51 protein-coding genes (2 of these 51 running past the window's edge) are annotated in these 57285 nt (G+C 70.8%); 18 read left to right on the top strand and 33 right to left on the bottom strand.

What is annotated here, in order from left to right; all coding sequences use genetic code 11:
* Window positions 1-166 carry the 3' portion of a TIGR03619 family F420-dependent LLM class oxidoreductase gene (locus AB0H93_RS15780; protein WP_358572785.1) on the top strand. It extends 704 nt beyond the left edge of the window, so only the last 166 of its 870 coding nucleotides appear in the window; its start codon lies off the left edge, out of view; the stop codon is at window positions 164-166.
* Window positions 167-255: 89 nt separating this feature from the next.
* On the top strand, window positions 256-708 hold the full coding sequence (locus AB0H93_RS15775) for a nuclear transport factor 2 family protein (protein WP_358572783.1): 453 nt from the start codon (window positions 256-258) through the stop codon (window positions 706-708).
* Between the two features lie 288 nt (window positions 709-996).
* Here the strand turns inward: AB0H93_RS15775 and AB0H93_RS15770 are convergent, their stop codons facing one another.
* Complete coding sequence (locus tag AB0H93_RS15770; RefSeq protein ID WP_358572781.1) at window positions 997-2223, bottom strand: cytochrome P450; 1227 nt, start codon at window positions 2221-2223, stop codon at window positions 997-999.
* A 211-nt stretch (window positions 2224-2434) separates the two neighbouring features.
* On the opposite strand from AB0H93_RS15770, the gene AB0H93_RS15765 reads away from it, so the two are divergent.
* Complete coding sequence (locus tag AB0H93_RS15765; protein WP_358572779.1) at window positions 2435-3571, top strand: steroid 3-ketoacyl-CoA thiolase; 1137 nt, start codon at window positions 2435-2437, stop codon at window positions 3569-3571.
* Window positions 3572-3721: 150 nt separating this feature from the next.
* Here the strand turns inward: AB0H93_RS15765 and hsaB are convergent, their stop codons facing one another.
* The 8 genes from hsaB to AB0H93_RS15725 form a co-directional block, all read right to left on the bottom strand.
* Window positions 3722-4291, bottom strand: coding sequence for a 3-hydroxy-9,10-secoandrosta-1,3,5(10)-triene-9,17-dione monooxygenase reductase subunit (gene hsaB, locus AB0H93_RS15760; RefSeq protein ID WP_358572777.1), 570 nt, complete (start codon window positions 4289-4291; stop codon window positions 3722-3724).
* Window positions 4288-5190, bottom strand: coding sequence for an iron-dependent extradiol dioxygenase HsaC (gene hsaC / locus AB0H93_RS15755; RefSeq protein ID WP_358572775.1), 903 nt, complete (start codon window positions 5188-5190; stop codon window positions 4288-4290). The genes hsaB and hsaC overlap by 4 nt, the downstream gene beginning before the upstream one ends.
* 226 nt (window positions 5191-5416) lie before the next feature.
* Window positions 5417-6277 carry a 4,5:9,10-diseco-3-hydroxy-5,9,17-trioxoandrosta-1(10),2-diene-4-oate hydrolase gene (gene hsaD, locus AB0H93_RS15750; protein ID WP_132490383.1) on the bottom strand — a complete coding sequence of 287 codons (861 nt, stop codon included), beginning with the start codon at window positions 6275-6277 and terminating at the stop codon, window positions 5417-5419.
* Window positions 6274-7446, bottom strand: coding sequence for a 3-hydroxy-9,10-secoandrosta-1,3,5(10)-triene-9,17-dione monooxygenase oxygenase subunit (gene hsaA, locus AB0H93_RS15745; RefSeq protein ID WP_358572772.1), 1173 nt, complete (start codon window positions 7444-7446; stop codon window positions 6274-6276). Before hsaA ends, hsaD begins: the two co-directional genes overlap by 4 nt.
* A gap of 44 nt (window positions 7447-7490) precedes the next feature.
* Window positions 7491-8534 (bottom strand): 4-hydroxy-2-oxovalerate aldolase, encoded by a 1044-nt coding sequence (gene dmpG / locus AB0H93_RS15740; RefSeq protein ID WP_358572770.1) that lies wholly within the window; start codon window positions 8532-8534, stop codon window positions 7491-7493.
* Window positions 8535-8670: 136 nt separating this feature from the next.
* Window positions 8671-9564, bottom strand: coding sequence for an acetaldehyde dehydrogenase (acetylating) (locus tag AB0H93_RS15735; RefSeq protein WP_358572768.1), 894 nt, complete (start codon window positions 9562-9564; stop codon window positions 8671-8673).
* A 64-nt stretch (window positions 9565-9628) separates the two neighbouring features.
* A complete protein-coding gene (locus AB0H93_RS15730) occupies window positions 9629-10417 on the bottom strand; it encodes a 2-keto-4-pentenoate hydratase (RefSeq protein ID WP_358572766.1) in 789 nt (262 codons plus the stop codon).
* 4 nt (window positions 10418-10421) lie between these two features.
* Window positions 10422-11999 carry an FAD-binding protein gene (locus AB0H93_RS15725; protein ID WP_358572764.1) on the bottom strand — a complete coding sequence of 526 codons (1578 nt, stop codon included), beginning with the start codon at window positions 11997-11999 and terminating at the stop codon, window positions 10422-10424.
* 145 nt (window positions 12000-12144) lie between these two features.
* On the opposite strand from AB0H93_RS15725, the gene kstD reads away from it, so the two are divergent.
* The 4 genes from kstD to AB0H93_RS15705 all read left to right on the top strand — a co-directional run bounded on the left by kstD (window position 12145) and on the right by AB0H93_RS15705 (window position 16589).
* On the top strand, window positions 12145-13818 hold the full coding sequence (gene kstD / locus AB0H93_RS15720; protein WP_358572762.1) for a 3-oxosteroid 1-dehydrogenase: 1674 nt from the start codon (window positions 12145-12147) through the stop codon (window positions 13816-13818).
* A gap of 220 nt (window positions 13819-14038) precedes the next feature.
* A complete protein-coding gene (locus AB0H93_RS15715) occupies window positions 14039-15178 on the top strand; it encodes a Rieske 2Fe-2S domain-containing protein (protein WP_358572760.1) in 1140 nt (379 codons plus the stop codon).
* Window positions 15175-15525, top strand: a complete 351-nt coding sequence (locus tag AB0H93_RS15710; RefSeq protein WP_358572758.1) for a hypothetical protein — start codon at window positions 15175-15177, stop codon at window positions 15523-15525. Before AB0H93_RS15715 ends, AB0H93_RS15710 begins: the two co-directional genes overlap by 4 nt.
* Before the next feature lie 53 nt (window positions 15526-15578).
* Window positions 15579-16589, top strand: a complete 1011-nt coding sequence (locus AB0H93_RS15705) for a ferredoxin--NADP reductase (RefSeq protein ID WP_358572756.1) — start codon at window positions 15579-15581, stop codon at window positions 16587-16589.
* Here AB0H93_RS15705 and AB0H93_RS15700 read toward each other — a convergent pair.
* The gene (locus tag AB0H93_RS15700; protein WP_358572754.1) at window positions 16576-16782 is read right to left on the bottom strand and encodes a hypothetical protein; all 207 of its coding nucleotides are present in this window, start codon (window positions 16780-16782) and stop codon (window positions 16576-16578) included. The genes AB0H93_RS15705 and AB0H93_RS15700 overlap by 14 nt on opposite strands.
* A gap of 232 nt (window positions 16783-17014) precedes the next feature.
* Window positions 17015-18382 (bottom strand): FAD-binding oxidoreductase, encoded by a 1368-nt coding sequence (locus AB0H93_RS15695; protein WP_358572753.1) that lies wholly within the window; start codon window positions 18380-18382, stop codon window positions 17015-17017.
* 63 nt (window positions 18383-18445) lie between these two features.
* On the opposite strand from AB0H93_RS15695, the gene AB0H93_RS15690 reads away from it, so the two are divergent.
* Window positions 18446-19420, top strand: a complete 975-nt coding sequence (locus tag AB0H93_RS15690) for a YafY family protein (RefSeq protein WP_358572751.1) — start codon at window positions 18446-18448, stop codon at window positions 19418-19420.
* Window positions 19421-19807: 387 nt separating this feature from the next.
* On the opposite strand, the gene AB0H93_RS15685 is transcribed toward AB0H93_RS15690, so the two are convergent.
* From AB0H93_RS15685 to AB0H93_RS15665, 5 genes are read right to left on the bottom strand one after another with little or no spacing between them, the layout of a single operon-like run.
* Window positions 19808-20974, bottom strand: a complete 1167-nt coding sequence (locus AB0H93_RS15685) for a lipid-transfer protein (RefSeq protein ID WP_358572749.1) — start codon at window positions 20972-20974, stop codon at window positions 19808-19810.
* On the bottom strand, window positions 20971-21396 hold the full coding sequence (locus AB0H93_RS15680) for a MaoC family dehydratase (protein WP_358572747.1): 426 nt from the start codon (window positions 21394-21396) through the stop codon (window positions 20971-20973). The genes AB0H93_RS15685 and AB0H93_RS15680 overlap by 4 nt, the downstream gene beginning before the upstream one ends.
* Window positions 21393-22349, bottom strand: coding sequence for a bifunctional MaoC family dehydratase N-terminal/OB-fold nucleic acid binding domain-containing protein (locus AB0H93_RS15675; protein WP_358572745.1), 957 nt, complete (start codon window positions 22347-22349; stop codon window positions 21393-21395). Before AB0H93_RS15675 ends, AB0H93_RS15680 begins: the two co-directional genes overlap by 4 nt.
* 12 nt (window positions 22350-22361) lie before the next feature.
* Window positions 22362-23534, bottom strand: coding sequence for an acyl-CoA dehydrogenase family protein (locus AB0H93_RS15670; protein ID WP_358572743.1), 1173 nt, complete (start codon window positions 23532-23534; stop codon window positions 22362-22364).
* Window positions 23535-23542: 8 nt separating this feature from the next.
* Entirely contained in the window at window positions 23543-24595 is a 1053-nt protein-coding gene (locus AB0H93_RS15665; protein ID WP_358573008.1) for an acyl-CoA dehydrogenase family protein, read from the bottom strand.
* A 202-nt stretch (window positions 24596-24797) separates the two neighbouring features.
* Here AB0H93_RS15665 and AB0H93_RS15660 point away from each other — a divergent pair, with 202 nt between their 5' ends.
* The gene (locus tag AB0H93_RS15660) at window positions 24798-25481 is read left to right on the top strand and encodes a class I SAM-dependent methyltransferase (RefSeq protein WP_358572741.1); all 684 of its coding nucleotides are present in this window, start codon (window positions 24798-24800) and stop codon (window positions 25479-25481) included.
* 363 nt (window positions 25482-25844) lie between these two features.
* Here the strand turns inward: AB0H93_RS15660 and AB0H93_RS15655 are convergent, their stop codons facing one another.
* Genes AB0H93_RS15655 through AB0H93_RS15645 form a run of 3 tightly spaced genes read right to left on the bottom strand, consistent with a single transcriptional unit; the run spans window position 25845 to window position 28883 of the window.
* Window positions 25845-26918 (bottom strand): prenyltransferase, encoded by a 1074-nt coding sequence (locus AB0H93_RS15655; RefSeq protein WP_358572739.1) that lies wholly within the window; start codon window positions 26916-26918, stop codon window positions 25845-25847.
* Window positions 26905-27627 (bottom strand): methyltransferase domain-containing protein, encoded by a 723-nt coding sequence (locus AB0H93_RS15650; RefSeq protein WP_358573006.1) that lies wholly within the window; start codon window positions 27625-27627, stop codon window positions 26905-26907. Before AB0H93_RS15650 ends, AB0H93_RS15655 begins: the two co-directional genes overlap by 14 nt.
* 2 nt (window positions 27628-27629) lie before the next feature.
* Window positions 27630-28883, bottom strand: a complete 1254-nt coding sequence (locus tag AB0H93_RS15645) for a glycosyltransferase family 4 protein (RefSeq protein WP_358572737.1) — start codon at window positions 28881-28883, stop codon at window positions 27630-27632.
* Window positions 28884-29044: 161 nt separating this feature from the next.
* Here AB0H93_RS15645 and kstR point away from each other — a divergent pair, with 161 nt between their 5' ends.
* Entirely contained in the window at window positions 29045-29653 is a 609-nt protein-coding gene (gene kstR / locus AB0H93_RS15640) for a cholesterol catabolism transcriptional regulator KstR (RefSeq protein ID WP_132490427.1), read from the top strand.
* A gap of 43 nt (window positions 29654-29696) precedes the next feature.
* Here kstR and AB0H93_RS15635 read toward each other — a convergent pair whose 3' ends face one another.
* Entirely contained in the window at window positions 29697-30737 is a 1041-nt protein-coding gene (locus tag AB0H93_RS15635) for an MBL fold metallo-hydrolase (RefSeq protein WP_358572735.1), read from the bottom strand.
* A 293-nt stretch (window positions 30738-31030) separates the two neighbouring features.
* Entirely contained in the window at window positions 31031-31663 is a 633-nt protein-coding gene (locus tag AB0H93_RS15630) for a TetR/AcrR family transcriptional regulator (protein ID WP_358572733.1), read from the bottom strand.
* Between the two features lie 433 nt (window positions 31664-32096).
* Between AB0H93_RS15630 and AB0H93_RS15625 the strand changes: the two genes are divergently transcribed.
* Complete coding sequence (locus AB0H93_RS15625) at window positions 32097-32549, top strand: DoxX family protein (RefSeq protein ID WP_358572731.1); 453 nt, start codon at window positions 32097-32099, stop codon at window positions 32547-32549.
* A gap of 52 nt (window positions 32550-32601) precedes the next feature.
* On the opposite strand, the gene AB0H93_RS15620 is transcribed toward AB0H93_RS15625, so the two are convergent.
* From AB0H93_RS15620 to AB0H93_RS15605, 4 genes are all read right to left on the bottom strand, one after another.
* A complete protein-coding gene (locus tag AB0H93_RS15620; protein WP_358572729.1) occupies window positions 32602-33030 on the bottom strand; it encodes a MaoC family dehydratase in 429 nt (142 codons plus the stop codon).
* Between the two features lie 3 nt (window positions 33031-33033).
* Window positions 33034-33495, bottom strand: coding sequence for a MaoC family dehydratase N-terminal domain-containing protein (locus AB0H93_RS15615; protein ID WP_132490435.1), 462 nt, complete (start codon window positions 33493-33495; stop codon window positions 33034-33036).
* 45 nt (window positions 33496-33540) lie between these two features.
* Window positions 33541-34704, bottom strand: a complete 1164-nt coding sequence (locus AB0H93_RS15610) for an acetyl-CoA C-acetyltransferase (protein ID WP_358572726.1) — start codon at window positions 34702-34704, stop codon at window positions 33541-33543.
* A gap of 140 nt (window positions 34705-34844) precedes the next feature.
* Window positions 34845-35684, bottom strand: coding sequence for an SAM-dependent methyltransferase (locus tag AB0H93_RS15605; RefSeq protein WP_358572724.1), 840 nt, complete (start codon window positions 35682-35684; stop codon window positions 34845-34847).
* A gap of 201 nt (window positions 35685-35885) precedes the next feature.
* Between AB0H93_RS15605 and AB0H93_RS15600 the strand changes: the two genes are divergently transcribed.
* The 3 genes from AB0H93_RS15600 to AB0H93_RS15590 all read left to right on the top strand — a co-directional run bounded on the left by AB0H93_RS15600 (window position 35886) and on the right by AB0H93_RS15590 (window position 37427).
* Window positions 35886-36776 carry a helix-turn-helix transcriptional regulator gene (locus AB0H93_RS15600; RefSeq protein ID WP_358572722.1) on the top strand — a complete coding sequence of 297 codons (891 nt, stop codon included), beginning with the start codon at window positions 35886-35888 and terminating at the stop codon, window positions 36774-36776.
* Window positions 36777-36886: 110 nt separating this feature from the next.
* Complete coding sequence (locus tag AB0H93_RS15595) at window positions 36887-37120, top strand: DUF397 domain-containing protein (RefSeq protein ID WP_358498806.1); 234 nt, start codon at window positions 36887-36889, stop codon at window positions 37118-37120.
* On the top strand, window positions 37104-37427 hold the full coding sequence (locus AB0H93_RS15590; protein WP_132490443.1) for a hypothetical protein: 324 nt from the start codon (window positions 37104-37106) through the stop codon (window positions 37425-37427). The genes AB0H93_RS15595 and AB0H93_RS15590 overlap by 17 nt, the downstream gene beginning before the upstream one ends.
* A 66-nt stretch (window positions 37428-37493) precedes the next feature.
* On the opposite strand, the gene AB0H93_RS15585 is transcribed toward AB0H93_RS15590, so the two are convergent.
* The 7 genes from AB0H93_RS15585 to AB0H93_RS15555 all read right to left on the bottom strand — a co-directional run bounded on the left by AB0H93_RS15585 (window position 37494) and on the right by AB0H93_RS15555 (window position 50076).
* Window positions 37494-42512, bottom strand: a complete 5019-nt coding sequence (locus AB0H93_RS15585) for a tetratricopeptide repeat protein (RefSeq protein WP_358572720.1) — start codon at window positions 42510-42512, stop codon at window positions 37494-37496.
* A gap of 334 nt (window positions 42513-42846) precedes the next feature.
* A complete protein-coding gene (locus AB0H93_RS15580; RefSeq protein ID WP_358572718.1) occupies window positions 42847-43938 on the bottom strand; it encodes a lysozyme in 1092 nt (363 codons plus the stop codon).
* A gap of 380 nt (window positions 43939-44318) precedes the next feature.
* On the bottom strand, window positions 44319-45515 hold the full coding sequence (locus AB0H93_RS15575) for an alkyl sulfatase dimerization domain-containing protein (protein ID WP_358572716.1): 1197 nt from the start codon (window positions 45513-45515) through the stop codon (window positions 44319-44321).
* Complete coding sequence (locus AB0H93_RS15570; protein ID WP_358572714.1) at window positions 45512-47521, bottom strand: acetate--CoA ligase family protein; 2010 nt, start codon at window positions 47519-47521, stop codon at window positions 45512-45514. The genes AB0H93_RS15575 and AB0H93_RS15570 overlap by 4 nt, the downstream gene beginning before the upstream one ends.
* Window positions 47522-47592: 71 nt before the next feature.
* Entirely contained in the window at window positions 47593-48921 is a 1329-nt protein-coding gene (locus tag AB0H93_RS15565; RefSeq protein WP_358572712.1) for an MFS transporter, read from the bottom strand.
* A 154-nt stretch (window positions 48922-49075) separates the two neighbouring features.
* The gene (locus AB0H93_RS15560) at window positions 49076-49678 is read right to left on the bottom strand and encodes a helix-turn-helix domain-containing protein (RefSeq protein WP_358572710.1); all 603 of its coding nucleotides are present in this window, start codon (window positions 49676-49678) and stop codon (window positions 49076-49078) included.
* Between the two features lie 98 nt (window positions 49679-49776).
* Window positions 49777-50076, bottom strand: coding sequence for a hypothetical protein (locus tag AB0H93_RS15555; protein WP_358573004.1), 300 nt, complete (start codon window positions 50074-50076; stop codon window positions 49777-49779).
* Window positions 50077-50711: 635 nt separating this feature from the next.
* On the opposite strand from AB0H93_RS15555, the gene AB0H93_RS15550 reads away from it, so the two are divergent.
* The 4 genes from AB0H93_RS15550 to AB0H93_RS15535 all read left to right on the top strand — a co-directional run bounded on the left by AB0H93_RS15550 (window position 50712) and on the right by AB0H93_RS15535 (window position 56617).
* On the top strand, window positions 50712-52022 hold the full coding sequence (locus AB0H93_RS15550) for a hypothetical protein (RefSeq protein ID WP_358572708.1): 1311 nt from the start codon (window positions 50712-50714) through the stop codon (window positions 52020-52022).
* Between the two features lie 206 nt (window positions 52023-52228).
* On the top strand, window positions 52229-52606 hold the full coding sequence (locus AB0H93_RS15545; RefSeq protein ID WP_358572706.1) for a hypothetical protein: 378 nt from the start codon (window positions 52229-52231) through the stop codon (window positions 52604-52606).
* A gap of 103 nt (window positions 52607-52709) precedes the next feature.
* Window positions 52710-54050 (top strand): hypothetical protein, encoded by a 1341-nt coding sequence (locus AB0H93_RS15540; RefSeq protein ID WP_358572704.1) that lies wholly within the window; start codon window positions 52710-52712, stop codon window positions 54048-54050.
* Window positions 54051-54217: 167 nt separating this feature from the next.
* Window positions 54218-56617 (top strand): Tex family protein, encoded by a 2400-nt coding sequence (locus AB0H93_RS15535; RefSeq protein ID WP_358573002.1) that lies wholly within the window; start codon window positions 54218-54220, stop codon window positions 56615-56617.
* Between the two features lie 75 nt (window positions 56618-56692).
* Here the strand turns inward: AB0H93_RS15535 and AB0H93_RS15530 are convergent, their stop codons facing one another.
* Window positions 56693-57285, bottom strand: partial view of a Scr1 family TA system antitoxin-like transcriptional regulator gene (locus AB0H93_RS15530; RefSeq protein WP_358572702.1) — the 3' portion only. 454 nt of this gene lie beyond the right edge of the window; the window shows 593 of its 1047 coding nt (coding positions 455-1047); its start codon lies beyond the right edge, outside the window; its stop codon occupies window positions 56693-56695.

Raw genomic sequence — 57285 nt, 5'->3', positions numbered from 1 at the left:
CGTGGACCGCTTCGGCGTCGACGGCTACCGGGAGCAGGCGGAGATCGGCGTGACGGACGCGATCGTGGTCCCCTGGCTGTTCGACGGCCACGGCTTCGACGCGGACCTGAGCACCAAGCAGGCGTCGATCGCCAAGTTCGCCGGTAACGTGATCAACAACGTGTGACCGCGACCCGGGCGCAATTTCGCGAAGAATCGACGTTCACCCGGCCGTTTTCGCGCGAAACCGACACGCACCGGATCAGGAGGCAGGACGTGGACGAGGACAGCAAGGGCGTGCACTGGGCGGCGACCCGCGAGCCGCACCCGGCGCGCGAAGCGGCGCTGGCGTCGATGAGCGCGGTGGCGCGCGGAGCCAAGGACGAGTGGGTCGCGCTGTTCGCGCCGGACGGCGTCGTGGAGGACCCGGTCGGCCCGTCGGTCTTCGACCCCGAAGGCCGCGGCCACCACGGCCGCGAAGGCATCGCCGCCTTCTGGGACCTGGCGATCGCCCAGGCCGACCGCATCGAGTTCCACATCGACGACTCCTTCGCGGCGGGCCGCGAAGTGGCCAACATCGGCCGGGTCACCACGTTCCTCCCGGACGGCAATGCGATGGACGCCGAAGGCGTGTTCGTCTACCACGTCGACGACGCCGGCCTGATCCGCTCGATGCGGGCGTTCTGGGAATTCGACCGCGCAATGGCCACCATCCGCCAAGCGAACTGACGCCGACAGAGTTCCCGATTCCCGAAGGCCCGGGTGCCTGACGGGATGGCGATTTCGCGCGAAATCGGCGCTCCACGTACCCGCACCCAAGCCGAAACGAGCCCTGCAAATCGGAAACCCGCCTCGCCGCGTTCGGACTGCGGCGGGGCTCCGGGCGTTTCGAATTCGGGTGAAGCGCGTGGCGCCTGCACTACCATCGCGCCATGGTCGGCTGGCTACGGCGGAAATCCGAGGCCACGCGCGGCACCCCCGGCCGGGACTTCCCGGCCAGGGGTGTCGCTCGGTCGATCAGGTGTACTGGACCTGGACTTCCTTGATGCCGTTGAGCCAGCCGGAGCGGAGTCGGCGCGGGTCGCCCACCCGCTTGATGTCCGGCATGTGGTCCGCGATCGCGTTGAAGATCAGGTCGATCTCCAGGCGCGCCAGGTTCGCGCCGAGGCAGTAGTGCGCGCCGTTGCCGCCGAAGCCGACGTGCGGGTTCGGGTCGCGGGTGATGTCGAAGCGCTCCGGCTCGTCGAAGACCTCCGGGTCGAAGTTCGCCGAGCTGTAGAACATCCCGACCCGCTGGCCCTTCTTGATCTCCGCGCCGCCGAGCTCGACGTCCACCGTCGCGGTGCGCTGGAACGCGACCACCGGCGTCGCCCAGCGCACGATCTCGTCGGCCGCGGTCGACGGGCGCTGTTCCTTGTAGAGCTCCCACTGGTCCGGGTTGTCCATGAACGCGAGCATGCCGTGGGTGATGGCGTTGCGGGTGGTCTCGTTGCCCGCCACCGCCAGCAGGATCACGAAGAAGCCGAACTCGTCCGCGGTCAGCGCGTTGCCGTCGATGTCGGCCTGCACGAGCTTGGTCACGATGTCGTCCATCGGGCAGCCGCGGCGCTCTTCGGCCATGTTCGCGAAGTAGCCGAGCATCTCGGCGGCGGCGACCTCCGGCTGGATGTCGTACTCCGGGTCGTCGTAGCCGATCATCTGGTTCGACCAGTCGAAGATCTCCTTGCGGTGCTCCTGCGGCAGCCCGAGCAGTTCCGCGATCGCCTGCAGCGGCAGCTCGCAGGCCACGTCGGTGACGAAGTCGCCGGTGCCGCGCTTGCGCGCCTCGGTGGCGATGTGCTGCGCCCGGTCGCGCAGCGCGGCCTCCAGGCTGTTGATGGCCCGCGGGGTGAAGCCCCGCTGCACGATCTTGCGCAGCTTGGTGTGCTGCGGCGGATCCATGTTGATCATGATGAACCGCTGCAGCTCGATCTGCTCGCGGGTCATGCCCTCGTTGAACCGGATCACGGCGGTGTTCTCCCAGGTGGAGAACACGTCGCTGCGCCGGGAGACCTCCTTGACGTCGGCGTGCCTGCTGACCACCCAGAACCCGCCGTCGTCGAACCCGCTTCGACGGTCGGGCTGCTGGTTCCACCACACCGGCGAGGTGCGGCGGAGCTCGGCGAACTCGGCCAGCGGCAGCCGTTCGGCGAGCAGGTCGGGATCGGTGAAGTCGAAGCCCTCCGGAATGCGCGGTGCGACCACGGATACCTCCTACAGCGGCGCGAGATCCGACCGAAGAATTGGAACGAGTTCTAAACAAGAGAACCACACTTCCAAGATTCAGTAAACCCCTGTAACTAACCTTGAATCGTGCAAGAGAACGCGCTTTCGACCAGGCTTGATTCGAACTCTTGTAAAGACATCAGAACGTGTTCTAGTTTTGAGGCCGGAGACCGTGCGAGAGGAGATCCAGGTGGGCAATCCGGTGATCGTGGAAGCGGTCCGCACGCCGATCGGCAAGCGCCGCGGCCGGCTCTCGGGGCTGCACGCCGCCGAGATCCTCGGCGCCGCGCAACGCGGCCTGCTCGACCGCGCCGGCATCGACGCCGCCGAGGCCGACCAGGTGATCGGCGGCTGCGTGACCCAGGCCGGCGAGCAGTCGAACAACGTCACCCGCACGGCATGGCTGAACGCCGGCCTGCCGCACCAGGTCGGGTGCACCACGGTCGACGCGCAATGCGGGTCGGCGCAGCAGGCCACGCACCTCGTCGCGGGCCTGATCGCCGTCGACGCGGTGCGGGTCGGCATCTCCTGCGGCGTCGAGGCGATGAGCCGCGTGCCGCTGCGCAGCAACCTCGGCACCGACGTGGGCATGCCGCGGCCGGACACCTGGGACATCGACCTGCCGAACCAGTACGAGGCGGCGGACCGCATCGCCGCGCGCCGCGGCATCACCCGCGAAGACCTGGACGCCTTCGGCCTGCGCTCCCAGGACCGCGCGCAGGCGGCGTGGCGGGAGGGTCGCTTCGACCGCGAGATCGTCCCGGTCCGCGTTCCCGGCGGCGACCTGGTGACCCGCGACGAGGGCCTGCGCGAAACCAGCATGCAGGCCCTCGGCGGCCTGAAACCCGTTCTGGAGAACGGGATGCACACGGCCGGGACGTCGTCGCAGATCTCCGACGGCGCGGCGGCCGTGCTGTTGGCCGACGCCGACCGGGCCGCCGAGCTCGGCCTGCGGCCGCGCGCCCGGATCGTCGCGCAGTGCCTGGTTGGCGGCGAGCCGTACTACCACCTGGACGGGCCGGTGCAGGCCACCCAGCGGGTGCTGGAGCTCAGCGGCATGAAGGTCGGGGACATCGACGTCTTCGAGGTGAACGAGGCGTTCGCCTCGGTGGTGCTGTCGTGGGCGGCGGTGCACGAACCGGACCTGGACCGGGTCAACGTCAACGGCGGCGCGATCGCGCTCGGCCACCCGGTCGGCAGCACCGGAGCCAGGCTGATCACCACGGCCCTGCACGAGCTGGAGCGCCGCGACGCCACGACGGCGCTGATCACGATGTGCGCCGGCGGAGCCCTGGCCACGGGCACGATCATCGAACGGCTGCGCTGAAGAAACGAAGCGAACGGACCGTCCACCTCAATAGCCGAGGCGAACGGGCCGTTCACTCCAACCACCCAACACCGGCGCGCACGAACCGGACCGAGGTGAACGGACCGTTCGTCTCGATAGGCGGAGTGGACGGGCCGTTCGCTTCTGGTGTTACAGCCAGTCGTCGGGGTGGATCGTGGTGAGGAACAGGTCGAGATCCGTTGGCGGGGACTGCGGCGTCGGGGCGAGGCCCGCGTAGGCGCCCCGGTAGAACAGCAGCGGTGCGCCGGCCGCGGTTTCGCCGAGGGACCGGACGCGCCCGATGGCGATGTAGTGGTCGCCCGCCTCGTGCACCGCCTCGATGTCGCAGTCGATCCAGGTCAGCACGCCGTCGAGGATCGGGGCGCCCGACGGGGCCGGGTGCCAGCGGAGGCCCGCGAACTTGTCGTCGCCGCTGCGGCCGAACACGGTGCTGACCGGTCGTTGCGACTCCGCCAGGACGTTGACGCAGAACCGCCCCGCACGCTCCAGCACCGGCCAGGCCCGGGACGTGCGGGACGGGCAGAACAGGACCAGCGGCGGGTCCAGGGACAGCGCCGCGAACGACTGGCAGGCGAAGCCCACCGGCCGCTCGCCGTCCGTCCCCGTCACCACCGTGACGCCGGTGCCGAAGTGCCCCAGCACCCGCCGGAACACCGCCGGCTCCGGGGCGAGCGACACCCGTGCCTCGTCGCCGCTCATGGGCGGGCGCCGACGCTGAAGTCGTGGCCCCACAGGCTGACCGCCGTGCTCTCGCGGGCGATCCAGTCCTCGTCTTCGACCTGCCTTCCCTCGCAACCGAATTCGACGTCGAAGCCGCCGGGCGTCTTCATGTAGAACGACAGCATCAGGTCGTTGACGTGCCGCCCCAGCGTCGCCGACATCGGCACCTTCCGCCGTTGCGCGCGGTCCAGGGTCAGCCCGACGTCGTCGACGTCGGCGACCTCCACCATCAGGTGCACGATCCCGCTCGGCGTCGGCATCGGCAGGAACGCCAGGCTGTGGTGGCGCGGGTTGCAGCCGAAGAACCGCAGCCAGGCCGGATCCCCGTCCGCGGGGCGGCCGACCAGCTCCGGCGCCAGCCGCATCGAGTCGCGCAGCCGGAAGCCCAGCACGTCCCGGTAGAACCGCAGCGCCGCCTCGTCGTCGTGGGTGGACAGCACCACGTGCCCGAGGCCCTGTTCCTCGGTGACGAACCGGTGCCCGTACGGGCTGACCACGCGGCGGTGCTGCAGCGCCACCCCGTGGAAGACCTCCAGCCCGTTGCCGGACGGGTCGTTGAAGCTGATCAGCCCGTTGACCCGGCGGTCGGCGAGCTCGTCGGCCGTGCCTTCCTCGTACGGCACGCCCGCGCTCTCCAGCCGGGCCCGGACCTCGTCCAGCTCCCCGGAGTTGGCGACCTCCCAGCCGGACGCGGCGAGCCGGTCCTGCTCGCCGGGCAGGATCACCAGGCGCGCCGGGAAGTCGTCCATCCGCAGGTACAGCGCGTCCGGGGAGCCTCCGGTGCCTTCGACCATGCCTAGCACCTTCAGGCCGAACACCCGCCACGCCTCGACGTCGGTCGCCTCGATGCGCAAGTAGCCGAGCGAACGAATGCCCACGGCGGGCCTCCTATTGGTCGTCTTGATCTTGGCTTGCGTAGCGGTGCAGGTAGCGGCCCCCTGCGGGAATTGCGGCCGCCTCCTCGCTGTGGGATCCCCGGCTCATGAATGCCAATTCACCACGTCGGGGCTGTCCTCGCGAGAAGACGCCTGAGAACCCGCAGCGGTGCAAGCTGAGTCCGACACCGCAAGCGGCTGACGCCGCTTATGAACCAGGTCCCTCAAGTCAGTCGAGCAGGAAGTCCTTGGCGATCCGGTTGAATTCGGCGAACTTCTCCACCTGCGCCCAATGCCCGCAGCGGCCGAACACGTGCAGCTGCGCGCGCGGGATCAGCTTCAGCGCGACCAGCGCGCCGTCCAGCGGGTTGACCCGGTCCTCGCGACCCCAGATGAGCAGGACGCGCTGCCGCAGGCGGTACGCCTCCCGCCACAGCATGCCTTCCTCGAAGGTGTCCGGGTGCATGAACGACGCGCCCATCGCCCGCATCGCGGCCAGCGATTCGGGGGACGAGGCGGCGGCGTAGCGCTCGTCGACGAGCTCGTCGGTGATCAGCGACTGGTCGTAGACCATGGCCCGCAGGAAGTCGGCGAGCTTCTCCTTGCTGGGGCCCGGAGGCGCGCCGAAGGCGCTGAGCTTGCGGACGCCCTCGGTCGGGTCCGGCGCGAACGCGTTCAGGCTCAGGCCGCCGGGGCCCATCAGCACCAGCCGCCCGGCGCGGTCCGGGTGGTTCAGCGCGAAGCGCACCGCCGTGCCGCCGCCCAGCGAGTTGCCCAGCAGGTGGGCGCGCTCGATGCCGAGCTCGTCGAGCAGCTCCAGCAGCGCGGTCGCGCTGTGCGTGAAGTACTGGCCGTGCTCGGTCGGCTTGTCGGAACGGCCGAAACCGGGCTGGTCGACCGCGATGGCGTGGAAGTCCTCGGCGAAGACACCGATGTTGCGGGAGAAGTTGCTCCACGAGGAAGCCCCCGGTCCCCCGCCGTGCAACATGACCACTGTGGACGCCGACGGATCGCCGGCCTCGTGGTAGTGCAGGGTGAGTCCGGACGGCAGCTTCGCGGTCCGGCTCGTCGTGTCGAAATCGACCGTCATACCATCGAGTCCTTCACTGGGATGCCGAATTCTCCGGAACCGAACATCAGGTAGGCGCGCTCCAGGTCGTTGGCGGCGTGCACCCGGCCCGCGTGCGCGTCGCGCCAGAACCGCTGGATCGGCGTGCCCGACCACAGCGCTCGACCGCCGGAGTTCTCGAAGAGCCGGTCGATCGCCGAGATCGCCCGCGCCGTGCCGCGCACCTGGTCTCGCCGTGCCCGCAGCCGCAGCGACATCGGGACCTCCTCGCCCGCCTGCACCAGCGCGTACTCCTCGGCGAGGTTGTTCGTCAGCTGCAGCCACGCCGCGTCGATCTCGCTGCCCGCCTCCGCGATCCGCACCTTCGCGAACGGGTCTTCCTTGGCCTTCTCCCCCGCGTACGCCGCCCGCACCCGCTTGGCCTGGTGCGCCACGTGCGCGTCGTAGGCGCCTTGGGCCATGCCGATGATCGGAGCGGTGATCGTCGACGGATGCACCGTCCCCCAGGGGAGCCTGTACAGCGGCGCGGTGTTGACCTGGTGTCCCGGGCACTGCGTCTTGGACATCGACACGAAGCTCAGCGCCCGGTGCTGCGGGACGAAGACGTCCTCCACGACGATGTCGTTGCTGCCGGTGCCGCGCAGGCCGACGGTGTCCCACACGTCTTCGATCCGGTAGTCCCCCAGCGGCAGCAGGTACGTGCAGAAGTCGACCGGCTTGCCGTCATCGCCCAGCACCGGCCCGCCGAGGAACACCCACGACGCGTGGTCGCAGCCGGAGGAGAAGCTCCACCGCCCGCTGAGCCGGTAACCGCCGTCGACGATGGTCGCCCTGCCCATCGGCGCGTACGACGAGGACACCCGCGTCGCCGGGTCGTCGCCCCAGACTTCGTCCTGGGCCTGCTCCGGGAACAGGGCCAGGTGCCACGGGTGCACGCCGAGGATCGACGCCACCCAGCCGGTCGAGCCGCACGCGCTGCCGATGAGCCGGACCGCGCCGTAGAAGTCCAGCGGGTCTGCCTCGTAGCCGCCGTAGCGCTCCGGTTGCAGCAGTGCGAAGAAACCGGCCTCCTGCAGGGCCGCGATGGTCTCGTCCGGGATCTTCCGGCCGTCCTCGGCCTTCTGCGCGCGGTCCCGCAGGACCGGCAGGAGTTCCCGCACCCGTTCGACGACTGCTCGACTGTCCTTCATCGGCCGCTCCCGTTTCCCGAGTGATCACAGGCTAGAACATGTTCTTATTCGTGTCGATCCCGCTGGAGTTCCAGCGCGATGTCGATGAGCTGGTCCTCCTGGCCGCCGACGAGCTTGCGCTCGCCCGCGCGCACCAGCAGCGCCGCCTCGCTGACGCCGTAGCGCTCGGCCTGCCGGGCGGCGTGCTTGAGGAAGCTGGAGTACACCCCGGCGTAGCCCATCATCAGCGCCGAGCGGTCCAGCAGGCATTCCTCGGGCATTGCCGGGCGCACCACGTCCTCGGCCGCATCGGCGATGGCGAAGAAGTCGATCCCGGTGCGGATGCCGAGCTTGTCGCACACGCCGACGAACGCCTCCACCGGAGTGTTCCCCGCCCCGGCGCCGAAACGCCTTGCGCTGCCGTCGATCTGCACCGCGCCGGCCCGTGCCGCGGCGACGGAGTTGGCGACGGCGACACCGAGGTTCTCGTGCCCGTGGAAGCCGACCTGCGCCTCGCCGCCGACCTCCGCGACGAGCGCCGACACCCGCTCGGCCACCTGCTCCAGCACCAGCGCGCCCGCCGAGTCGACGACGTAGACGCACTGGCAGCCCGCGTCGACCATGATCCGCGCCTGCTTCGCCAGCGACTCCGGCGGCTGGGAGTGCGCCATCATCAGGAAGCCGACGGTCTCCAGGCCCAGCTCGCGCGCCAGGCCGAAGTGCTGCTCCGACACGTCGGCTTCGGTGCAGTGCGTGGCGATCCGGCACACCGAGGCGCCGTTGTCGCGGGCGATGACGATGTCGTCGGTGACGCCGACTCCCGGCAGCATCAGCACGGCGATCTTGGCGTTGCGCGCCGTCTCGGCGGCGATGGTGATGAGTTCCTGTTCGGGCGTGCGGGAAAACCCGTAGTTGAACGACGAGCCGCCCAGCCCGTCGCCGTGCGTCACCTCGATGACCGGCACTCCCGCGCCGTCGAGCGCGGTGACGATGTCGCGCACCTCCGCCGCGGTGAACTGGTGGCGCTTGTGGTGCGAGCCGTCGCGCAGCGAGGTGTCGGTGATCCGCACGTCCAGGGCGTCGGAGTAGGTGTTCGGCAGGCCGGTCATGCCAGTTCCGCCTCTCCGCGTTTCACAGTTGTGGTTGCGTCCGGCTCAATCCCGCGTTTCGCAGTTTCTTGTGGCTGGTTTGCGTCACGTTCCCCTGAGGTGCGGTTGAGGAGAACTCGGGTTGACACAGGACTACTCATGCCACTGCCTCCTTGCTGACCAATTGCTCCCCCACCCGCACCGCGGCGGCGGTCATGATGTCCAGGTTCCCGGAGTACGGCGGCAGGAAGTCGCCCGCGCCCTCGACTTCGACGAAGATCGCCGCGCGCGCCATGCCGCCGGTGGCCGGCGACGGCGGGTCGAACTGCGGCTCGGCGAGCAGCCGGTAGCCGGGCACGTACTCGGCGATCTCGGCGGCCATCTTGGTGATGGACGCGCCGATCGCGTCGGTGTCGGCGTCGGCTGGGATGGCGCAGAAGATCGTGTCGCGCATGATCACCGGCGGGTCGGCCGGGTTCAGCACGATGATCGCCTTGCCGCGCTCCGCGCCGCCCAGCACCTCGATACCCTTGCTGGTGGTGCGGGTGAACTCGTCGATGTTGGCGCGGGTGCCCGGCCCGGCCGACACCGACGCGACCGACGCGACGATCTCGGCGTAGGCGACCGGCACCACCCGCGACACCGCGTGCACCATCGGGATGGTCGCCTGGCCGCCGCAGGTGATCAGGTTCAGATTCGGCGCGTCCAGGTGCTCGTCGAGGTTCACCGGCGGCACCACGTAGGGCCCGACGGCTGCCGGCGTGAGGTCGATGGCCCGGATGCCCGCCTCGGCGTAGCGGGGCGCGTTGGCCCGGTGCACCTTCGCCGAGGTGGCTTCGAAGACCACGTCGGGACGGTGGTGCTCCAGCAGCCAGTCCACGCCGTCCGCGCTCGCCGCGACCCCGAGATCCGCCGCCCGGCGCAGGCCAGCGCTGGCCGGGTCGATGCCGATCATCCACCGGGGTTCGAGGTGCGCGGAGCGGCTCAGCTTGTGCAGCAGGTCGGTGCCGATGTTGCCGGATCCGACGATCGCCGCGGTCGCCTTGCCCATTCCGCCTCCTTTCTGCAGGTCAGGTGTCGTGAGTGGTTGTGGCCGCCCTGGCGGCCACAACCACTCACGACCCGAACGACACCGACACGGAGCCCAGTTCGGCTCCGCCGCACCGGAAGTCGGCGCGGAACTCGTCACCGGGCGACACGTCGATCGCACGGGTGCAGGAGCCGGGCAGCACGACGTTGCCGGCCCGCAGCCGCACACCGAAGGCGGCGACCTTCCGCGCCAGCCAGGCGACGGCGGTGGCGGGGTTGCCCAATACCGCGTCGGACCGGCCGTGCTCGATGGCCTCGCCGTTGCGCCACAGCACCGCGCCGATCCGTTGCAGGTCAACGGAACCCGGGTCGATCCGCGCCGTGCCGAGCGCGAAGCCCGCCGAGGACGCGTTGTCCGCGATCGTGTCCACCAGGCTGATCCGCCAGTCCGCGATCCGGCTGTCGATCAGCTCGATCGCCGGCACCAGCGCCTCGGTCCCGGCCAGCACGTCGGCCTCGGTGCACTCCGCGGGCAGGTCCGCGCCCAGCAGGAACCCGACCTCGACCTCCACCCGCGGCACGCAGTACCGCCGCGGGTCGACCGGCTCGCCCTCGGGCAGCCGCATGCTCGCCAGCAGGTGCCCGTAGTCGGGCTCGGACACGCCCATCATCTGCTGCATGACCGGCGAGGTCAGCCCGACCTTGTGGCCGATGACCGGCTCGTCGCGCCGGCGCACGTTCAGCAGTTGGATCTCGTAGGCGTCGACCGCGTCCAACCGCGGGATCGTCTCCACCAGCGGCGGTATCGGCGCGCGATCGCGCTCCGCGTCCCAAAGCCGCTGCGCCACCTCGGCGCGCGCGTCAGCTGCCAGCATCCGTTCACCCCTTCGCCGAGTTGAGCCCGGCCCTGCGGCCGGAGAACACGCAGTCGGCCAACGACAGCCCGCTGATGTAGGACTCCGAGCACACGCCGACCGCCGAGCGACCGGCCGCGAACAGGCCGGGAACGGTGCCGCCGTGCTCGTCCCGCACCTGCCCGGTGCCCTCGTCGACGAGCAGCCCGCCGAGGGTGAGCATCGGGCACGGGTAGGCCAGGCTCGGCCGGATCGAGACGTCCAGCAGCGCGAACGGCGGCCGGTCCAGGACCTGGACGAACTCCGCGGGTTTGCCCGCCGGATCGGGTTTTCCGTCGTGCGCGGCCATGTTGTGGCTGTCCACTGTGGTCCTTAATCCCGCCGCGTCGACACCGGCTGCACGGGCGACCGATTCGAGGGTGTCGCCGGTCGCCGCGGTCGCGAGCAGGTAGTGCGCTTGCAGCCGCTGGAACCACACCGTCTGGCTGCGCAGCTGCTGCTTCGCGAGCCGCTGCAACCGCTGGTCGACCAGCAGCCAGCCCCGACCGCCGTGCCGCTCGACGAGCGCCTGCCCGTGCGCGGCGCCGTAACGGGATTCGTCGCCGATCCGCCGGCCGTCCCGGTCGACGAGGACGCCGCTGAGCATCGCGCTGGGCGGGCTGATGAAACGCCATGCCGAGATCCGGTCCAGCTTGCCGACCGCGCCGCCGACGTCCTGCCCGAGCCGGATGCCGCTGCCGTCGTCGCCCTGCGTGCCCAGTGGCAGCCCGCCCCGGTACGCAGGCGCGAATCGTCGCATCATCTCCCGGTTGGCCACGAATCCGCCCGCGGCCAGGACCACCGCTCGGTCCGCGTGGATCCGCACGGCTTCGCCGCGCCGCTCCAGCCGCTCGACCCGACCGTGCAGCAGCCGCGCCAGTTTCGGCACGTAGAGCCCGGGTTTCGCCGCGACGCGGCTCAACGCCCGATGCACGCGGCGAGCGGCTCCGCCGACGCGCTCGCAGTCGACCGCGCAGACCCGGCCATCGGCGTCCAGCACCAGCTCTCGCGCGCGGGTCTCGGTGAGCACCTGGACCCCGGCCCGGCGCACCGCCTCCGCCAGCGCCGCGAACAGCACTTTCCCCGACGTGCCACGGCCCTTCGTGCGATGGCCTCGCGGGGCGGGTGCCGCCACGTCCCGGAAGCCGCCCGCCGCTTCGCTGCCGGAGTAGTAGAGGTAGTGCCGGTTGCTCGGGTACGACGTCTTGTACGGGCAGAGGCTTCCCTCGAACGGCACGCCCTGCTGCTCCAACCAGGTGATCATGTCGGCGCTGGAGTCGCAGAACCGGCGGAGCGTGTCCGCGCCGACCGCGTCGCCGACCTCTTCCCGCAGGTATGCGTACATCGCCTCGGGCGTGTCCGACACGCCGGCCGCGCGCTGCTGCCGGGTGCCGCCGCCCGCGTAGACGACGCCACCGGACAGGGCGCTGGCACCTCCGCCGCCGAACCGGTCGATCAGCACGACGCGGGCGCCCGCGCGGGCCGCTTCGAGCGCGGCGCAGGCCCCGGCGACGCCGAAGCCGACGATCACCACATCGGCGTGCAACGCGCTGCGCTGGACCATCGCACCCCTCACAAGTTTGTAACAGGTTCTCTTCGTGAGTTCATCGAGGCAAGTGCCCGTTTTCTGGCTACACCATAGCGCCACTGGCGCAGAAATCTATAACATGTTTCAGTATTGACCGCGAGGTTGGCGCGAGGGAGGTGCGATGACCGCAGGGACACCCGATGCCCGCTCCGAGTTCGACGTCGTCGTGGTCGGCAGCGGCGCCGCCGGGATGACGGCGGCGCTCACGGCGGCCCGGCAGGGACTCGACGCCGTGCTCGTCGAGAAGGCGGCGAAGTTCGGCGGCTCCACGGCCCGCTCCGGCGGCGGCGTGTGGGTGCCGAACAACCACGTGCTCGCCGAGGCCGGCATCACCGACAGCCCGGAAGCCGCGAGCAACTACCTCGCCCACATCGTCGGCGACGCGGTCGACCCCGAACAGCGGGCCGCCTTCCTGGCGGCCGGCCCGCGGATGCTCGCCGAGGTCCTGCCCAGCACGCCGCTGCGCATGCGGTGGGTGCCCGAATACGCGGACTACTACCCGGAAGCCCCCGGCGGCCGGGTGCGCGGGCGATCCATCGAGGCCGCTCCGCTGGACGGCCGGGTGCTCGGCGACCTGCTCGCCGACCTCGAACCCGGCTACGGCAAGGCCCCGGCGAACCTGGTCGTCACGCAGGCCGACTTCCGGTGGCTGAACCTGCTCGCCCGCCACCCGCGCGGCCCGCTGCGCGCCCTGCGGGTGGGAACGCGCTGGCTGCTCGCCAGGATCCGCGGGCAGCGCCTGCTCGCGCTCGGCCAAGCACTGGCCGCGGGCCTGCGGGTCGCACTGCGGGACGCCGGCGTGCCGGTGTGGCTGAACACCCCGCTGATCGACCTGGAGCACGACGGCGGCCGGGTCACCGGTGTCGTCGTCGAGCACGAAGGCGAGCGGCGGACCTTGTTGGCGCGGCGCGGAGTCGTGCTGGCCGCAGGCGGGTTCGAGCACAACGAACAACTGCGCAAGCAGCACCAGCGCGAGCCGATCGGTACGCAGTGGACCGTCGGAGCGAAGGCCAACACAGGCGACGCGATCATCGCCGCCCAGCGGCTCGGTGCCGCGACGGAGCTGATGGACGACGCGTGGTGGGGGCCGTCGATCCCGCTGCCCGGCGGGCCGTGGTTCTGCCTCGCCGAACGAACCCTGCCCGGCTGCATCCTGGTCAACGGCGACGGAGAGCGGTTCGTCAACGAGGCCGCGCCGTACGTCGACGCGGTGCACGCCATGTACGGCCCCGGCGACGGGCCCGGGCGGCACATGCCGACCTGGCTGATCGCCGACCAGCGCTACCGCAACCGGTACATGTTCGCGGGCCTGGGCCCGCGGCAGCCGTTCCCGGGCCGCTGGTACAAGACGGGGGCCATCCAGCGGGCGGCGACGGTCGAAGCGCTGGCCGAGCGCATCGACGTGCCCGCCGACGCGCTGCGCCGCACGATCGAGCGGTTCAACGGCTTCGCGCGCAGCGGGGTGGACGCCGACTTCCAGCGCGGCGACTCCGGATACGACCGCTACTACGGCGATCCGCGCAACAAGCCGAACCCGAGCCTGGGCGCGCTGGAGGTAGCGCCGTTCTACGCCGTGAAGATCGTACCGGGCGACCTCGGCACCAAGGGCGGCCTGCGCACCGACGTGCACGCGCGAGTGCTGCGCGAAGACGGCACGCCCATCGAAGGCCTCTACGCGGCAGGCAACACCAGCGCCGCCGTGATGGGCCGAACCTACGCCGGGCCGGGCGCGACCCTCGGCCCAGCGATGACCTTCGGATATCTCGCCGCGCAACACCTGGCAACCGAGGAGTGAATTCGGCAATGGGCTTGCGTAGCGGTGCGGGTTGCGGAACCTCAGACGCCGTCTGGACTGTGGGAGCCCCGATTTATGTATGCCCAATACACGGCATCGGGACTGTCCTCGCCAGACGACGTCTGAGAACCCGCGGCGGTGCAAGTCGAGTCCCCCACCGCATGCGGCTAACGCCGCATTTTCAAAAGCCTACTGAGGCGGTACGAGCGAAAGGGACGAGATGACGGCGGCAAACAACGACGAGGTGCGCACCATCGACGTCGGAACCCCACCGACCCGGTTCGCGCGCGGCTGGCACTGCCTCGGACCGGTCGAGCAGTTCAAGGACGGTCGGCCGCACGCCGTGGAGGCGTTCGGCACCAAGCTCGTCGTGTTCCAGGGCGAGGACGGCGGCCTCAACGTGCTCGACGGCTACTGCAGGCACATGGGCGGCGACCTCACGCAAGGCACCATCAAGGGCAACGCGGTCGCCTGCCCGTTCCACGACTGGCGCTGGGCGGGCAACGGCCGCTGCACCGGAATCCCCTACGCGAAGCGGATTCCGCTGCGCGCCCGCACCAAGGCGTGGCCCGCGATGGAGGAGAACAAGCAGCTGTTCGTGTGGAACGACCCGCAGGGCAACCCGCCCCCGGCGGACGTGACGATCCCGCACCTACCGGAGTCGTTCTCCGACGAGTGGAGCAACTGGACCTGGGACACCGTGCGCATCGAGGGCTCGAACTGCCGCGAGATCGTCGACAACGTGGTGGACATGGCGCACTTCTTCTACATCCACTTCGCGTTCCCGACGTACTTCAAGAACGTCTTCGAGGGCCACATCGCCAGCCAGTACCTGACCACCAAGGGCCGCCCGGACATCGGCGCGGGCACCTACTCCGGCAGCGACAACCAGGTGCGCTCGGAGGCGTCGTACTACGGGCCGTCGTACATGATCGACCGGCTGTGGAACGAGTACCACGGCTACACCATCGAGACGATCCTGATCAACTGCCACTACCCGATCACCGCCGATTCGTTCGTGCTGCAGTGGGGCGTGCTGGTCAAGAAGCTGCCGGGGCTCTCCGACGAGCAGGCGGACAAGCTGGCGGCCAAGATCGCCAAGAACACCGGCGTCGGGTTCCTGCAGGACGTGGAGATCTGGCGGAACAAGACGCGGATCGACAACCCGCTGCTGTGCGAGGAGGACGGCCCGGTCTACCAGCTGCGCCGCTGGTACGAGCAGTTCTACGTGGACGTCGAGGACGTCAGCGAGGACATGGTGGCGCGGTTCGAGTTCGAAGTGGACACCAGCCGCGCGAACGAGGTGTGGGAGCGGGAAGTCGCGGAGAACCTCGCGCGCAAGCAGGCGGAGAGCTCATGACCTGGGCGAAGGCACCGGACCTGGCCGACCGGCCCGCGGCGCTGGCCAGGGTGCGCGAGGGCACGGCCGCCGACCGGGACGACTACCTGCGGTCGGGGCTGTGCCCGGTGGAGTGCGGGCGCTGCGGCGTGCGGGTGCTGGCGAAGAAGAACAGCCCGCAGCACACCAGCATCCAGTGGACCGCCGAAGGCGCTCGCCGGTGTGCGACGTTCGCCGACCGTCCGGCGGGCGAGGTCGCCGAGTCCTGCGCCGACGTGCTGGCGAGCGTCGACGCCGCGGCCCGCGACGGCCACCTCGCCACGTCGCCGCAGGATTCCGATGGAGCCCAGAACCGCAATTTCCATTGAAATCGAACCTTCGATTTCAATGGAAATTGCGGACCAGACCCCAGGAGCCAGTGATGCCCGAACCCGCCCGACTGCGGGTCGCCGCGGTCATCGACGAGACCCGGGACAGCCGGTCGCTGGTGTTCGAGCCGCCGCCGGAGTGGTCCTACCGGCCCGGCCAGTTCCTCACCCTGCGAATCCCCAGCGATCGCACCGGTTCGGTGGCGCGCAGCTACTCCCTGTCCAGCTCGCCGCACGTCGACGAGGCGTGGCAGGTGACGGTGAAGCGAGCCGGCTACGGCTCTAACTGGTTGTGCGACAACGTCGTCACCGGGACCACTGTGGACGTTCTGCCGCCCGGCGGCGCGTTCACGCCGGGCTCGCTGGACGAGGACTTCCTGCTGCTCGCGGCGGGCAGCGGGATCACGCCGGTGATGTCCATCGCGAAGTCGGTGCTGGCCGCCGGGACCGGGCGCGTGGTGATCGTCTACGCCAACCAGGACGAGGATTCGGTCATCTTCGCCGCCGAGCTCCGGGATCTGATCACCCGGCACCCCGACCGGCTCGTCGTGGTGCACTGGCTGGAATCGGTGCAAGGCCGCCCGACGGTGCCCGCGCTGCGCGAGCTGATCAGACCCTTCGCGGACCACGAGTGCTTCGTGTGCGGTCCGGGCGGCTTCATGGACGCCGCCGCGGAAGCGCTGAAGGACCTGGAAGTCCCGCGCGCTCGGACCCACGTCGAGCGCTTCGTCTCCCTGAAGCGCAACCCCTTCGAGAAGAAGCGCCCCAAAGCGCCCGAGCCGGCCGAGGACAACGCGACGATCGCGGTCGAGCTCGACGGCGAACACCACCGGTTCGCGTGGCCGCGCCAGAAGCGCCTGCTGGACCTGCTCCTGGAAAAGGGCCTGGATGCGCCGTTCTCCTGCCGCGAAGGCGCGTGCAGCGCCTGCGCCTGCCGGATCCGGAGCGGCGAGGTGAAGATGCTCCAGAACTCGGTCCTCGACCAGGAAGACCTCGACGACGGCATCATCCTGGCCTGCCAGTCCCTCCCGATCACCGACGAGGTCCACATCACCTACGAATGAGACCTCCGGCGAGCACGTCCGAGGCGAAGTCCGCCGCCGAGCGCGGCGGTCGCCCGAGGACCTCCTGGACGCCGGTGCCCAGCTCGGGCTCCGCTTCCGCGCGGTAGTTTCGGTAGAGCGCGGCCAACCCCGCGACGTACTCAGCCGACAAACCGGTGCGCACCAGTCCAGCCTGCCATTCGGCGTCGGGCACGATGTCTCGGTATCGGACCGAATTCCCCAGGACGGCACCGAATTCGCCGGCCACCGCTCGACGGTGATCCGCTCGGGGCCGCTGAGGGACAGCTGGCCACCGACCGGCCGCTCCGCGAGCAGCTCGGCGGCGGCCACCTCGGCGATGTCGCGGGTGTCGATGAAACCACGCGCCCCCGCCCCTCCCGGATCGGCGAGCACCCCGGCGACGATGGAATCTGCAGGAACACCGATCAGCGCGCCGGCGGGATGTTGTGGTTCAGGCGGAAGAGGTTCTTCGGGTCGTGGCTCGCCTTCAGAGCAGCGAGGCGGTCGTAGTCCGCCGGGTCGTATGCCGCGCGGACGCCTTCCGGATTGGCGCTGCCGCCCGCCAGGAAGTTCAGGTTGCGGCCGCCCGTCGACCACGGGGACATCTCTCGCATGACGCGGCTCTGCAGCTCGCGGGCCGCGTCGACGGTGGCTTCGTCGACCTTGGAGTTGACGCCAAAGACGTACGGCGCGTCGCGGTGCCCGACGCAGTTGCCCGCCGGCCGGGACAGCGCGCCGCCGAGGTGGCGGACCTCGACCACGCACCGCTGCGGCGCGTCCGGGCCGACCAGGTCGAGCAACGTCTTGATCGCCGCGTCGTCGAAGTCGCGCAGCATCGCGTTGTCCGTGACGTAGCCCATCGGCTGGACCGGATCGTTGTTGATCGAGCCGACCTCCCGGTACGGCATCTCGCGCACCGAGTCGATCAGCCGCGGCCCGACCGCCCGCAACGGCTCGGTCAGCCGCTCTCCCTCCGCCGGATCACCGGCGTACGCGATGCGCACGTGCACGACGTGGCGGCCGCGCAGCGGCTCCGGCAGGGCCGGAACGTCCGGGAACGGGACCAGCGCGACCGAGGAGGTCATCTCCTCCGCCAGGTCGCGGGTCCACTGCTGCCAGGTCCGCAGCACGTCGCCGATCAGGTGCGCGTCGAAGTACAGGCCGCCGCCGTAGAGGCTCGCGACCGGCATCAGGTCCACCTCCATACCGGTCACCACGCCGAAGTTGCCGCCCGCGCCGCGCAGCGCCCAGAACAGCTCGGCGTCGGATTCGGCGGTGACGCGGCGGAGCCGCCCGTCGGCGGTGACGATCTCGATGGCGCGCACGTGGTCGGCGGCGTAGCCGTAGCGCCGCCCGAGGTGCCCGAGGCCGCCGCCGAGGGTGTAGGACACCGCGCCGACGTGCGGTGCGCTGCCGGACAGCGGCGCCAGCCCGAACTCCGCTGCGGCCTCGACCACCTGGCCCCAGCGCACGCCCGCGGCGAACCACGCGGTGCGCCGCTCCGCGTCGATCCGGACCTCCGACATGCGACCGGTCGTGATCAGCAGCCCGCCCTCGACCTCGGAGGCGATGCCGTGACCGGTGCTCAGCACCGCCACCGGCAGGTCCTGCTCCGCCGCGAACTCGACTGCCGCCCGCACATCTTCCGCGTCGACCGCGCCCACCACGACCTGCGGTCGGCGCTGGTCGAAGGCGAGGAATCCGGAACGTTCGGCGTCGTAGTCGGTGTCTCCCGGCAGGAACACCGGTCCCTGCACGCGGTCGGTCAGTGCGGCGAATTCGTTTGATGCCATGCCAGGAACACTAGCCCGCCTTGAGGACAGTTCTTGTCCTAAACGGTATGCGATCCTGAAAACATGACGACGACGCTGCCCGCCCGGTTGCTCCGCCTGCTGTCGCTGCTGCAGAGCCGCCGCGAGTGGTCCGGCGGCGAGCTCGCCGACCGGCTGGAAGTCACCGGCCGCACCGTGCGCCGCGACATCGACCGGCTCCGCGAGCTCGGCTACCCCGTCGAGAGCACCACCGGCACCGCGGGCGGCTACCGGCTGGCCTCGGGCAAGAACCTGCCGCCGCTGCTGCTCGACGACGACGAAGCCGTCGCGGTGGCGGCCGGACTGCTGACCGCCGCGAGCGGCAGCGTGACCGGCATCGAGGAGAGCTCGATCCGCGCGCTGGCGAAGCTGGAGCAGGTGCTCCCGGTCCGGCTGCGCGGCCGGGTGGGAGCCCTCGCGGGCGCGACGGTGCCGGTGGTGGTGCGCGACGGCCCGCAGGTCGACGCCGGGACGCTGGCCCTCATCGGGGCGGCCTGCCGCGATCACGAGGTGCTGTCCTTCGACTACGAGAAGCGCGGTGGCGCAACGGAATCCCGTCGGGTCGAACCGCACAGCCTGGTCGCGGTGCGCGGCCTGTGGTACCTGATCGCCTTCGACCGAGACCGCGAGGACTGGCGCACCTTCCGCGCCGACCGCCTGATCCGGCCGCTGGCCACCGGCCGCCGCTTCGAACCGCGCGCCCTCCCCGCGGAAAGCCCGGCCGCGCACATCCGGCGTTCGATCATCGACGCGCCCTACCGCTACTCCGCCCGGGTCACGGTGCAAGCCCCCGCCGAGACCGTGCGCGAGCACCTGCACCCGCTGCTGCCGGACCGGGTCACCCCGATCGACGAGCACAGCTGCACCGTGCGGCTCGGCGAGGACGCGCTGCCCGCGATCACCCGCCGTGTCCTCGACCTGGCCGTCCTCGACGCCGACTTCACCATCGGCGCCCCGGACGACCTGCGCGATCACCTGCGATCACGTCTCGGGCGATTGCTCGACGTGCTGTCCGGGTAGCCGACCACGGTGAGTGCCCGAATTTCCCCCGAGAAACCGACCGTTTGCACCTTTTCCTCGAAGCGATCTCGGCCGACGTGAAGTCCGAGGGCACGAAGATCAGGAGTGAACCATGGGTGTCGGCGGCGCTATCCGAGCCAAACTCGCACAGTACCGAGGCCGGATCGCACTCCGATGCAGACCCCCGCACGTCCCGAGCATGGACGAATGCCCGGCCGGCGGCGGCCACGCGCCGGTCCCGAAGCAGGGCGGCGGCGGCCGCATCTGCGCCAAGTGCGGCGAGTCCTGCTAGCAGGGCGCCCCGGGGTGACGTTCTCGCGCGATGAAAACGTCACCCGCAGGCGTGGAGAACGCCGTTTTCGCGCGAGAACGGCGCAACCGCGAAGCTCACGCCGTCGACAGCACCAGGCCGCTGGTCGGGACGCCGGTTCCGGCCGTGACCACGACGTGCCCGACGTCGTCGACCTGGTTCACCGCCGAGCCCCGGACCTGCCGGACCGCCTCGGCGATGCCGTTCATGCCGTGGATGTAGGCCTCGCCGAGCTGGCCGCCGTGGGTGTTCAGCGGCAGCCGCCCGCCGAGCTCGATCGCGCCGCCGGCGATGAAGTCCTTCGCCTCGCCGCGCCCGCAGAAGCCCAGTTCGTCCAGCTGCACCAGGACGAACGGCGTGAAGTGGTCGTAGAGGATGCCGACCTGGACGTCCTGCGGCCCGATCCCCGCCTGCCGCCACAGCTGCCGGGCCACCACGCCCATCTCCGGCAGCGCCGCCAGGTCGTCGCGGTAGTAGCTGGTCATGGTGAACTGGTCGGCGCCGCTGCCCTGCGCGGCCGCGGCCACGACGGCGGGCGGGTGCGGCAGATCCGCGGCCCGCGCCCGGCTCGTCACCACGATCGCCACCCCGCCGTCGCTTTCCTGGCAGCAGTCCAGCAGCCGCAGCGGCTCGGTGATCCAGCGCGACGCCTGGTGGTCGGCCAGGGTGATCGGCCGCTGGTAGAACCAGGCGTGGGGGTTGGTCGCCGCGTGCTTGCGGTCGGCCACCGCGACGCGGCCGAAGTCCTCGCTGGTGGCGCCGTAGTCGTGCATGTAGCGGCGGGCGAACATCGCGACCTGCGCGCCGGGCGTGGCCACACCGACCGGGTACGACCAGCTGTTGTCCAGCCCCGACGAGGTCGGTGCCGCGGCGGCCGCGGCCTGCACCTGCCCGAACCGGCTCCCGGAGCGCTCGTTGAACGCCCGGTAGCAGACCACGACCTCCGCGACGCCGCTGGCGACGGCCATCGCGGCCTGCTGCACCGTGGCGCACGCCGCGCCGCCGCCGTAGTGGATGCGGCTGAAGAAGCTCAGCTCCGGGATGCCCAGTTCCCGGGCGACGGCCGTCTCGGTGTTGTTGTCCATCGTGAAGGTCACCAGACCATCCACGTCGGACGGTTCCAGCCCGGCGTCCGCGAGGGCGGCCCGGACGGCCTCGGCGGCCAGCTGCAGCTCGCTGCGCCTGGAGTCCTTGGAGAACTCCGTCGCGCCGATCCCGACGATCGCCGCTTCACCCGAGATCATCGCGCCCCCTCCGGAAGTGCCACCCGGACCGTGCCGGTGACGTGCGTGCCGAGGCTGTTGCGGCCCAGCACCTCCACGACGAGCACGTCGCCGTCCCGCTCCAGGACCTGGCCGTGCATGGTCAGCGCGTCGTAGGCGTAGCACGGCACGCCGAGCTTGATCGCCACCCCGCGCACCAGGGCCTCCGGCCCGGCCCAGTCGGTGACGTAGCGCTGCACCAGGCCGGTGGTGGTGAGGATGTTGACGAAGATGTCCTTGGAGCCCTTGGCCACCGCGAGGTCGCGATCGTGGTGCACGTCCTGGAAGTCGCGCGTGGCGATGGCGGTGCTGACCACGAAGGTCGGCGAGACCTCGATGCGTTCCTCCGGCAGCGCGTCGCCGATGGCCACTTCGGCGAGCGACCGCGTTCGAGCCAGTGTCATGACGCCTTCGGCCTCCATCCGGGTAGCACCAGTTCGTCGTCGATCCGTTGGAAGTCGGCCACGACCCGCTGGCCGATCTCGACCGCCGCCGGGTCGACGCCGCGCAGCTCGCCGAGCATCCGCACGCCCTCGTCGAGCTCGACCAGCGCGACGACCAGCGGCAGTTCCTTGCCCGGCACCGGCGGGTGGTGGTGCACGATGTAGCTGTAGACCTCGCCGAGGCCCTCGGAAACCAGGTAGGTCCGCTTGGCGGCGCCGCACTCGGGACACATCGGCCCCGGCGGGTGCCGCAGCAGCCCGCACTGCCCGCAGCGCTGGATGCGCAGCTCGCCGGCCGCCGTGCCCTCCCAGAAGTACGCGGTGTCCGGGTTGACCGCCGGCCGGATCACGTCGGCGCCGGATCGTTGTTGCGGCGCTTCGGGTTTCCGCTCCGGCGGGCGGAACTTCAGGACCCGGAACAGCATCTCGGCCACCGGCTCGTCGCCGACGTACCAGGTGTTGCGGGTGGTGACGAACCAGCCTTCCCCGAGCCCGGTCTTCTTCGGCCCGACGACGCCGTCCAGCCTGGTGGTGACGGTGAGCTGCTCGCCGTGCCGCAGGTACCGGTGGTAGGTCTGCTCGCAGTTGGTCGCGACGACCGAGGTGTACCCGGCGTCGTCGAGCGCGGCCATCATCGCGTACAGCGGGTCGTCGGTGTCGCGGTCCGGGTGCAGGCCACCCATCGTCCACACCTGCGCCATCGCCGGGGGCGCGACCGGTCCACCGTGGACCGATGCGGCCGCGTCGGCCGCCGAGGTGTAGACGGGGTTGGCGTCGCCGATCGCCTCCACCCAGTTGTTGATCATCGGGAGGTTCACGGGATCGCGCGCGGCTCGCGGGGCGCTGGCCCCGCGCTGCTGGATGCGGTCGGCGGCGGCCAGGATGGCGTCCGCCGCGGTGGCAGTGCTGGTCATGTTCCCTCCGGCTCAGCGCGGCACGCGGGGCAGGTCGAGTCCGGCAGTGGCGATCAGTTCGCGCTGCACCTCGTTGACCCCACCGCCGAAGGTGAGCACGAGGTTGCGCTTGTACTGCACGTCGAGCCAGGCGAGCAGGTCTTCGGTGTCCACATCGGACGGATCGCCGTGGCGGCCGACGACCTCGGCCAGCAGCCGGCCCAGGTGCTGGGTGTGCTCCGAGGAGAACACCTTGGTCGCCGAGGCGTCCGCGACGGCCACCGGCCCGAGCGCGGCCGCCGCCGCGACCTGCCAGTTGAGCAGCTCGTTGACCCGCTCGCAGGCGCGCACCCGCGCGAGGACCCGGCGCACGTCGGGCAGTTCGAGCAGCGGCGTGCCGTCCGGCGCGGCCCGGCCCCGCGCCCACTCGCGCACCCGGTCGCGCATGCCCGCGATGCGCCCGGCCGGGCCGAGCATGACGCGCTCGTGGTTGAGCTGGGTGGTGATCAGCCTCCAGCCCCTGTCCTGCTCCCCCACCAGCATGTCCGCCGGCACCCGGACGTCCTGGTAGTAGCTGGCGTTCACGTGGTGCGCGCCGTCGCAGGTGATGATCGGCGTCCACGAGTAGCCGGGATCGCGGGTGTCCACGATGAGGATCGAGATCCCCTTGTGCTTGGGCGCATCGGGGTCGGTCCGGCATGCCAGCCAGATGTAGTCGGCGTCGTGCGCGCCGGTGGTGAAGATCTTCTGCCCGTTGACCACGTAGGAGTCGCCGTCGCGGACCGCCGCGGTGCGCAGCGAGGCCAGGTCCGTGCCCGCGTCGGGCTCGGTGTAGCCGATCGCGAAGTGGATCTCGCCGGCCAGGATCTTGGGCAGGAAGAACGCCTTCTGCTCGGGCGTGCCGTAGGCCTGCAGGGTCGGCCCGACCGTTTGCAGCGTCACGGCGGGCAGCTGCACGTCGCCCCGGGCGGCCTCGTTGGCGAAGATCAGCTGTTCGACGTCGCCGAAACCGCGCCCCCCGTACTCGACGGGCCAGCCGACGCCGAGCCAGCCGTCCCGCCCCATCCGGCGCACCACGTCGCGGTGCGCGGAGCAGTGCCGGTCCACCGCCATCCGCTCGCGCTCGTCGCGCGTCATGAGATCGCCGAAGTAGGCCCGCAGTTCGTCCTGCAGGGCGCGTTGCTCGGCGGTGAGTTCGATGAACATGCCCCTCCTCAGGCTCGTGCCGCGAGCACGTCCAGGCGGTGCTGCGCGCCGCCTGCCAGCCGGGCGAGGTCGGTGATCAGCGACGAATAGCGGTGCAGCGGGTAGGTGATGTCCAAGCCGAGGCCGCCGTGCAGGTGGTGGCAGGTCTGCAGCACCGCCGGGGCCTCCTCGGCGAGCCACCACGCGGCGACCGCCAGGTCCTCGGCCGCGTCGAGCCCGGCGGCCAGCCGCCAGGACGCGGACTGCGCGGCCAGGTGCAGGGTTCGGGCCGCGATGTAGACGTCGGCGATCTGCTGGGCGACGGCCTGGAAAGCGGCCAGCGGCTTGCCGAACTGATGCCTGGTGCGCAGGTGTTCCGCGGTGTGGCCGAGCGCGCCGGCCACCGCGCCGTCACCCACGGCGCAGATGCCCGCGAGCGCGCATGCGTGCAGGTCGGCGAGCACCGCGCGGTCCGGCGCGCCGCCGAGGAACTCGCCGGGCGCGTCGTCGAGGCGGACGGACCATTCGATGCCCGACGACGACCGCACCTGGTGCAGCGTCACGCCTCGCGCGGTCGGATCGACCAGGACGACGCCGGGACCGTCGGGCGTGCTCGCGGAGACCAGGATCCGGTGCGCGAGGTCGGCGTGCAGAACGCCGGTCTTCGCGCCGGAAACGCGGCCGTCCACCGCCTCGGTGCGCGGCTCGTCCGGCAGCGGTGACGACGGCTCGTTCAGCGCAGCGGTGAGGATCTTGCCGTCCAGCAGCTCGTCCTGCTGAGCGGGCGTGCCGTGGCGCGCGACCGGCAGGACGCCGAAGGCCAGCGTGCTCAGGGCGGGGACGTCGGCCGCGACGCGCCCGATCTCGGTGAGGACGATCGCCGTCTCCAGCACGCCGAGTCCCGCCCCGCCCAGCCGCTCCGGCACCGCCAGGGACCGCAGCCCCGCGTCGCCCAGCGCCTTCCAGATCGCCTCGTCGTAACGGGTTCCATCGCCTGGTGCGCCGCGACCGGATTCGCGTCGCAGCACCTCGGCGGCCAGATCTTGCACGGATTGCTGCGTTTCCCCGAAGGCGAACTCCATCCGACCCGCCTCATCCATCGCCCGGTATTGAAACTTGTTCTAGTAGTACCGGCGGCCGGGCCTCAATGCAAGCGGTCGGATGCCCCGACAACGTTGACGACCGCACCCCGGTCCGGGCGAAAGACAACAGGTTCTACCGGAACTGTCCAGTTCAGGAGGTAGGATTCCGGCGGCACCGAACCGGACCAGACGGAGGACGCACGTGACGCAGGGATCGGCCACCGACCGCGAGCAGCACCCCCCGATCCCGGCGGATCTGCGCGAGCTCGCCGAGCGGGCCACCGGATTCATGCCGCCGGAGGAGGGCCAGGCGCTCTACGAGGCGGCGCTGGAGCACCTCGGCACCGGCGTGGCGGTCGAAATCGGCACCTACTGCGGCAAATCCGCCATCTACCTCGGCGCCGCGGCCCGCCGCACCGGAGGCCAGATCGTCACGGTCGACCACCACCGCGGCTCCGAAGAGCACCAACCGGGCTGGGAGTACCACGACCCGAACCTGGTCGACCCGGTCGTCGGCAAGCTGGACACGCTGGGCGAATTCCGCCGGACGATCGCCGCGGCCGGCCTGGAGGACGAGGTCACGGCCATCGTCGGCCGTTCCGGAGCGGTCGCGGAGTTCTGGCGAACGCCGCTGTCGCTGCTGTTCATCGACGGCGGCCACACGGACGCGGCAGCGAGCACGGACTACGAGGGCTGGGCGCACTGGCTGGCGCCGGGCGGAGCCCTGGTCATCCACGACGTCTTCCCGAACCCGGAAGACGGCGGCCAAGCGCCCTACCGGATCTACTGCCGAGCCCTGGAAACGGGAGCGTTCCGCGAAACCCGAGTCGTCGGCTCCCTCCGCGTCCTCCAACGCACAACGGGCGAACCCGGCTCCCGCCCCTAAAACCGAGCCTCGGAAACCCACCGGATCCCCACCCCAGACACCACCGGCCCCGGTCCCCGGGCATTCACCGACCCCAACCCCAGCCATCTCCGGCCCCAAGCGCCTTCACTCCCGAGCTGGCACCGGCCCCCAGCCATCGCCGGCCCCGAGCGCCTTCAGTCCCCAGCCATCTCCGGTCCCGAGGTCCACAGTTTCAATTGAAACCTACGGTCCAGTTTCAATTGAAACTGGACTCCTTCGGCGTGTCGGACCACGACGCGCCGAAGGCTGTGGACAACTTCCGCAATTTCAATGGAAATCAGAGGTCCGATTTCCATTGAAATTGCGGACACACGTGGTCGGCGACGGCGTGGGGAGGGTGGATCAGGGGCCGGAGACGTTCTCGAGTTCGCAGCAGGGGACGTTCTCCAGCGGCAGGCCCGCCGGGAGCTTCTCGCCCCGGAAGATGCCGTTGCCCGGCGTCGCGCGGGACAGCGCGTCCGCCGCCAGGACCACCGCTGCTCCGGTCCAGGTCGAGCGCTCTTCCGGCCAGCGCTTGTCGTCCGCGTAGACCAGGCCCGTCCAGTACGAGCCGTCCGGGTCGCGCAGGTGCTGCATCGCCGCGAGCAGGTCGCGGGCCCGGTCGTGCTCGTCCAGCGCATCCAGGCTGAGCACCAGTTCGCAGGTTTCCGCGCCGGTGACCCACGGGTGGTCGTCGACGCAGCGCACCCCGAGCCCGTCCACGACGAAGTCCGACCAGCGCGCGAACAGCCGCTGCCGCCCGGCCTCGCCGCGCAACGCCCCGCCGAGGATCGGGTAGTACCAGTCCATCGAGTACCGGTGCTTCGGCGTGAACGCCTCCGGGTGGTGGCGCAGCGCGTGCCCGAGCCGGCCCAGCGCCACCTCCCAGCCCGGCTGCGGCTGGTCCAGGTACTCGGCCAGCGCGAGGGCGCAGCGCAGGCTGTGGTGGATGCTGGAGCACCCCGACAGCAGCGCCTCGCCGGTCGGGATGCCCGACTCCCCCACGGCCCAGTCGATCTCGCCCCGCTCCCGCTGCTCGGTGAGCACGAAGTCGATCGCGGCCCGGACCACCGGCCACATCCGCTCCGCGAACCCGTCGTCGCCGCTGATCAGCAGGTAGTGCCAGACACCGACGGCCGGATACGCGCAGAAGTTGGTGTCCGATCCGGCGTCCTCGATCCGCCCGTCGCGGACCTGCAACGGCCAGGAGCCGTCCGGGCGCTGGGTCGCGCGCAGCCACTCGTAGGCGCGCTCGGCCTCGGCGAGCAGCCCGGTCGCGGCCATCGCCATCGCCGACTCGACGTGGTCCCACGGGTCCACGTGCCCGCCCGGGAACCACGGCACCGCGCCGGATGCCAGCTGCGTCGCGGCGATGGCCTTGCCGGTCTGGGCGGCCGCCTCGGCGGACAGCACGCCCGGAACCTCAGGCCCCGGCACGGGCCGATCCCGGCTTGCCCAGGTAGACCGCGATGCTCTTGCCCATCACCGGGTCCAGCAGGCGCTCGGCGGTGCGGGTGATCCAGGGCCCCTTCATCAGGTCCCACACCAGCATCCGGTGGTAGAGCTTGGGCAGCGGGTGGTCGTCGTTGTCGGTGCCGACCGCGCACTTCAGCCACCAGTACGGCGAGTGCAGCGCGTGCGCGTAGTGGTGGAACGCCGGGCGCAGCCCCGCGTCGCGGAGCTTGCCGATCAGCTCGTCGGCGGAGTAGATCCGCACGTGGCCGCCCTCGACCTGGTGGTACTCGTCCGACAGCGCCCAGCAGATCTTCTCCGGCCACGCGCGCGGGACCGTCACGACCACCCGGCCGCCGGGCTTGACGACGCGCACCAGCTCGCGCATCGCCTTCTCGTCCTCGGGGACGTGCTCCATGATCTCCGAGGCGATCACGCAGTCGAAGTGCTCGTCCGGGAAGGGCAGCGCGAGCGCGTCACCGGAGACGGTCTGCGCGGCGGCGCCGTCGGGCACCTGGTTCTCGGCCTTCATCGCGGCGAACATCGCCGCCACGTTCTCCAGCTCCGCGACGTCCTGGTCGAACGCGATCACGTCCGCCCCGCGCCGGTAGAGCTCGAAGGCGTGCCGCCCCGCGCCGCAGCCCAGGTCCAGCACCCGCTGGCCCGGCTGCACGCCGAGCTTGTCGAAGTCCACCGTCAGCAAGTTGCTCCCTCCCCGGCGCGCGCCCTCCGCGCGATCGCCTCGGCGTAGCAGTCGACCGTCGCCGCTGCCACCGATTTCCAGCTGTACTTCGCCAAAACCCGAGCCCGGCCGGCCTCGCCGAGCCGCTGCCGTCGATCGGCCGAGTCGAGCAGCCCGGCCAGCGCCGTCGCCAGCGCCTCGGCATCGCCGGGCGGCACGAGGTCGGCGCACTCGCCGTCCGGCCCGGCCACCTCCGGGATCGCCCCGGCGCGGCTGGCCACCAGCGGCGTCGCGCAGGCCATCGCTTCGACCGTCGGCAGCGAAAATCCCTCGTAGAGCGACGGCACGCAGGCCACCTCGGCGGAGCCGAGCAGCTCCGCGAGCTCGGCGTCGCTGATGCCGCTGACGGTGCGCACCACGTCACCGATGGCCAGCTCCTCGATGCGCTGCTCGGTCGGTCCGCCGGGCGTCGGCTTCGCGACCAGCACCAGCTCCACGGCGCGTTCGGTGCGCAGCTTCGCGACCGCCTCCAGCAACGTGCCGATGCCCTTCATGGGGGTGTCCGCGCTGGCCATCGCCACGATGCGGCCGGGCACCCGGGGCGCGGTCGGCGGCTTGAACACCTCGGCGTCCACGCCCAGCGGAACCACCTGCAGCTGCTTCGCGGCCACGCCGAAGTCGCGCCGGATGTCGGCGGCCGAGGACTCCGAAACGGTCAGCAGCTGCGGGATCCGGCGGGCCACCCGCGCCTGCATGCGGGTGAACCCGTACCAGCGGCGCACCCCGACCCGCCGCCAGCCGGTGGTCCCGGCCAGGTCGACCCGGCGGTCGTGCGTGATCGGGTGGTGCACGGTCGCGACCAGCGGAATCCCGGCTCGCTGCAAGGCGAGCAGGCCGTAGCCGAGGCACTGGTTGTCGTGGATCACGTCGAACTCGTGGCGCCGGGCGCGCAACAGCTTCGCCGCCCGCAGGCTGAAGGTCAGCGGTTCGGGGAAGCCGGCGCTCCACATGGTGCCGACCTCCAGCAGGTCGACGGCGTCACGCAGTTCCCGCCAGTGCGGGGTGCGGAACGGGTCCGCGTCGTCGTAGAGATCGAGGCTGTCCACCGCGGTCAGATCCACCCCGGGATCCAGCTCCGGGTACGGCTTGCCGGAGAACACCTCGACGTGATGGCCCAGTTCCGCCAGCCCTCGGCTGAGGTGCCGGACGTAGACGCCTTGCCCGCCGCAGTGCGGCTTGCTCCGGTAGGACAGCAACGCGATCCGCACGACTCACCTCACACAGCCAGCGCCCGGCGGGCTGGGTAGACTGGAACATGTTTCGATCGAACCACGTCGATCACCTTAACCCGTCAGGGTGGTGCGGCGACGAGCCGCGTGGTGACCACCACGCGTTTCGACCAACGAGTCTTCGAGGGGACCGACGCTGCATGGCAAGCACCTCGCGGAATGTGCTGCAGGCGCTCCGGGACGACGAGACCGGTTCCACTGCTCAGCACGAACGCCGCAAGCGAATCATCGACGCCACCATCGCGCTGGCCACCAAGGGTGGCTACGACGCGGTCCAGATGCGCACCGTCGCGGAGAAGGCCGACGTGGCGCTGGGGACGCTGTACCGGTACTTCCCGTCCAAGATCCACCTGCTGGTGACCGGCCTGGCCCGGGAGTTCGAGCGGGCCCAGGACAAGATGGACCGCACGAAGATCCCCGGCGAAACGCCTTACGAGCGGGTCATGTTCGTGCTCAACCGCACCACCAAGACGCTGCAGCGCAACCCGCAGCTGACCGAGGCGATGACCCGCGCGTTCATGTTCGCCGACACCTCGGCGGCGGCCGAGGTCGACACCGTCGCGGCGCTGGTCGAGCGGTTCTTCACCAACGCCATGACCGTCGACGATCCCACCGACGAGGAGAAGGCGATCGCGCGGGTGATCGGCGACGTGTGGCTGTCCAACCTGGTCGCCTGGGTGACCCGCCGCGCATCCGCGTCCGACGTCTCCAACCGCCTGGAGCTCACCGTCCGCCTGCTGCTGGCGTGAGTCTTCCGGGGGTCGCTCCGGAAGACCCGCGCCGGCGGTCGCGTCAGGCCTGGCCGGGCACCGCGTACTCGACGATGCCGTCCGTCGCGGACGAGGTCAGGATTCCGCGGGCGACAAGGACATCCAGGTGCGCGTTGGTCTCGCCGACGGCCAGCACCTGGTTGAACAGGTCGAGGTCGAGCAGCTTGCGGTTGCGGCGGGTCCAGCCCAGCTTCAGCGCGGCCTCGTACGCCGTGCCCGCCCCGTCGCGGATCGCCTCGGCCGTCTGGTCCAGCCGCTCCTCGTGGTGCTGCAGCAGTTCCGCGGCCCGGGTGTGCGAGCTCCCGCCCGTCGGGCCGTGCGCCGGCAGCAGCCGCATGTCCGGGTAGGACTGCATCAGCCGCAGCGAGTCCAGGTACTCGCCCAGCGGGAGGTCCGCGCGCGCCGGTTCGACGCCGATGGACGGCGTGATGTGCGGCAGGATGTGGTCGCCGGAGAACATCAGCGACGACTCGGAATCCAGGAACACCACGTGGCCCCGGGTGTGCCCCGGCGTCGGCACGGCGAGCAGCGTCCGGGACTGCAGGGGGATCTCGACCTTGCCCTCCAGCCACTCGTCCGGGAGTTCGTAGCTGCTGCGGGACTTCGGCGCCTTGCCGCCGTACGCCTCGGCGAGCTTGACGAGCAGCTCGTCCGCGCCCCAGCGCCGCAGCCGCTCGGCCTCGGCTTCCTGCCGGTTGGCCAGCAGCGCCTCCACGGAGGGCTGTTCGCCCGCGCCGAGGCTGATCCGGGAGCCGAAGTTGCGGCGCAGCGCGACGGCGAGCGTGTAGTGGTCGCGGTGGGCGTGGGTGACCAGGAAGCGCTGCACGTCCTCGAAGCCGTAGCCGAGCTCGCCGAGCGCGGATTCGAGCTGGTCGCGGGCTTCGTCCAGGGCCCAGCCGGAGTCGATGAGCACCAGCCCGTCGCCGTCTTCGATGGCGTAGACGTTGACCGCGCGCAGCCCGTCGTTGGGCAGCGGCAGCGGAATCCGGTGCACGCCCGGCGCCACCTCGAACACCCCCGAGTTGATCCAGGCGTGCCGTGCTTCTGCCGCACCGTCGTTCACCGTTGACCTCCAGCCGTCCGCAGCACACTGCTCCCGCGAGGATAACCCGGGCCTCTGCGGCGCGGAGAAGCTTCCCCGTTCCTCGAAACCTGGGCGAAACAGTTCGGCCGTTCAGGGCTCGTGAAGGTTTTGGAGCGCTACAGCAGCCCAAAACACTCACGAGCCATCACGCACGAGACCGCACCGCAGTGTCCATTGGGGACGAATCTCTCAATGGACGAATCCTGGTAACCCGCACGAGCCGAATCCAATTTAGACACTCAGAACTCACGACGACGAACGTGACCCCCTCGTCACTCCCGCGACACGATGCCGCCGCAGAGGATCTTGATGTACTGATCCGCGATGACGTCCGCGGTGAGCGTTCCGCTCGGGTCGTACCAATGCACCGCCGTCCACACCATGTCGCGGATGAAGCGGTAGGTCACCTTGGGATCGAGGTCCGCGCGGAACACCCCGGCGCTCCGGCCGTCCTGCAGCACGCGAGTCCAGACCCGCTCGAAGTCCTCGGCCGCCTGCTGCAGGTAGCCGAACCGCTCGAACCCGCCGAGGTACTTCGACTCGTTCTGGAAGATCGCGATCGCCGCCCGGTACTGCCGCATGGCGCCGAAGGACCGCCGGATGAGCTCGATGATCGCGGCGCGCGGGTCGCTCGCCTCGCGCAGCACCTGCTCGTTGGTCTCGCGCTGGGCGTCGAGGAACTCGCGCAGGATCTCGTCGACCATCGACTCCTTGGAGTCGAAGTGGTGGTACAGGCTGCCGGAGAGGATCCCGGCGGCGTCGGCGATGTCGCGCACGGTGGTGGCGAGGAAGCCGCGGGTGGCGAACAGCTCACCGGCGATGGCCAGCAGTTCGGCCCGCCGCCCGGAGCCGCCGGAATCCCGCGCCGCGCGGCCGCGGTCGGACAAGCGCTTGGTCGAAGCCACGGCGCCATCTTCGCAGAACGCTCCCGACCGCACCGCCGGAGGTGGTCGATTTCGCGGGAAATTGCGCCTTCCGGTCGCGAGTTCACCGGTGGTCGAGAGGTTTCGGGTTCGACCTGGGTGGAGCTCCGGGGTGCGGCGGTGGATCGCGGAGGTTGATCGGGTTCCGGCTCGACAGGACGGCGGTCAGCACCGAGTCCGGGAGCTCCCCCGATCGAACGCACCACGCCTCCTTCGCGCCCGATCGTTAAGCCCGACTAAACCCCGATGGCGCGATCGATTCTTGATGCTCGCTCACCCGCCGGGAACTCTTGGAACCGCTCATCCCGACGACAGAGCAACGGCGCCGCAGTCGGGACGCTTGCCACGGGCCGCGTGATCGGAAGACGCAATGCGCCTGAGCGAACCAAGATCGCATCTGGAAGAAGGACGTCCCGTGACCACCAACTCACACCGCCGCACCGGTTCGCAGGCGGGAAACATCGCCCTGTGGGTGCTGCAAGCGCTGGCCGCCGCGTTGTTCGTGTACAGCTCGTGCTGGAAGCTCTTCAGCGACCCGATGACCGTGGCCGGATTCGAAGCCATGGGCTTCGGCCAGTGGCTGCGCTACTTCGTCGGCGTCGCCGAGCTCGCCGGCGGCATCGGGCTGCTCGTGCCGGCGCTGTGCGGCCTGGCCGGCTCCGGCCTGGTCGCGCTCATGATCGGCGCGACCGTCATCACCATCACCCAGGCCCAGGGCCTGATCGTGCTGGTGGCCTTCCCGGCCGTCACGCTGCTCGTCGTCGCCGTCATCGCCTGGGGACGGCGCGCAAGCACCGCCCGGCTGCTGCAGCGACTCACCGGCCGCGCGGAGCGCGACCATGCACGTCAGGTTGCCCTGGCCGAATGACGCAGCGGTGCCTGTTTCGTTGCCTGGCAACAGGAACAGGTACCGCTCCAGGTCAGGCGAGCTGGACGACAGCCCTGGCCTTGGCCAGGACGTCTACTCCACCGGAAGTGGCCGCGAGCTCGATCACGGCCTGCTTGTCGCCGAGCTTCTCCGCCACCCGGCCCGCGACCACGACCTCGACCCCTTCGTCGTCGTCCGGGACCACGACCGGCTTCGCGAAGCGGACGCCGTACTCCAGCACCGCGCCCGGGTCTCCCACCCAGTCCGTGACCAGCCGCGCCGCCTCCGCCATGGTGAGCATGCCGTGCGCGATCACGTCCGGCAGCCCCGCCTGCTTGGCGATCCGCTCGTTCCAGTGGATCACGTTGAAGTCACCGGAAGCCCCGCAGTACTTCACCAGCGTCAGCCGGTGGATCGGATAGCGCTCGGGGCCGATCTCGGTGCCGACCTCGACGTCGTCGTAGCGCACGCTCGCCGGCATGCCTCACTCCCCTCCGGCCGCGGTGCCCCGCGACACGATGACGTTCACCGCGGTGCACACCAGCTCGCCGGCGCCATCGCGGATGTCGGTCTCGATGCGCACCAGCTCGTTGCGCCCGGCGTCGCGGATCTCCGCGATCCGGCCCGTCGCGGTGAGCACGTCACCGGCCCGGATCGGCCGCCGGTAGCGGAACTCCTGCTCGCCGTGCACGACCATCCGGTAGTTGAGGCCGAACTCGGGGCGCCGGATCGGGTTGTCCGACGACGCGGCGCCGGCCGCGACGATGCCGAAGGTCGGCGGCGCGATCACGTCGGGATGCCCGAGCGCGCGAGCGGCATCCGGGCTGCGGTAGGCCGGGTTGGCATCGCCGATGGCGTCGGCGAACTCGCGGATCTTGCCGCGCGTCACCTCGTACGGTTCGCCGGAACCGAAGGTATGCCCGACGAATTCCCGGTTGATGGCCATGAAACTCCTCCCACACCGCCGAAATCCATGCGCCCGCGGTGCCCGTCAGCCGAGGCGCTCGATGATCGTCACGTTCGCCGTGCCCCCGCCTTCGCACATCGTCTGCAGTCCGTAGCGGCCGCCCGTGCGCTCCAGTTCCGCCAGCATCGTCGTCATCAGCTTGGTCCCGGTCGCGCCGAGGGGATGCCCCAGGGCGATCGCGCCGCCGTTGGGGTTGACCCGAGCCGGGTCGATGTCGATCTCCTTCAGCCAGGCCAGCACCACGCTCGCGAAGGCCTCGTTGATCTCCACCACGTCGATGTCCGAGGCGCTCAGCCCGGCCTTCGCCAGCGCGTGCCGGGTCGCCGGGATCGGCGCCGACAGCATGAAGACCGGGTCGTCGCCGCGCACGCTCATGTGGTGGATGCGCGCTCGCGGCGTCAGGCCGTGGTCGGCGACGGCCTGCTCGGAGGCGATCAGCAGCGCCGAGGCCCCGTCGGAGATCTGGCTGGCCAACCCGGCGGTGATGCGGCCGCCCTCGCGCAGCGCCTTGAGCCCTTCGAGCTTCTCCTTGCTGGTGTCGCGGCGCGGACCTTCGTCGCGCTCGACACCCGCTATCGGTGCGAGTTCCTCGTCGAACCGGCCCGCGTCGATCGCGTCGATCGCCCGCCGGTGGCTGGTCAGCGCGAACTCCTCCATGTCCGAACGGGAGATGCCCCACTTCTCGGCTATCAGCTCCGCACCGCGGAACTGCGTCACCTCCACTTCGCCATAGCGGTCCTGCCAACCTGCGGAACCGGAGTTCGGGCCGTAGGCGACGGGGAATCCGAGCTCCGCACCGCCCAGCAGCGCGCTGCCGATCGGGATGGCGCTCATGTTCTGCACGCCGCCGGCGATCACCAGCTCGGCCGTGCCGCTGAGCACCGCCTGGGCGGCGAAGTGCACCGCCTGCTGGGAAGAACCGCACTGGCGGTCGATCGTCACGCCCGGGACGTGCTCCGGGAACCCGGCCGCCAGCCACCCGGTGCGGCCGATGTTGCCCGCCTGCGCGCCGACCGCGTCGACGCATCCCCACACCACGTCGTCGACCGCCGACGGGTCGATCCCGGTGCGGGCCACCAGGTTTCGGAGCATGTGCGCGGACAGGTCGGCCGGGTGGATGCCGCTGAGCCCACCGCCGCGCCGGCCCACCGGGGTCCGCGCCGCGTCGATGATGTACGCCTCCGCCATGACCGTCCCTCCGTCGCAGGCACCGGTCGGTTGATCCGGGCGAGGCACCGGCCGGGCAGGCTCGATCCGCTGGACACCAGCGGCAGCCGGAGTCTAGCCGAACAAGCAAGTGTTTGGTAGAGACGAAGAACGTTGCAGCGTCAGGGTTTGCGGGCGACGGCTCCTGCGATGCAGTGCTGGACGGGGTAGAGCGGGTTGAGGCGGGGGCCGGTCGGCCACCAGTCCGCGCACTTCACCAGGCCCGGGTCGATGAGCTCCAGGCCCGGGAACATCGCCTCGATCTCGGCCCGGGTGCGGAACACCCCGGTGCCCATCGGGCTGTGCAGGAACGCCTGCTCCATCCGCCGGGCCAGCTCGTTGTACTCCTCGGTCCCCGGGTCGAGGAAGTGGCTGATGGCCACGTAGGACCCCGATGGCAGCGCGTCGATGTACTCCCGCATGATGTCGGCCGGTGGTCGCGCGCCGTCGTAGTGGTGCAGGGTGCCGAGCTGGAACAGCGCGACCGGTTCCGAGAGGTCCAGGTGCCGGTTGACGACCTCGTCCTGCAGGATCCGCGCCGGTTCGAAGATGTCGGCGGGGCTGAAGTGCGTCTGCGAGTTCTCCTCCAGCAACGCGCGACCGTGGGCGAGGACCACGGGGTCGTTGTCCACGTAGACCACCCGCGACTCCGGCTTGATCCGCTGCACCACCTGGTGGGTGTTCTCCGCGGTGGGCAGGCCCGACCCGCAGTCGAGGTACTGCGTGATCCCCGTTTCCGCGGCGATGAACCGGCTGACCCGGATCAGGAACTGGCGGTTGTCCCAGGCCAGCTGCGCGGCCTCCGGCGTGACCTCCTGGACGCGCCGGAAGACCTCGCGGTCCACCTCGTAGTTGTCCTTCCCGCCGAGGAAAGCGTCGTAGACGCGGGCGATGCTGGCCTTGCTGGTGTCGATGTGAACCGGGGTCGCTTCACCGTCGGAAGCGGTGAGGTCGGCTGCCATGGTGTCCTCGCTTACGGGTGATGTCGGGTGCCTCGGGGTTGCACAGCGTACGAGCTTCGTTTCGGGGAGTAAACGTCCGGCGTGCTAAGAACGTGAGGTCGCGCAAGTCGATCTTGAGCCGAACGAGTGGATCGATCGGTGCGGGTGCATCCACCGCGGCGATGCGAGAATCGGGCGGAAATTCGACCAGGAGGTGCGGCGATGGCTCGGGAAGCGGGATCCGCCGACGGCGACGCGGCCGGACCGGACGGCAGCCCGACCGCCCGGCGCATCATCCTGGGCGCGCAGCTGCGCCGGCTGCGGGAGGCCGCGGAGATCCTGCCCGCCGAGGCCGCCTACGCCATCCGCGGCTCGGAATCCAAGATCAGCCGGATGGAACTGGGCCGGGTCGGGTTCAAGGAACGCGACGTCGCGGACCTGCTCACGATGTACGGCGTGACCGATCCGGCGGAGCGGGAGCACTTCCTCCGGCTGGTCTCCGAATCCAGGCAGCCCGGCTGGTGGAACCGGTACGCGGAGGCCATGCCGCAGTGGTTCCAGGACTACGTCGGGCTCGAAGGGGTCGCCTCCCGGATCCAGACCTACGAGCTGCAGTTCGTGCCGGGCCTGCTGCAGACCGAGGCCTACGCGATGGCGATCGCGAGCTCGGGACACCCGAAGCTGGCCGATGACGAGACCCGGCGCCGGGTCTCGCTGCGCATGAAGCGGCAGCGGCTGCTCGCCCGCCCGGACGCGCCCCGGCTCTGGGCGGTCATCGACGAATCCGTGCTGCACCGGCCGATCGGCGGCGCCGCCGTGCTCCGCGCGCAGATCGACCACCTGCTGGAGATGACCAAGCTGCCGAACATCGCGCTGCAGGTGGTGCCGTTCTCGCTCAGCGGGTACGCGGCGGAGGGCTCGTTCACCATGCTCCGCTTCAACGAGCCCGAACTGCCGGACGTGGTCTACCTGGAGCACCTGGGCGGCGCGCTGTACCTGGACAAGCGGGAGGAGATCGAGTGGTACGGCAGGACACTCGATCGACTGATGGTGGACGCCCGCACTCCGGAGCAAACCCGCCAGTTGCTGCGAAAAGCCCGCGAAGCGCTCTGACGCCGAAATCGTTCGAGTACGCACAGTGATCGCGCGTGCGCGCAGAGCTGTGGTACGGTCCGGCGCAATGGCGAATGCAATTGCATGTGCAGTCGGCCGAGGGAGATCTGATGAACGGTCAGTTCGAGGTCCCGGTCTCCGCGCTGGGCGATGTGACCTGGCAGAAGTCGCGCCACAGCGGTAAGTGGGGCAACTGCGTAGAGGTCGCGGCCCTGGACGACGGCACCATCGCGATGCGCCAGTCTCGCCAGGTACACGGCACCGCGCTGATCTACACCCGAGCCGAGCTGGCCGCTTTCGTGCGCGGCGCCAAGGACGGTGAGTTCGATGACCTCGTCAGTTGAAGTTGAGGACCAGGACGCTTCCAGCATCCGCCTGCGCAAGCTGGTGGCGCGGGGCTTCCGGCTGATGCCGCCGGTGCGCGACACCGACGGCGAGCTCATGGCGTTGATCTACGTGCGCCCGCACGCCGACATCGTCGACGTGGTCGAGCTCCGCGGCGAAGACGATGTGCGCGCCGCGCGGGTTTCCCGCGGGGCCGACTTCCGGGACGACCGGGCCGAGGCGCAGTGGCGCACGGCCGGTTCGGCGTGCGACGTGCTCGACCAGGTCCTCGCGCTCCCGGAACGCCTCATCACGGTGCGCGCCTGACCTTCGGTTTCCCGCGCTCGTGAGTGCTTTGGTCCGCCATGGCGGACCAAAGCACTCACGAGTCCGCTACGCGCCCAGCTCGGTCAGCAGTTTCGTGGCTTGGTCGGCGAAGGACGGGTCCTCGGTGCGCACCGCCCGGTTCAGGAGTTCGCGCGCCTGCTGGACTTCGCCGCGCCGGTAGCGGATCTCGCCGACCCGGTAGGCGGCCTCGGCGATGAGTTCCGGGTCTTCGGTGCTCGCCAGGGTGTACTCGTAGTGCCGGACGGCCTCGGCGTGATCTTCGCGCCAGTAGTGCATTTCCGCGAGGTGGGCGGCGGCGAGCGCGGCGTTGGGATGTCCCAGGTCGATCAGCGCCTGGAACCACGGCGCCGCGGCGGCGATGTCGCGGCGGCGCTTGGCGATCACCCCGAGGTTCATCGCCGCCTTCGCGGACAGCTCCGCGTCGTCGGACTCCCACGCCCGGAGGCTCCAGTCGTGGGCCTCCGCGTAGTCCTCAGCTTGGAAGGCCATCGACGCCAGCTCCAGCAGCGCCTCCCCGGCGTAGTGGTCCTCCGGCGCGGACTCGATCAGCCGCAGGTAGGTCTGCCGGGCCTGGTCGAGATCGCCGTCCTGGCGCAGGGATTGCGCCAGCGCGTAGGTGGCCATCGGCGAGAACCGGTCGTCGGCGCTGCCCGCCGCTTCGCGGAACGCCTCGATCGCCCCGGCGGTGTCGCCTTCCTCGCGCCGCTTGAGCCCGAGCATCGCCTTCATCGCCGGCGCCAGGACGCCGTCCTGGCTCCGCATGAGTTCCTCGGCGGCGGTCGGGTCGTCGTCCTTGAGAAGTTCGACCAGCCGGTATTTCGCCATCGCGGCGCGGTTTTCGTCGCCGGTGGCGAGCACCCGCTCGTACGCCTGCCGCGCGCCCGCCGAGTCGCCGCGCAGCTGCAGCGCCTCACCCAGCGCGAGCACCGCCTCCGGCGCGGGCTCCGGGGCGCCGATCTCCACCGCGCAACGCAGGTAGATCAGCGCGGCGTCGTGGTCCTCGGTCTCCAGGAACTCCACGCCGGTCTCGTGGGCCCACTCCGCGACGTGGGATTCGGGCACCACTTCGGCGAGCCGGCGCAGGGTGTTCGCGGCGCCGAGGTGATCGCCCGCGGCGCGCTGCCCGTCGAGCACGACGCGGACGTTGTTCAGCGCGTCCTCGGCCATGTCGTCGTCGGAGGTGCAGGACGCGGTCTTGACGAAAGCGGCTACGGCGCCGGCGAGATCGTCCGCTTCGTAGCGGATCAGGCCCAGCCCGAACTCGCCGCGCGCCGCGACGTCGGGCTCGTCGCTGCGGCTGACCCGCTCGAACTGGATTCGCGCCGCGTCCGAGTCTCCTTGCGACAGCAGCAGTTCGCCGAGCCGCCCGCGCACGGCGTCGGAGTGCCCGGGCACCCCGAGTTCCGCGGCCTCGCCGAGCCAGCGGATGGCCTCGGCCGGGTCCTCGGCGCGCTCGCCGAGCAGGCCCATCGCGATGACCGCCGTTTTCGGATCGGTCGAGGCCGCGGCCCGGCGCAGCAGCTCTAACGCCTCGTCGCTCGTCTCGCCGAGCTGCTCGATGCGGTGGTGCAGCACGGCCCCGAACTGCTCGGGGGTTTCGGCGCCTTCCTCGGCCCGGTCCCAGATCTCGCGTGCCTCGGCGACCTCCCCGGCGACGAGGTGCAGGTGGCCGAGCAGCACGCCCGCGTCCACCGCCCAGATGCCGGAACCCGCGGCGATCGCGTGCCGGCACGCGGATTTCGCGCCTTCCTGGTCGTGCAGCCGGGTCAGCAGCTGGGCCAGCAGCACACCGGCCTTCGCGGTGGCCTCCGGTTCGCCGGCGGAGCTCGCGCGGCGGTACCAGGCCAGCGCCATCGCGTGCTCCCGCTCGCCTTCGGCGAGTTCCCCGAGCGCGATCTGGGCGTTCGGCACCAGCGCGGGATGCCCGTGGTCGGCGACCATCCGGAAGAACTCCCGGGCCGCCGGGTCGTCGTTGTTCGCCAGCGCCCGGCCGAAGTCCAGCCCGAGCTCGGAGCAGGTCTGCAGGTCGTCGCCGAAGGCGCCGGACAGGATCGACGCCGCGGCCGCCGGGTCGCTCCAGGAGGCGCACCAGTAGTCGGCGACGCGCGCCGAGCCGAAGTGCTCGCGGATCGCCGCCCGGGCGCCCTCGACGTCGCCGTCCTGGATCAGCCGGAATCCCCGCTGCTCGGCGGTTTCGACGCCCATCTGCTGGTACACGTACGGCGTGACGTCGGGATCGCCGAACTCCAGCGCCCGCTCGTAGGCGTCCTTCGCGCCCGCTTCGTCGCCGTTGTCCCGGAGCAGGTTGCCCAGGTCCAGCGCGGCCTGGGCCTGCACGTTGGGCACGCCCGAGGCGATCACGCGCTCGAACGTTTCCCGCGCGCGCTCGGTTTCTCCGCGCCGGGAAAGCAGAACAGCGATGCTGGCAGTGGCGTGGGCGGCTTCGACGCGGGTTCCCACCGACTCCGCGCGGCGGAACGCCTCCATCGCACCGTCGGTGTCGTCCCGCTCGAAGCGGAGGGCACCCAGCTTCAGGGCGGCGTTCACGGTGTTGGCGGTTTCGCCCGCGGCGACCTCGTCCAGCAGCGAATCGGCGCGGTCGAGCTCTCCACGGTCCTGCAGCAGATCCGCCAGGCTGCACTTCGCGACCGCGGCTTCGTCGTCGTCCGTGCTCCGGGCCGCGTGCTCCCACGCCTCGATCGCGCCGTCGATGTCGCCGCTCTCGTTGCGCAGCGCGCCGAGGAAGAGCCAGCCCTGCTGGACCCGTTCCGGGTGGCCTGCCTCGACCACCAGCCGCAACGCCCAGTCGGTGAACTCGGCGGCACCCCGGCCCTGGTACCGGTGCGCCAGGTTCAGGCACAGCTGCGTGGCCGTGTAGTGCGGCTTCTCGTCGTCGACCAGCGCGAGGAAGCTCGCCCGCGCGGCATCCAGTTCCTGCCGGATGGCGTGCATGCCGAAGGCCGCGACCGACGCGGCGGCGGAGGTGGAGTCGGCCGCCTTGGTGAACAGCTCCAGCGCCGACTCCAGGTCGTCTGCCTCGACCAGTTCCTCGCCGAGCAGGAACGCCGCCCGCGGGCCGAACTCGGGGTGGCCGCCGGCCGCGGTGCGGCGGTAGAGGTCCAGCAGCTCGTCGTGCCGGTCCCAGGTGCGGTACATCAGCGCGAGCTTCCCGAACACCTCGCCCAGCACGATGGGATGCCCGGTGGCCGCCGCGGTCTCGAACGCAGCGATGGCGCCTTCGAGATCTCCCTGGTCCAGCAGCAGATCGCCGAGCTCGGACGCCGCCCACGGCCGCAGCGCGGGATGTCCTTCGCCGATGACCCGGTGCAGCATCCGCAGCCCGTCCTCCAGCCGCTGCTCCCGCACCAGCCAGCGGGCCAGCAGGTGACCGGCCTTCGTCCAGACCAGCCGGTTCGGGGATTCGGCGAGCCCGGTGAGCATCTCCACCGCTTCCGGCACGTCGGTGGTCATCACGTGCTCGGCCTTGACCACCGCCGCCAGGTCGCGGGCCTCCGGCTCCGCGCCGGCGATGAGCCCGTCGATCATGCTGCCGTCGCCGTACTCGAACTGCAGCAGCGCTTGCAGCACCGGCTGCGCGGCCGGTTCGTCGAGCAGCGCGTGGCGGAACGCGCCGTCCTGCGCCAGCGATCCCTCGTCGGAGGTCGCGGCCCAACGCAGCGCCCGCCGGGCCCGGTCGGGCTCGCCCGCGGTCGCCTCCACCAGGCCGAGCGAGTTGGCCGCCATCACCGACCAGATGCGCACATCCATCTCGATGACCTGCTGGTACGCGGCTCGCGCGGCGGCGAGGTCGCCCGCCGCGGCCGCCTCGCGGGCGCGCTGCGCGAGTTGCTTGGCGTCGCCGCCTTCCGGGGCTTCCTGCGCGTCGATCACGTCCATCATGGACAGTGCCAGCTCGGCCTGGTGCGCGACGTGCGGGTCGGCGGCGTCGGCGGCCTTCCGGAAAGCCTCGGCGGCGGCCGCCTGGTCGCCGTGCTCGTAGAGCAGGACGCCCATGTTGTACGCGGCGAGCGGCGCCTTCTCCGGATGCCCGGAATCGGCCACCTTGCCGAACGTCTCGACGGCTCCGGCGATGTCGCCCTCGTCGCGCTGCAACTCGGCGAGCACGCCGAGCGCCTCGGTCGAGTAGCGCGGGTGGCGGGTGTTGATCACCCGCTGGTAGGTCTCGCGGGCCTGGTCGGCCCGGCCGAGTTCGCGGTGCACCATGCCCAGGTGGATCAGCGCGTGCAGCCGCACGTCGGGGCGCGGGTCGTCGGCGGCCTGCCGGAACGCGTCGGCCGCACCGGGCAGGTCGGCCAGGTCCTCCAGCACGCCGCCGAGCAGCACGTAGCCCCAGCCGAGGTGCTCGGGATGGCGGTAGGCGATCATCCGCTCGGCCATCCTGCGCGCCGTCGCGGAGTCGTCGACGTGCAGCGTGTACAGCTTCGCCGCGCCCAGCGATCCGTACTTCGGGTGCCCGCTGTCCAGCAGCCGCAGCAGGATCGGCTCGGCGTCGTGGTCCCGGCCCTGGTCCAGCAGCAGGCACGCCTGCTCGTAGGCGACCTGGAAGTACTCGTCGGCGGACCGCTCGCCGGGGCCCGGCAGGTCCAGTTCCTGGGCGAGCTCGACCACGGCGGGATCGTTGCAGATAAGGGCGCGGTCTCGGGCCTCGCGCGCGCCCTCGGTGTCGCCGAGCATGTGCAGCACCTGCGCCAGCAGGGCGTTGGCGCGCCCGGCCGCGTCCGGGTCGGCGCCGTCGGCGGAGAAGTGCAGGACCGCCTGGGCGGCGGTCAGGTCGTCGGCGTCGAAGAGCAGCAGGCCCAGCGAGATCGCGGCCGTCTGGGCGTAGATCGGGTGCCCGGAGTCCAGCGCCCGCTGGTACATCGCGCGGGCCCCGGTGGCGTCGTCGCGCTCGTCGAGCAGACCGCCGAGCAGGCACGCCGCGTGCACTGCGCTGTCGAAGTCGCCGTCGTCGAGGACGGTCCGCAATTCGTGCTCGGCGGCGGCGTGATCACCGCTGATCCACAGCTGCCGAGCCCGGGTGACCCGCTGTTCCCAGAGTGACATGCCGTGCCTCCGATCAGGTGATCATCGATCGCGGCGAGGATATCGGTCCGGCACCCGGGCTTCGGGCGAATCCCCTCCATCCGGGGCACGACGAAGATCACCCATCTGAACAGCAACCCGAGGCCGGGCTCATGCGTCCCACTCACCTGCGAGCACTGGCACCACAGTCCAAAGAGGACATATCGGCACCGTCGGCTCGTCTGACGTCCGGGGGATGTCGCCGATTTCGCGCGAATCGCCGCGCCACCAGGTACGCGACCGCGCACGAAAAGGAGCGGGCCGCCCGCTTGCGCGGACGGCCCGCTCCCGTCGAAATTCCGGCGAACGCCGGGGGTCAGCCGGCCAGCTGCTTGAGCCGCTCGAAGCCCTGCTGGTACTGGTTCAGGTCCGTGTTGCCGCCGATGCCGGCGACCTTGCCCTTGTCGGTGTACTGCCAGAAGTCCCAGTCGGAGAAGCCGCCGGGAACCGCCGGGCTGTCCACTTCGTAGGAGGCCAGCCACAGCGGGTGGCCGTCGAAGGTGTCGGTGCCGCCCATGCACTGCCGCCAGAACGACGGGTTGGCGTAGATGATCGGCTCCTTGCCGGTGCGCTCCTTGACCTTGTCGTTGAAGGTCTTGGTCCACAGGTGCATGTCGGACACGGACAGGCCGTAGCAGCCGCCGCTGTTCGGGTCCACTTCCAGGTCCAGCACCGGCGGCAGGGTCTTGCCGTCGGACTGGTAGTCGGCAGTGTTCAGGAACCGCTCGGCCTGCACCTCGGCCGAGGACGAACCCGGCCGCGCGAAGTGGTAGGCGCCCGCGATCAGGCCGGCGTCCTTGGCGCCGTGGTACTGCTCGCTGTAGCGCGGGTTGGTGAAGCTGGTGCCGTCGGTGGCCAGCACGAAGGTGAACTTCTTGCCGTCGGCCGCGACCTGGCGCCAGTCGATGTCGCCGTTGTGGTTCGACACGTCGATGCCCTCGACCGGCGGGCCCAGCGGGGCCTCCGGAGCCGGCTGCGCCTGCGGGGCGGGCGCAGCCTCGGCAGCCGGGGCCTGGGCGGCCTGCTCGGGAGCGGCCTGGGCCTGCTGCTGCTGGATCGGGGCTTCCATGGCGGCTTCGTGGACCTCGGTCTCGGCCGGGCCGGAGGTCGCGCTGCCGATCACGAGGCCCACCACGCCGACTGCGGCGACGGCGGCGCCCACCTGCATGGACCGGGTCCGCGGCGCCCGCCGCACGGACTCGGGGAGCTTGTCGACGTGCGGCGCAACCCTCTCCCGGAGACGCCGCACCACGGGTGCTTCCTGAATTCGCTGCAGCAGCGGTGCGAGCCACTGCAGGACGCGCTGGATCAGCGGGGCGAGCCACTCGCCGACGCGGTGCGCCGCCGGCCGCACGCGATCCACTGCCGCGCGCAGGGCCTGGTCGGCACGCAGCGCAGCGGAACGCAACCCGCGGTCAGTCGCCTCGTTCGGGGTGGAGGCGTGATCGTTGTTTTCGGGGGATCTTGGTTGGTCGGAGGATTCGGGGTTCACGAGTCACCACACTCCAGCACGGAGCGTGTGCATGCATCGCGGTTTGTACGTACGCGGATACCTGGATTAACCCCATCGGGCTACGCCCGCCGCTTGATCCGTCACGATTTGTGACTGTGCGGCGTTCGGCGGCAGCAGCCTAGCGGCTCAGCTCACAAGCGCCGCCCCGCGGGGTCGACAACCCGTGTGGCAGGTGGGGATATCGGTGGCGTTGGGCCACGACACCGGCGCTCGGAGTTGCGTTCGTGAGTGTTCTGGACCGCCATTGCGACCCAGAACACTCACGACGCCGCGAGCTAGATCCGGTACAGGCTCCGGGACACGTAGCTCGACGTTTGCTTCGCGCGCAGCCCGCACAGCTCCGCCTTCAGCTCGCGGGCCTCGACGACCTCGGGCTTGTCCCCCGGCGCCAGCGCGAGCAGGTCGATCACGTGCAGCGCCTGCTGCACCTCCCCCGCGTCGCGCAGCTCGCGGGCCCGGGCCAGCACCGCTGCCTGGTCCGTGATCGCGTCCGCGACCGCTGCCGCGGCGACGTCGGGGTGGGACGGGTGCAGGTTGGTCGGGTTGAAGTCCCACCAGCCGGTCTCGGACCGCACGATGTCCCGGACCACGTAGTCGCGGTGCCCGTAGGTCTCGGCCATCCACGGCTGCTCGAACAGCTCCGCCGGGTAGTCGAGGTCGTGCAGGATCTCGCCGACCACCATGCCCTTGTTCAGCCGCGCCACCACTTCGGCGCGCAGCCAGCGCAGGGCCCGCGCGGTCCCGGTGAGCATCTCCCCGACCTGCTCGCGCCGCGGCTTGCCCCACTCCGGCACCACCACGGCGGGGTCCAGCGCGGCGAACCGGTCGAGGGTGTCGGCCCAGCGCACGGGGTCGCGGAGGGTGCGCAGCGGCGTGCCGACGTTCGGGATGGATTCGATCAACGCCGCGCTGCCGTAGAGGATGCGCTCCTGCGGCAGCCACACCGCCGTCACGTCGTCGGTCTCCGACGGCGCCCAGAGCAGCTGCACCACGCGGCCGGTGGTGCCGAGCGTCAGCGACTCGGCGTAGGTCTGGTCCGGGAACGTCTGCGGGGGTACCGCCGGGAAGTCCTCCTTGGCGCGGCGGAACTGCATCGAGTTGAGGTGGGACTGCAGCCCGCCCGTCTCGGCGTACCGGCGGTAGCGGCGGACCACGTTCTCGTGCGCGATGATCGTCGGCCGCGGGTCGCCCCGGCGTTCGGCGTCGGCGAGGAACCCGGGCACGCCGTAGTTGTAGCCCATGTGCCCGTGGCTGTAGACGATCCAGCGGATCGGGGCGTCGGTGTGCTGCCGCAGGTCGGCGAGCGCGTCCGGGACCAGCTTCGGGCTCGGCCCGGTGTCGACCACCAGCAGCCCCTGCTCGGTTTCGACGATGAAGCTGTTGCCCTGCAGGCCCAGCTGGTAGATCCCCGGGGCGACGACCTGGGTCGGCCGGCGCTTCTCGAGCGGGTTGCGTTCGGCGGTGTCGGTCATGCTTCCTCCGATACGACGATGAGCGAGTCGACGGCGACGGGCGCGCCGTCCGTCGTCAGCAGCAGCGGGTTGATGTCGAGTTCGGCGAGCGCCGGTACCCGCACGACGAGCTCGCCGAGCCGGGCCAGCACCGCAGCGAACTCCTCAGTGGACAGTTGTGGAGCCGCGTCGGCGAGGGCTCGTGCGATCGCCCCGGGACGCGCGGGCAGGCGGATCACCTGGCGCGCCAGCCCCGCCTCCTCGACGCGCGAGCCGCCGGGCCCGATCAGCAGCGCGGGCCCGTAGTGCGGATCGCGCACCGCCCCGACGGCGATCTCACCCTGGTGCGCGAGCTGCGGCTGGATCACCGCGCGCGCCCCGGAGAGGCCCAGTTCTCCAGCCCTGGCAAGCAGTTCCGCGCAGGTAGCGGCGACGTCCGACGCCGCGATGCCCAGCTTGACCAGGCCGAGGCGAGCGCGGTGCGGCGCGTCCGGCGAGTCGATCTTCACGACGTACCGATCGGCGGGCGGCAGGTCCTCGCCCGCGACGGCGGTGTCCACGTAGCGCACGCCGAGTTCGCGCAGCACCTCGCGGGCATCGATCTCGGTGACCACGCCGGTGTGCGGCTCCAGCAGCTCCACCGCCGCCGACACGTCCTGCTCACCGATCTCGACGTCCAGCTGCGCCGGCCGGATCACGCCGGGCAGCGCGCGGATCAGCCCGGCGATGCTCGGGTACACCACCCCGGGCGGCGTGCCGACCAGCGCGCCCGGCGGCGGGCACGCCCACACCAGCCAGCTCGGCGAGTCCAGCGCGGCGACCTTCTCGGCGAGGTCCCGGTACAGCTCCGGGAACAGGTCGCCGAAGGTGAAGCAGCAGACGACGCCGTTCACCTCGGGATCCTCGTCGAGCAGCGCGAGCAGCTGCCCGAACGCGTCGGAGCTGCGGTAGAACTGCCCGCCGAGGTCGATCGGGTTGTCCGTCGACGCGACGCCCGCGAGCTCCAGCTCCTCGATCCGGTCCCGGGTCTTCCCGCTCAACGGCCGGACTTCCGCGCCGAGCGCAGCCAGCCGGTCGGCGATGATCGCCCCGGCGCCGCCCGACATCGACAGCACCGCGATGTTCGGTCGCGGCGGCAGCGACACCTCGCGTTGCAGCGCGACGACGAGGTCGGCGAACGACTCGTCGTCCTCGGCCACCACGATTCCCGCGTCCCGGCACAGCGCGTCGAACAACAGCTGGTCCCCGGCCACGGCCGCGGTGTGCGAGAGCGTCGCGCGCTGCCCGGCCTCGCTGGCACCGGCCTTGAGCACCACGATGCGCTTGCCGAGTTCGACCGCCCGCCTGCCGAGCCGCTCCAGCGCCTCCGGGTCGCGGATCTGCTCCACGTACAGCCCGAGCACCCGCACGTCGGGGCGTTCGACGAGGTAACCGCCGATGTCGGTGACCTCCAGGCAGGCTTCGTTGCCGACGCTGGCGTAGTAGGTGAAGCCCACACCTCGGGCATCAAGCAGGCTGGCCAGCACGAAGCCGACCGCACCGCTCTGCGACACCAGCGACACCGGGCCCGGCGGCGGCGCGGGCCGCGCCACGTACGCGGTGGTCGTCACGTTCGCCGAGGCGGGCTTGCTGATCACGCCGAGGCAGTTCGGCCCGAGCACCGGCATGTCCCCGGCGGCCTCGCGCAACCGCTGCTGCCGCTCCCGGCCGTCGGCGCCGTCCTCGGCGAATCCGGACGAGAACAGCACGACGGCACCGACGCCGCCGCGCCGCGCCCGCTCGATCACCTCGATGGCGGCCTCGGCCGGCACGGCCACGACCAGGATGTCCAGCAGCTTCCCGGATTCCGCCAGATCGTCGAGGATCGGCAGGTCCACGTCGCGGTTGCGGGGCTCCACGGCGTACAGCTCGCCGCCGAACCCGCCGGAGCGCAGGATCTCCACCACCCGGCTCCCCCACGACCCGGGCCGGGCGGACAGCCCGATCACCCCGATCGCCTTGGGGAAGAACAACGAATCCAGCGGCATGCTCGGCCTCCTCGAGAAGTCGGGTGTCAAGCCTCGTGAGCGTTTTGGGCTGCTATGGCGCTTCGAAACGCTCACGAGCGGTCAGCCGCGGCCGGCAGCAGGCCGAGGCGGCGGGCGTCGCGCTCGGGGTTCACGACCAGCACCGCGAGCAGGCCGCCGACGATCATCAGCCCCGCGCACAGGCCGAACGCGGTCTGGAATCCCGCCCCACCAGAACCGGCGGCCTGGACGAGCGCGCCGGTCACGGCGGGCGCGAACACCCCGGCCAGGGTCACCAGCGCCGTCTTCGACGCGATCACCGCCCCGCGCTTGCGGACCGGCGCGATCTGCGCGGCGGTCAGGTAGCCCAGCGGGAACGCCACGCTCGGCAGCCCGAACGCCAGCGTCATCAGCACCAGAGCGGCGGCACCGCTGGTGTGCGGCAGGAGCAGCATGCAGCCGCCCGCGAAGGTGACGGCCAGCCCGGCGACGACACCGCGGGCCACCCGGCCGGTGGCACCGCGGCGCATCCAGCGCCCGGAGAGCCACGGGACGACCAGCATCACCAGCGCGTTCAGCACGTTCGGGATCACCACGACGACGCCGATCTGGTGCGGCTCGTACCCGAGCGCCTTCTCCAGGTACATCGGCAGCCAGGCGGTGTTCATCGCCAGCGCCCAGTACGCGCCGACCCCGGCCAGCAGGCCGCCGACGAAGGTGCCGTTGAAGAACAGCTTCCGGTACGGCACCTCCGGCTCGCCGCCCGCCTGCACGACGCCGTGCTGCCCGGCGTCGTAGGTGGTCAGCGGCCCTTCACGGCCGATGAACGCCCACAGCACCACCCACACCACGCCGGCCAGCGCCAACGCGACGAACGCCGCGCGCCAGCCGTGGTTGGTGATCAGGTAGACCAGCGTCGGCGACGCGATGACCAGGCCCAGCGCGCCGCCCATCTGCGTCAGCGCCGTGGGCACCGACCGGCGGTCCTCCGGGAACCACTTCTGCACGGCGTGCACGACCATCGGCGCGGTCGGCCCTTCGGCCGCGCCGAGCGCGATCCGGCTCAGGTACAGGGTGGAGACGCTGGCCGCGAGCAGCAGCGGCACCGAGGTCAGCGACCACAGCACCGCCAGGATGCCCAGGATCCAGGTGGTCTTGACCCGGTTCGACAGGAAGCCGACCAGCACCGCGGACACGCTGAACAGCAGGTAGAAGCTGCTGGCCACGGCGCCGTACTCGGCGGCGCTGAGCCCGAGCTCCCGCATGATCGGCCCGGCCGCGAGCCCGAGCACCGCCTTGTCGCCGAAGTTGATCACCATCAGGGTGACGACCATCGCCACGACCAGCCAGGCCCGCACGCTCCCGGGCTGCGTCCGGCGCGTGCCGCTGCCGGCCAACTCGGTGGTCTGGGGAACCGCCAATGGACTCGCCTCCTCGCGGCGGCGGCCTCAACGGCGAGGCCGCACCGACCACAGAGGAAAGCGCGTGTTTAACGTTTCGTCAATCCTGCGGAGACAGATTTTCCCTCAGCAGCAAGCTCTTTCATGATCTACTCAGACATCCTGAACAGGTAATTCAGGGCTTCTCGGGCGCCTGCGGCCCCAGCCGTTCGGCGACCGCGAGCATCCGCTCGTCCAGTTCGCGCACGCCGATGCCGAACTCCTTGGCCAGCTGCGTGCGCGACATCGCGTACCCGAGCGACAGCGAAACCATCATCGCGTGCAGCGCCACCGGATCGATCTCCGAATCCAGCGCGCCCTCGGTCTGGTCCTGCTTCAACCGCTGCTGCGTGTGCGGCAGGTCGGGCATCAACCGCAGCGTCGAGTCGCCGTCCAGCACCAGCAGCGCGACCAGCCGGTACATCGACACGTACCGGATGCAGCCGCGCAGCACGTGCTTCATCCGGTCGCCGAAGCCCAACGGCTCGTCCTGCACCCGCGCGCTCATGATCCGCTGCCGCACGTTGTGCCGCAGCGCCGCGCGCAGCAGATCGCGCCGCGAGCCGAAGTAGTGGTACACCAGCGCCCGGTTCACGCCGGCGTGATCGGCGACCTCGCGCAGGTTGAGACCCTTGAGCACGCCGTCCCGGGCCAGCAGTTCCAGCGCCGCCCGTTCCAGGGAGCGCGCGGTCTGCTCGCTGTCCATCGACGCGCCGCCCGGCGTCCGCGACTTAGCCATCCGCGTACCGTACTCAAACCGGATCACCGCACGGGATCAGGCGGCAAGCGGCGGACCCGCGAGAACTACGCGGGCCCGCCGATTCAGCCGGGGGTGGATCACCACCACACGTTGCCGCCACCCATGCCGCCGATGCCGCCACCGCCCCAGCCGTTGCCGCCCCAGCCGTTGCCGCCGGGGCCACCCGGACCGCCGATGCCGCCGGTGCCGTTGTCGGGTGCACCGTCGCCACCGTCGCCGCCATCGCCACCGCCGGTACCGCCACCGGTACCGCCACCGTCACCGCCGTCACCGCCGTTGATCACGACGGGGCCGCCGGTGGGCGCGAACGCGGACATGACCGTGCGCGCCGGCAGGAACTCCACGCGCTGCTCGCCGAGCTCCTCCGAGCTCAACACTTCATCCTTTTCGAACACCTGATCCTCCCTCGGTCCGGAAAAGGGCTCGGAATCCAGTGGAGATCGATGCCCGAACAAGGTCCAAACCCCCAGATCCCCGTTCCAATGCCCCAGATTAGTCGGCATCAGCACGGAGGGTAGGGGCAGCTGCAATGCCGCGCAGCCCGAAAACCTCCGCCAACCCGAGCGACCATGCCGTGAAACCCCGACCAATATCCATAAACATGCCCTACCACCTGCATAAACACAGGATGCGATCTCCAGGCAATATCAAATGGAAATCGGTCGAGATCCTTTCCGACGGACAATGACATCGCACTCCCAGTTGCCGTTCTCCAGCTAAATCAACTTCCAAAAAAACACCGCGTCGCGTAATGTCCGCCGGCCGATCGCGTCGGGCGAAATCCGGTCGCGCAAACCCGCCGTAACGAAATAGTTCGCATTCCGCGCGACGCGAAGATCACCACCCCGCACCAAGATCAGATTTGCGGCGCCCCGAACCACCGACGGCATGCGAGCGGATCCCGCGCAACTCGAAATCACCCTTTCGAATCCAGCGAGTCAGTAGTTCTTTCGCCTCGAACTCTGCGACCGTTTGGCCCAGCCATGATCACACCCGGTTAGGAGTTGCGTCGATGAGTAACCGTCCACGTCGGGCCGTTCCCGCCGAGGTGCCGAGCGCCTTCGGCGGCGGCCACAACCCCGGAACGCGATGGCCGCTGCCCGGCGCCGCCGTGCTCGCCGCGGCGTTCAGCCTCATCGCGGTCCAGCCGGCCGACGCCGCCGCCCCCTCCTGCACCCGGGCCGACAACGGGTCCGGGGTGAACATCTTCTGCAGCCGGGGAATCCCGGCCGGGATGACGGTCGACGGCACCGAGGGCAACGACCGGATCGTGCTCACCGGAGCCCTGGCGGGCACCATCAACGCCGGCGGTGGCGACGACACGATCACCATCACCGGCCGCAGCGGCGGCACCGGCGGCAAGGGCGGCAACGGCTACCTCGGCTGGGCCCGCAGCGACCGGGACATCGACGGCACCAGCGGCGGCAAGAACGGCGGCGGCACCGGCGGCACCTCCGGCCTGAACGGCACCGACGCCAGGACCAGCGCACGCGCCGGAGGCAGCGCGGGCAAGGGCGGCCCCGGTGGCGTCGGCGGTCCTGCTGTGGCGGAGACCGGCGTGATCAACGCCGGGCTGGGCGACGACACGATCACCATCCTCGGCGGTGCCGGCGGCAACGGCGGTGAAGGCGGCGACGGCGGCCCGGGCAGCACCAACCCGGCCGACGCGCGCGGCGGCGCCGGTGGCAACGGCGGCCAGGGCGGCATCGGCAACCTCGGCCGCATCAACCCTGGCGAGGGCGACAACACGATCACCATCACCGGCGGGAACAACGGCGACGGCGGCACGGGCGGCCGCGGCGGACCCGGCACCGCGGAAACGCGCAGCGGCAACGGCGGTGTCGGCGGCAACGGCGGCGGTGGCGCCCTCGCAGCCAACGGACCCGGCGGCGTCGGCAACGGCCCCACCGGCACGATCGTCAGCACCGGCGACGACGACATCACCGTGCAAGGCGGCAAGGGCGGCCGGGGCGGCGTCGGTGGCAAGGGCGGCGACGGCCAGCCGAGCGCCACCAGCTCCCGCGCGGGCGTCGACGTGGAAGGCGACGGCGGGGCAGGCGGAATCGGCGGCAGCGGCGGGGCCGCCAACGTCGGCAAGATCATGTCCGAGAACGGCGGCCGGTCCACGGTCCACGTCCTCGAAGGCCCCGGCGGCGACGGCGGCAGCGGTGGCGACGGCGGCGACGGCAGCGGCATGGGCAGCACGGCCGGGCTGCAGGGCCACGGCGGCCTCAACGCCATCGCGGGCACCGGCGGCGTCGGCGGCACCGGCGGGGCCGGCGGCCGCATCGGCACCGAAGAGGCGGCCCGCCAGGGCTCCTGATGAACGCCCCGAGCCGACTGCGGCGGATCAGATCACCGCCCGCACCGTCGAGATGCACCCCGTGGGAGTGAATCAAAGTGCAGCGGGCGTCCGGTGCTTCTAGGTTCTGGCCCGTGCGCCGGGATCGTGCCGCAGCGGCGCTCCAGCGGGGCGGCCGAACTCCGGTTTTCCCCTGTGAATCCCCTCGAATTGAGAAGGAGCACCAGATGCCACAGACCTCTCGGTCGCTGAGCGCTGCCGAACTGGACGACCAGCGCGTCGAGTTCCTGCCGGCGCGCACGGTCATGTCGACGTTCTGGCTCCCCTGGAGCGGCACCGACGTCCTGGCCCCGTACGACCCGCCCACGCACACCCACACGGTGACCGGCGACGCCAACGTCATCACCACCGGTGACATCACCGGCGGCAACGGAGGCACCGGCGGCGGCAACGGTGGCGGCCAGGGCGGCGGCAACGGCGGTGCCGGCGGCGCAGGCGGCCTCGGTGGCGACGGCGGCGACGGCGGCAACGGCGGCAACGGCATCGGCGGCAACGGCATCGGTGGCAACGGCATCGGTGGCGACGGCGGCGGCAACGTGGGCTGACGCCGCGGATCGTTCGACAGCACCACCACCGGCGGGCGCGACCTCCCCCACCAGCGAGGATGTCGCGCCCGTCGGCCACGTTCGGACCTGATCAGGAGTCGCGATGGCCGCCCCGCACCAGGCCGGGTCGCCCCCGGCGGACGAGGACGTAGCGCACCTGCCGGTGCCCGCGCTCGTGGCGGGCACCGAGCTGATCGGCCGCTACCAGGGCTCCGGCCACCGCGAGGCGCCGTACCTGGTGCGCCGCCGCGACGGGCAGGTCCTCCAGCTCTCGCACCTGCTGTACCTGACGGCGGCGGGGCTCGACGGGCGCCGCAGCTTCGCGGAACTCGCCGCGCGCCTCAGCGGCGAATCGGCGCGCACCGTCACCGCCGGGCAGGCGTTCTTCCTCGTCGAGAACCGGTTGCGGCCCGCCGGGATCGTGGCCGTTTCGGAGTCCGGGGCGCCGCCGGAGAAGATCCCGAAGGGGCGGGATCGGTTGCTGGCGTTGAGGTTCCGCGTCGCGCTGGTGCCGGAGCGCACCGTGGCGGTCATCGCCCGGATCTTCCAGCCGCTGTTCTGGCCGCCGGTGGTGATCGCCGTCCTCGCGGCCTTCGTCTTCGCCGATGTCTGGCTGGCCGTCAACGGCGGCGCCGAGCAGGTCGTCGCGGGCGCGAAGGAGCTGCTCGACCGGCCGGAGCAGATGCTGCTGGTGCTGGGCGTGCTGATCGTCTCCGGGATGTTCCACGAGTGCGGTCACGTCGCCGCCTGCCGCTACGGCGGCGCGCGGCCGGGCGCGATGGGCGTGGGCATCTACCTGGTGTGGCCCGCGATGTACAGCACGGTCACCGATTCCTACCGGCTCAGCCGCGGCGGCCGGCTGCGCACGGACCTCGGCGGCATCTACTTCAACGTGATCGCGATGCTCGTCATGATCGCCGCCTACGCGCCGACCGGTTCGGCGTGGCTGCTGGCCGCGTTCCTGGCGTGGCAGGCGACCACCTTCTGGCAGCTCCTGCCGTCGGTCCGCTTCGACGGCTACTACATCCTGAGCGACCTGGTGGGCGTGCCCGACCTGTTCGATCGGATGGGGCCGGTCCTGCGCAGCCTGCTCCCGGGCCGCCGCCCGCATCCGCGCGTGCAGGAGCTCAAGCCGTGGGTCCGCCGGGTGATCACGGTGTGGGTCGTGCTGGTGATCCCGTTCATGGCGTACTGGATCATCGCCTTCCTGCTCCTCGCGCCGCACGTGCTGCCCACCGTGTGGCAAGCGCTGGTCCTCCAGTGGAACGGCGTGGGCGCCTCGGTGCGGGCGGGCAACCCGGCTGCGGCGGCGGTCGGCGTGCTCCGGCTCGCTCTGCTGGTGCTGCCGTGGGCGGGCCTCGCGCTGGTGCTCACCAACCTGACCCGCCAGCTCATCCGGTCGCTGCGCAGGTGGCGGGCGCGCCGGGTGTCCGACTCGCGGTAGTTCCCGGCGCCGGAGGACGGCGTCACCCGGACGCACCCGGGGTGATCGCGCGGTCTCGGTGGGCGACGTTCCGACACGCCGACGTGAGTGCCGACGTTGCGCGCGGGCGGTGTCCGGCAGAATGCTCGGTCGGATCTGGCGAAGATCGCAGAGAAGGCGGAATCAGCATCGTGACGACTGTTCATCAGAAGATCGCCGAGGAGCTCGGCGTCCGCGAGCGCCAGGTGCAGTCCGCCGTCGACTTGCTCGACGGCGGGGCGACTGTGCCGTTCATCGCGCGCTACCGAAAGGAAGCGACCGGCGCCCTCGACGACGCCCAGCTGCGCACGCTCGAAGAGCGGTTGCGCTACCTGCGCGAGCTCGAAGAGCGGCGCGCGACGGTGCTGGAATCGATCCGCTCGCAGGGCAAGCTGACCGACGAGCTGGAAGCTCAGGTCAACGCGGCGGACTCGAAGGCACGGCTGGAGGACATCTACCTGCCGTACAAGCCCAAGCGCCGCACGAAGGCCCAGATCGCCATCGAGGCGGGCCTGGAGCCGCTGGCGGACCGGCTGCTGTCGGACCCGAGCAACGACCCGCAGGAGACCGCGGCCGGGTTCGTGGACGCCGAGAAGGGCGTCGCCGACGCCCAGGCCGCGCTGGACGGCGCGCGCTCGATCCTGGTCGAGCGGTTCTCCGAGGACGCCGACCTGATCGGCGAGCTGCGCGAGCAGGTGTGGACGCGCGGCCGGATGGTCTCCAAGGTCCGCGAGGGCAAGGAGGAGGACGGCGCGAAGTTCGCCGACTACTTCGAGTTCTCCGAGGGCTTCGCGGACCTGCCGTCGCACCGCATCCTGGCGCTGTTCCGCGGCGAGAACGAGGAGGCCCTGGAGCTGGCGCTGGAGCCCGACGACGGCGCGGAGCAGGTGGGCCCGACCGACTACGAGCTGCGGATCGCGCAGCAGTTCGGCATCGCCGCGCAGGGCCGCCCGGCCGACAAGTGGCTGTCCGATGTGGTCCGCTGGGCGTGGCGCACCCGCATCCTGACGCGGCTGAGCGTGGACCTGCGGCTGCGGCTGCGGCAGAACGCCGAGGACGAGGCGGTCCGGGTGTTCGCGGCGAACCTGCGCGACCTGCTGCTGGCCGCGCCGGCCGGTTCGCGCGCCACGATGGGCCTGGACCCGGGCTTCCGGACCGGTGTGAAGGTCGCGATCGTCGACGGCACCGGCAAGGTCGTCGCGACCGACACGATCTACCCGCACCAGCCGCAGCGGCAGTGGGACCAGGCGCTGGCGAAGCTGGCGACGCTGGCCAAGGCGCACAACGTGGACCTGATCGCGATCGGCAACGGCACGGCGTCGCGCGAGACGGACAAGCTGGCGGGTGACCTGATCAGCCAGAACCCGGACCTGAAGCTCACCAAGATCTCGGTGTCGGAGGCGGGCGCGTCGGTGTACTCGGCGTCGGCCTACGCGTCGCGGGAGCTGCCGGAGCTGGACGTGTCGCTGCGCGGCGCGGTGTCGATCGCCCGGCGCCTGCAGGACCCGCTGGCGGAGCTGGTGAAGATCGACCCGAAGTCGATCGGCGTCGGCCAGTACCAGCACGACATCTCGGAGACGAAGCTGTCGCGTTCGCTGGACGCGGTGGTCGAGGACTGCGTGAACGCGGTCGGCGTGGACGTGAACACGGCGTCGGCGCCGCTGCTGACCCGCGTGTCGGGCATCAGCGAGGGGCTGGCGGACAACATCGTCCACCACCGCGACACCAACGGCCCGTTCCGGACCCGCAAGGCGCTCAAGGACGTGGCGCGGCTGGGCCCGAAGGCGTTCGAGCAGTGCGCGGGCTTCCTGCGGATCCCGGACGGCGACGACCCGCTGGACTCCTCTGCGGTGCACCCGGAGGCCTACCCGGTGGTGCACCGGATCCTGGGCAGCACCGGCGGTGAGATGAGCGGGCTGATCGGCAACGCGAAGGTGCTGAAGTCGTTGCGGCCGCAGGACTTCGTGGACGACAGCTTCGGCCTGCCGACGGTCACGGACATCCTGGCGGAGCTGGACAAGCCGGGCCGCGACCCGCGACCGGAGTTCAAGACGGCGACGTTCGCGGACGGAGTCGAGAAGATCGCCGACCTGAAGCCGGGCATGACGCTGGAGGGCGTGGTCACGAACGTGGCGGCGTTCGGCGCGTTCGTGGACGTGGGCGTGCACCAGGACGGCCTGGTGCACGTGTCGGCGATGTCGAAGAACTTCGTCAACGACCCGCACGACGTGGTGAAGTCGGGCGACATCGTGCGCGTGAAGGTCCTGGACGTGGACATCCCGCGCAAGCGGATCTCGCTGACGCTGCGCCTGGACGACGAGCCGGGCGCCGGCGGTCGCCAGGACCGCGACTCCGGCCGGGGCCAGGGCGGCGGACGCGGCCAGGGCGGCGGCCGCAACGGCGGCGGTCGTGGCCAGGGCGGCCAGGGCCGCGGCGGTCAAGGCGGTCAGGGCCGGGGCGGTCAGGGTCGCGGCGGTCGCGGTCAGCGCAACGACGCCCCGTCCGGATCGATGGCCGACGCCCTCCGCAAGGCGGGCTTCGGCAAGTAGCCGTTTCAGCTGGTCAGGGCCCGTGCGTACTTTTGGTTGCCATAGCGACGAAAAGTACGCACGGGCCCAGTGCGCTCAGCGCTCGAACCGCCCGGCCTTGATGGCGGTGACGAATAACCGCCACTGCTGGCCACTCGCGGTGAAGTACCCGGCATCCCGGTCCTTCGAGTCCCGAACCGCCGCACCGACGGCGGTCGGCGCGACCTCGACGCAGTTGTCGGTGTTCGTGCTGCGGCTCGACTTCCGCCAGTGACCAGGCGTGCTGTGTCCTGAGTTCATTTTCGCCCTCTCCGTCCTGCCGATGGCGTCGCTGATGAGCTCAATAGAGTCCAGCTGACTCATCGCCACTTCAGCAATCCTATCGACGGCGTGCAGATAGGCAGCGACTTCGTCGGGCTCGTGCAAGAACAACGCAGAGACGCGATTCTCCAGCTGCACCACCGGAGTCCGGTCGTCGAACTCGTCAAGAGAGAACGGACCTTCGAGCCCCGGATGCCAGTCGCAACGCATCGGGATGATCCGCAGCTCGACGTTCGGCATCTCGCTGCACTCCAGGAGCGCGCGAAGTTGATCCACCATCACGGCTTCGCCACCGATCAACTGGTAGAGCACGGATTCGCCGATGAAAGCACGAAGTTGTGCAGCCTGTTTCCGGGTGATCGCGTCCC

The sequence above is a fragment of the Saccharopolyspora sp. NPDC050642 genome, assembly GCF_040654735.1.
Taxonomy (GTDB): domain Bacteria; phylum Actinomycetota; class Actinomycetes; order Mycobacteriales; family Pseudonocardiaceae; genus Saccharopolyspora; species Saccharopolyspora elongata.
The sequence above is the reverse complement of the archived record's forward strand: the minus strand, read 5'-3'. Positions and strand labels throughout refer to the sequence as shown.

Coding starts and splice junctions, on each gene's coding strand:
- hsaB (WP_358572777.1), bottom strand. CDS start 4,291: ATGAGCGGCGACGAGGCACGGGTGTCGCTCGCCCCGGAGCCGGCGGTG.
- hsaD (WP_132490383.1), bottom strand. CDS start 6,277: ATGACGGTCGATTTCGACACGACGAGCCGGACCGCGAAGCTGCCGTCC.
- hsaA (WP_358572772.1), bottom strand. CDS start 7,446: ATGAAGGACAGTCGAGCAGTCGTCGAACGGGTGCGGGAACTCCTGCCG.
- dmpG (WP_358572770.1), bottom strand. CDS start 8,534: ATGACCGGCCTGCCGAACACCTACTCCGACGCCCTGGACGTGCGGATC.
- AB0H93_RS15735 (WP_358572768.1), bottom strand. CDS start 9,564: ATGGGCAAGGCGACCGCGGCGATCGTCGGATCCGGCAACATCGGCACC.
- AB0H93_RS15730 (WP_358572766.1), bottom strand. CDS start 10,417: ATGCTGGCAGCTGACGCGCGCGCCGAGGTGGCGCAGCGGCTTTGGGAC.
- AB0H93_RS15725 (WP_358572764.1), bottom strand. CDS start 11,999: ATGGTCCAGCGCAGCGCGTTGCACGCCGATGTGGTGATCGTCGGCTTC.
- kstD (WP_358572762.1), top strand. CDS start 12,145: ATGACCGCAGGGACACCCGATGCCCGCTCCGAGTTCGACGTCGTCGTG.
- AB0H93_RS15715 (WP_358572760.1), top strand. CDS start 14,039: ATGACGGCGGCAAACAACGACGAGGTGCGCACCATCGACGTCGGAACC.
- AB0H93_RS15710 (WP_358572758.1), top strand. CDS start 15,175: ATGACCTGGGCGAAGGCACCGGACCTGGCCGACCGGCCCGCGGCGCTG.
- AB0H93_RS15705 (WP_358572756.1), top strand. CDS start 15,579: ATGCCCGAACCCGCCCGACTGCGGGTCGCCGCGGTCATCGACGAGACC.
- AB0H93_RS15695 (WP_358572753.1), bottom strand. CDS start 18,382: ATGGCATCAAACGAATTCGCCGCACTGACCGACCGCGTGCAGGGACCG.
- AB0H93_RS15690 (WP_358572751.1), top strand. CDS start 18,446: ATGACGACGACGCTGCCCGCCCGGTTGCTCCGCCTGCTGTCGCTGCTG.
- AB0H93_RS15685 (WP_358572749.1), bottom strand. CDS start 20,974: ATGATCTCGGGTGAAGCGGCGATCGTCGGGATCGGCGCGACGGAGTTC.
- AB0H93_RS15680 (WP_358572747.1), bottom strand. CDS start 21,396: ATGACACTGGCTCGAACGCGGTCGCTCGCCGAAGTGGCCATCGGCGAC.
- AB0H93_RS15675 (WP_358572745.1), bottom strand. CDS start 22,349: ATGACCAGCACTGCCACCGCGGCGGACGCCATCCTGGCCGCCGCCGAC.
- AB0H93_RS15670 (WP_358572743.1), bottom strand. CDS start 23,534: ATGTTCATCGAACTCACCGCCGAGCAACGCGCCCTGCAGGACGAACTG.
- AB0H93_RS15665 (WP_358573008.1), bottom strand. CDS start 24,595: ATGGAGTTCGCCTTCGGGGAAACGCAGCAATCCGTGCAAGATCTGGCC.
- kstR (WP_132490427.1), top strand. CDS start 29,045: ATGGCAAGCACCTCGCGGAATGTGCTGCAGGCGCTCCGGGACGACGAG.
- AB0H93_RS15620 (WP_358572729.1), bottom strand. CDS start 33,030: ATGCCGGCGAGCGTGCGCTACGACGACGTCGAGGTCGGCACCGAGATC.
- AB0H93_RS15615 (WP_132490435.1), bottom strand. CDS start 33,495: ATGGCCATCAACCGGGAATTCGTCGGGCATACCTTCGGTTCCGGCGAA.
- AB0H93_RS15610 (WP_358572726.1), bottom strand. CDS start 34,704: ATGGCGGAGGCGTACATCATCGACGCGGCGCGGACCCCGGTGGGCCGG.
- AB0H93_RS15605 (WP_358572724.1), bottom strand. CDS start 35,684: ATGGCAGCCGACCTCACCGCTTCCGACGGTGAAGCGACCCCGGTTCAC.
- AB0H93_RS15600 (WP_358572722.1), top strand. CDS start 35,886: ATGGCTCGGGAAGCGGGATCCGCCGACGGCGACGCGGCCGGACCGGAC.
- AB0H93_RS15595 (WP_358498806.1), top strand. CDS start 36,887: ATGAACGGTCAGTTCGAGGTCCCGGTCTCCGCGCTGGGCGATGTGACC.
- AB0H93_RS15590 (WP_132490443.1), top strand. CDS start 37,104: ATGACCTCGTCAGTTGAAGTTGAGGACCAGGACGCTTCCAGCATCCGC.
- AB0H93_RS15585 (WP_358572720.1), bottom strand. CDS start 42,512: ATGTCACTCTGGGAACAGCGGGTCACCCGGGCTCGGCAGCTGTGGATC.
- AB0H93_RS15575 (WP_358572716.1), bottom strand. CDS start 45,515: ATGACCGACACCGCCGAACGCAACCCGCTCGAGAAGCGCCGGCCGACC.
- AB0H93_RS15570 (WP_358572714.1), bottom strand. CDS start 47,521: ATGCCGCTGGATTCGTTGTTCTTCCCCAAGGCGATCGGGGTGATCGGG.
- AB0H93_RS15560 (WP_358572710.1), bottom strand. CDS start 49,678: ATGGCTAAGTCGCGGACGCCGGGCGGCGCGTCGATGGACAGCGAGCAG.
- AB0H93_RS15550 (WP_358572708.1), top strand. CDS start 50,712: ATGAGTAACCGTCCACGTCGGGCCGTTCCCGCCGAGGTGCCGAGCGCC.
- AB0H93_RS15545 (WP_358572706.1), top strand. CDS start 52,229: ATGCCACAGACCTCTCGGTCGCTGAGCGCTGCCGAACTGGACGACCAG.
- AB0H93_RS15540 (WP_358572704.1), top strand. CDS start 52,710: ATGGCCGCCCCGCACCAGGCCGGGTCGCCCCCGGCGGACGAGGACGTA.